This is a genomic window from Akkermansia massiliensis (genome assembly GCF_018847375.1).
Lineage (GTDB): Bacteria > Verrucomicrobiota > Verrucomicrobiia > Verrucomicrobiales > Akkermansiaceae > Akkermansia > Akkermansia massiliensis.
In genome coordinates this window covers 517893-573114 of the sequence record NZ_CP072036.1, presented here as the reverse complement: position 1 = coordinate 573114, position 55222 = coordinate 517893, and the positions used below count along the sequence as shown (strand labels likewise).

General features: G+C 59.0%; 53 protein-coding genes and 1 pseudogene (2 of these 54 only partly in view). 29 read left to right on the top strand and 25 right to left on the bottom strand.

The window, feature by feature from the left end; translation table 11 throughout:
- On the top strand, positions 1 to 429 hold the 3' portion of the coding sequence (locus J5W70_RS02425) for a hypothetical protein (protein ID WP_022396502.1). 186 nt of this gene lie to the left of the window's left edge; the window shows 429 of its 615 coding nt (coding positions 187–615); the start codon falls outside the window, past its left edge; it ends in the stop codon at positions 427 to 429.
- A gap of 99 nt (positions 430 to 528) precedes the next feature.
- Here the strand turns inward: J5W70_RS02425 and dprA are convergent, their stop codons facing one another.
- Genes dprA through J5W70_RS02410 form a run of 3 tightly spaced genes read right to left on the bottom strand, consistent with a single transcriptional unit; the run spans position 529 to position 3592 of the window.
- On the bottom strand, positions 529 to 1656 hold the full coding sequence (gene dprA, locus J5W70_RS02420) for a DNA-processing protein DprA (protein ID WP_022396503.1): 1128 nt from the start codon (positions 1654 to 1656) through the stop codon (positions 529 to 531).
- Positions 1653 to 2765, bottom strand: coding sequence for a glycosyltransferase (locus tag J5W70_RS02415; RefSeq protein ID WP_102722664.1), 1113 nt, complete (start codon positions 2763 to 2765; stop codon positions 1653 to 1655). Before J5W70_RS02415 ends, dprA begins: the two co-directional genes overlap by 4 nt.
- Positions 2762 to 3592 (bottom strand): mitochondrial fission ELM1 family protein, encoded by an 831-nt coding sequence (locus tag J5W70_RS02410; RefSeq protein ID WP_215840673.1) that lies wholly within the window; start codon positions 3590 to 3592, stop codon positions 2762 to 2764. Before J5W70_RS02410 ends, J5W70_RS02415 begins: the two co-directional genes overlap by 4 nt.
- Positions 3593 to 3739: 147 nt before the next feature.
- On the opposite strand from J5W70_RS02410, the gene queG reads away from it, so the two are divergent.
- The 6 genes and pseudogenes from queG to J5W70_RS02380 all read left to right on the top strand — a co-directional run bounded on the left by queG (position 3740) and on the right by J5W70_RS02380 (position 8523).
- Positions 3740 to 4849 (top strand): tRNA epoxyqueuosine(34) reductase QueG, encoded by a 1110-nt coding sequence (gene queG, locus J5W70_RS02405; protein WP_215832903.1) that lies wholly within the window; start codon positions 3740 to 3742, stop codon positions 4847 to 4849.
- Between the two features lie 118 nt (positions 4850 to 4967).
- Complete coding sequence (gene rpsM / locus J5W70_RS02400; RefSeq protein ID WP_022396508.1) at positions 4968 to 5345, top strand: 30S ribosomal protein S13; 378 nt, start codon at positions 4968 to 4970, stop codon at positions 5343 to 5345.
- Between the two features lie 187 nt (positions 5346 to 5532).
- Positions 5533 to 5932 (top strand): annotated as a pseudogene (gene rpsK / locus J5W70_RS02395) (30S ribosomal protein S11).
- Between the two features lie 32 nt (positions 5933 to 5964).
- Positions 5965 to 6576 carry a 30S ribosomal protein S4 gene (gene rpsD / locus J5W70_RS02390; protein WP_022396510.1) on the top strand — a complete coding sequence of 204 codons (612 nt, stop codon included), beginning with the start codon at positions 5965 to 5967 and terminating at the stop codon, positions 6574 to 6576.
- Positions 6577 to 6704: 128 nt separating this feature from the next.
- A complete protein-coding gene (locus J5W70_RS02385; RefSeq protein ID WP_022396511.1) occupies positions 6705 to 7472 on the top strand; it encodes an HAD family hydrolase in 768 nt (255 codons plus the stop codon).
- 124 nt (positions 7473 to 7596) lie between these two features.
- Positions 7597 to 8523, top strand: a complete 927-nt coding sequence (locus J5W70_RS02380; protein ID WP_022396512.1) for a hypothetical protein — start codon at positions 7597 to 7599, stop codon at positions 8521 to 8523.
- 110 nt (positions 8524 to 8633) lie between these two features.
- Here J5W70_RS02380 and J5W70_RS02375 read toward each other — a convergent pair whose 3' ends face one another.
- Positions 8634 to 8960, bottom strand: a complete 327-nt coding sequence (locus J5W70_RS02375; RefSeq protein ID WP_215442440.1) for a hypothetical protein — start codon at positions 8958 to 8960, stop codon at positions 8634 to 8636.
- 34 nt (positions 8961 to 8994) lie between these two features.
- Between J5W70_RS02375 and J5W70_RS02370 the strand changes: the two genes are divergently transcribed.
- Positions 8995 to 9705 (top strand): hypothetical protein, encoded by a 711-nt coding sequence (locus tag J5W70_RS02370; protein ID WP_146021154.1) that lies wholly within the window; start codon positions 8995 to 8997, stop codon positions 9703 to 9705.
- Here the strand turns inward: J5W70_RS02370 and J5W70_RS02365 are convergent.
- Complete coding sequence (locus J5W70_RS02365) at positions 9693 to 10211, bottom strand: GNAT family N-acetyltransferase (protein ID WP_022396514.1); 519 nt, start codon at positions 10209 to 10211, stop codon at positions 9693 to 9695. The two genes, J5W70_RS02370 and J5W70_RS02365, sit on opposite strands and share 13 nt — an antisense overlap.
- Positions 10208 to 11629 (bottom strand): pyruvate kinase, encoded by a 1422-nt coding sequence (gene pyk, locus J5W70_RS02360; RefSeq protein ID WP_022396515.1) that lies wholly within the window; start codon positions 11627 to 11629, stop codon positions 10208 to 10210. The genes J5W70_RS02365 and pyk overlap by 4 nt, the downstream gene beginning before the upstream one ends.
- A 112-nt stretch (positions 11630 to 11741) precedes the next feature.
- Here pyk and J5W70_RS02355 point away from each other — a divergent pair, with 112 nt between their 5' ends.
- Positions 11742 to 12986, top strand: coding sequence for a competence/damage-inducible protein A (locus tag J5W70_RS02355; protein ID WP_215832901.1), 1245 nt, complete (start codon positions 11742 to 11744; stop codon positions 12984 to 12986).
- On the opposite strand, the gene J5W70_RS02350 is transcribed toward J5W70_RS02355, so the two are convergent.
- The 9 genes from J5W70_RS02350 to J5W70_RS02310 form a co-directional block, all read right to left on the bottom strand.
- A complete protein-coding gene (locus J5W70_RS02350) occupies positions 12976 to 13596 on the bottom strand; it encodes a methyltransferase family protein (protein WP_022396517.1) in 621 nt (206 codons plus the stop codon). The genes J5W70_RS02355 and J5W70_RS02350 overlap by 11 nt on opposite strands.
- A 153-nt stretch (positions 13597 to 13749) precedes the next feature.
- Positions 13750 to 14577 (bottom strand): PEP-CTERM sorting domain-containing protein, encoded by an 828-nt coding sequence (locus J5W70_RS02345; RefSeq protein ID WP_022396518.1) that lies wholly within the window; start codon positions 14575 to 14577, stop codon positions 13750 to 13752.
- A 391-nt stretch (positions 14578 to 14968) separates the two neighbouring features.
- Positions 14969 to 16423: a replicative DNA helicase gene (gene dnaB / locus J5W70_RS02340; RefSeq protein WP_022396520.1), complete on the bottom strand. Its 1455-nt coding sequence runs from the start codon at positions 16421 to 16423 to the stop codon at positions 14969 to 14971.
- Positions 16424 to 16524: 101 nt separating this feature from the next.
- Positions 16525 to 17604 carry a dual-specificity RNA methyltransferase RlmN gene (rlmN, locus tag J5W70_RS02335; RefSeq protein ID WP_022396521.1) on the bottom strand — a complete coding sequence of 360 codons (1080 nt, stop codon included), beginning with the start codon at positions 17602 to 17604 and terminating at the stop codon, positions 16525 to 16527.
- A gap of 17 nt (positions 17605 to 17621) precedes the next feature.
- A complete protein-coding gene (gene ftsY / locus J5W70_RS02330) occupies positions 17622 to 18470 on the bottom strand; it encodes a signal recognition particle-docking protein FtsY (RefSeq protein WP_022396522.1) in 849 nt (282 codons plus the stop codon).
- A gap of 15 nt (positions 18471 to 18485) precedes the next feature.
- On the bottom strand, positions 18486 to 19379 hold the full coding sequence (nusB, locus tag J5W70_RS02325) for a transcription antitermination factor NusB (RefSeq protein WP_022396523.1): 894 nt from the start codon (positions 19377 to 19379) through the stop codon (positions 18486 to 18488).
- 31 nt (positions 19380 to 19410) lie between these two features.
- The gene (gene ribH, locus J5W70_RS02320; RefSeq protein WP_022396524.1) at positions 19411 to 19899 is read right to left on the bottom strand and encodes a 6,7-dimethyl-8-ribityllumazine synthase; all 489 of its coding nucleotides are present in this window, start codon (positions 19897 to 19899) and stop codon (positions 19411 to 19413) included.
- Positions 19900 to 19923: 24 nt separating this feature from the next.
- Entirely contained in the window at positions 19924 to 21126 is a 1203-nt protein-coding gene (locus J5W70_RS02315; RefSeq protein WP_022396525.1) for a bifunctional 3,4-dihydroxy-2-butanone-4-phosphate synthase/GTP cyclohydrolase II, read from the bottom strand.
- A gap of 23 nt (positions 21127 to 21149) precedes the next feature.
- Complete coding sequence (locus tag J5W70_RS02310) at positions 21150 to 22829, bottom strand: glutamine--tRNA ligase/YqeY domain fusion protein (RefSeq protein ID WP_022396526.1); 1680 nt, start codon at positions 22827 to 22829, stop codon at positions 21150 to 21152.
- A 523-nt stretch (positions 22830 to 23352) separates the two neighbouring features.
- Between J5W70_RS02310 and J5W70_RS02305 the strand changes: the two genes are divergently transcribed.
- From J5W70_RS02305 to J5W70_RS02295, 3 genes are all read left to right on the top strand, one after another.
- Positions 23353 to 24876, top strand: coding sequence for a HEAT repeat domain-containing protein (locus J5W70_RS02305; protein WP_022396527.1), 1524 nt, complete (start codon positions 23353 to 23355; stop codon positions 24874 to 24876).
- Between the two features lie 39 nt (positions 24877 to 24915).
- Entirely contained in the window at positions 24916 to 25140 is a 225-nt protein-coding gene (locus tag J5W70_RS02300; protein WP_146020104.1) for a hypothetical protein, read from the top strand.
- 80 nt (positions 25141 to 25220) lie between these two features.
- Positions 25221 to 27182 (top strand): MFS transporter, encoded by a 1962-nt coding sequence (locus J5W70_RS02295; RefSeq protein WP_022396528.1) that lies wholly within the window; start codon positions 25221 to 25223, stop codon positions 27180 to 27182.
- Between the two features lie 318 nt (positions 27183 to 27500).
- Here the strand turns inward: J5W70_RS02295 and J5W70_RS02290 are convergent, their stop codons facing one another.
- The 3 genes from J5W70_RS02290 to rpsU all read right to left on the bottom strand — a co-directional run bounded on the left by J5W70_RS02290 (position 27501) and on the right by rpsU (position 30227).
- Entirely contained in the window at positions 27501 to 28562 is a 1062-nt protein-coding gene (locus tag J5W70_RS02290; RefSeq protein WP_022396529.1) for an ankyrin repeat domain-containing protein, read from the bottom strand.
- A 50-nt stretch (positions 28563 to 28612) separates the two neighbouring features.
- The gene (gene hemL, locus J5W70_RS02285) at positions 28613 to 29893 is read right to left on the bottom strand and encodes a glutamate-1-semialdehyde 2,1-aminomutase (RefSeq protein WP_022396530.1); all 1281 of its coding nucleotides are present in this window, start codon (positions 29891 to 29893) and stop codon (positions 28613 to 28615) included.
- 82 nt (positions 29894 to 29975) lie between these two features.
- Positions 29976 to 30227 (bottom strand): 30S ribosomal protein S21, encoded by a 252-nt coding sequence (gene rpsU / locus J5W70_RS02280; RefSeq protein WP_022396531.1) that lies wholly within the window; start codon positions 30225 to 30227, stop codon positions 29976 to 29978.
- Between the two features lie 229 nt (positions 30228 to 30456).
- Between rpsU and J5W70_RS02275 the strand changes: the two genes are divergently transcribed.
- The 5 genes from J5W70_RS02275 (at position 30457) to J5W70_RS02255 (ending at position 36851) form a co-directional block, all read left to right on the top strand.
- On the top strand, positions 30457 to 31947 hold the full coding sequence (locus J5W70_RS02275; RefSeq protein WP_022396532.1) for a PfkB family carbohydrate kinase: 1491 nt from the start codon (positions 30457 to 30459) through the stop codon (positions 31945 to 31947).
- The gene (gene gmhA / locus J5W70_RS02270) at positions 31944 to 32513 is read left to right on the top strand and encodes a D-sedoheptulose 7-phosphate isomerase (RefSeq protein ID WP_022396533.1); all 570 of its coding nucleotides are present in this window, start codon (positions 31944 to 31946) and stop codon (positions 32511 to 32513) included. Before J5W70_RS02275 ends, gmhA begins: the two co-directional genes overlap by 4 nt.
- Positions 32503 to 33009, top strand: a complete 507-nt coding sequence (locus tag J5W70_RS02265; RefSeq protein WP_022396534.1) for a D-glycero-alpha-D-manno-heptose-1,7-bisphosphate 7-phosphatase — start codon at positions 32503 to 32505, stop codon at positions 33007 to 33009. The genes gmhA and J5W70_RS02265 overlap by 11 nt, the downstream gene beginning before the upstream one ends.
- Before the next feature lie 133 nt (positions 33010 to 33142).
- Positions 33143 to 33511, top strand: coding sequence for a hypothetical protein (locus tag J5W70_RS02260; protein ID WP_022396535.1), 369 nt, complete (start codon positions 33143 to 33145; stop codon positions 33509 to 33511).
- A 370-nt stretch (positions 33512 to 33881) separates the two neighbouring features.
- Positions 33882 to 36851 carry a glycoside hydrolase family 84 protein gene (locus J5W70_RS02255; protein WP_022396536.1) on the top strand — a complete coding sequence of 990 codons (2970 nt, stop codon included), beginning with the start codon at positions 33882 to 33884 and terminating at the stop codon, positions 36849 to 36851.
- Positions 36852 to 36954: 103 nt separating this feature from the next.
- Here J5W70_RS02255 and J5W70_RS02250 read toward each other — a convergent pair whose 3' ends face one another.
- Positions 36955 to 37614 carry a hypothetical protein gene (locus J5W70_RS02250; RefSeq protein WP_146021364.1) on the bottom strand — a complete coding sequence of 220 codons (660 nt, stop codon included), beginning with the start codon at positions 37612 to 37614 and terminating at the stop codon, positions 36955 to 36957.
- Positions 37615 to 37843: 229 nt separating this feature from the next.
- Between J5W70_RS02250 and J5W70_RS02245 the strand changes: the two genes are divergently transcribed.
- Genes J5W70_RS02245 through J5W70_RS02235 form a run of 3 tightly spaced genes read left to right on the top strand, consistent with a single transcriptional unit; the run spans position 37844 to position 40463 of the window.
- On the top strand, positions 37844 to 38890 hold the full coding sequence (locus J5W70_RS02245) for an ABC transporter substrate-binding protein (protein WP_022396538.1): 1047 nt from the start codon (positions 37844 to 37846) through the stop codon (positions 38888 to 38890).
- Positions 38887 to 39675, top strand: coding sequence for an ABC transporter ATP-binding protein (locus J5W70_RS02240; protein ID WP_022396539.1), 789 nt, complete (start codon positions 38887 to 38889; stop codon positions 39673 to 39675). Before J5W70_RS02245 ends, J5W70_RS02240 begins: the two co-directional genes overlap by 4 nt.
- A complete protein-coding gene (locus tag J5W70_RS02235; RefSeq protein ID WP_022396540.1) occupies positions 39672 to 40463 on the top strand; it encodes an ABC transporter permease in 792 nt (263 codons plus the stop codon). The genes J5W70_RS02240 and J5W70_RS02235 overlap by 4 nt, the downstream gene beginning before the upstream one ends.
- A 56-nt stretch (positions 40464 to 40519) precedes the next feature.
- Here the strand turns inward: J5W70_RS02235 and lpxD are convergent, their stop codons facing one another.
- Positions 40520 to 41557 (bottom strand): UDP-3-O-(3-hydroxymyristoyl)glucosamine N-acyltransferase, encoded by a 1038-nt coding sequence (gene lpxD / locus J5W70_RS02230; protein ID WP_022396541.1) that lies wholly within the window; start codon positions 41555 to 41557, stop codon positions 40520 to 40522.
- A gap of 39 nt (positions 41558 to 41596) precedes the next feature.
- Positions 41597 to 42193, bottom strand: coding sequence for an OmpH/Skp family outer membrane protein (locus tag J5W70_RS02225; RefSeq protein ID WP_022396542.1), 597 nt, complete (start codon positions 42191 to 42193; stop codon positions 41597 to 41599).
- Between the two features lie 149 nt (positions 42194 to 42342).
- Here J5W70_RS02225 and panC point away from each other — a divergent pair, with 149 nt between their 5' ends.
- Positions 42343 to 43188, top strand: coding sequence for a pantoate--beta-alanine ligase (panC, locus tag J5W70_RS02220; RefSeq protein WP_022396543.1), 846 nt, complete (start codon positions 42343 to 42345; stop codon positions 43186 to 43188).
- A 29-nt stretch (positions 43189 to 43217) separates the two neighbouring features.
- Positions 43218 to 43871 (top strand): ABC transporter ATP-binding protein, encoded by a 654-nt coding sequence (locus J5W70_RS02215; RefSeq protein WP_022396544.1) that lies wholly within the window; start codon positions 43218 to 43220, stop codon positions 43869 to 43871.
- A 35-nt stretch (positions 43872 to 43906) separates the two neighbouring features.
- Here J5W70_RS02215 and J5W70_RS02210 read toward each other — a convergent pair whose 3' ends face one another.
- Both J5W70_RS02210 and J5W70_RS02205 read right to left on the bottom strand, forming a co-directional pair.
- Entirely contained in the window at positions 43907 to 44893 is a 987-nt protein-coding gene (locus J5W70_RS02210) for a M28 family peptidase (RefSeq protein ID WP_022396545.1), read from the bottom strand.
- 196 nt (positions 44894 to 45089) lie between these two features.
- Complete coding sequence (locus tag J5W70_RS02205) at positions 45090 to 45695, bottom strand: hypothetical protein (RefSeq protein ID WP_146018206.1); 606 nt, start codon at positions 45693 to 45695, stop codon at positions 45090 to 45092.
- Positions 45696 to 46023: 328 nt separating this feature from the next.
- On the opposite strand from J5W70_RS02205, the gene cdaA reads away from it, so the two are divergent.
- The 4 genes from cdaA to J5W70_RS02185 all read left to right on the top strand — a co-directional run bounded on the left by cdaA (position 46024) and on the right by J5W70_RS02185 (position 49959).
- Positions 46024 to 46815 carry a diadenylate cyclase CdaA gene (cdaA, locus tag J5W70_RS02200; protein ID WP_022396547.1) on the top strand — a complete coding sequence of 264 codons (792 nt, stop codon included), beginning with the start codon at positions 46024 to 46026 and terminating at the stop codon, positions 46813 to 46815.
- Positions 46793 to 46945 carry a hypothetical protein gene (locus J5W70_RS02195; protein WP_012419453.1) on the top strand — a complete coding sequence of 51 codons (153 nt, stop codon included), beginning with the start codon at positions 46793 to 46795 and terminating at the stop codon, positions 46943 to 46945. The genes cdaA and J5W70_RS02195 overlap by 23 nt, the downstream gene beginning before the upstream one ends.
- A 12-nt stretch (positions 46946 to 46957) precedes the next feature.
- Complete coding sequence (gene bioD / locus J5W70_RS02190; protein ID WP_022396548.1) at positions 46958 to 47599, top strand: dethiobiotin synthase; 642 nt, start codon at positions 46958 to 46960, stop codon at positions 47597 to 47599.
- 191 nt (positions 47600 to 47790) lie between these two features.
- Positions 47791 to 49959 carry a family 20 glycosylhydrolase gene (locus J5W70_RS02185; protein ID WP_022396549.1) on the top strand — a complete coding sequence of 723 codons (2169 nt, stop codon included), beginning with the start codon at positions 47791 to 47793 and terminating at the stop codon, positions 49957 to 49959.
- A gap of 18 nt (positions 49960 to 49977) precedes the next feature.
- Here the strand turns inward: J5W70_RS02185 and J5W70_RS02180 are convergent, their stop codons facing one another.
- Positions 49978 to 51357, bottom strand: coding sequence for an alkaline phosphatase family protein (locus tag J5W70_RS02180; RefSeq protein ID WP_022396550.1), 1380 nt, complete (start codon positions 51355 to 51357; stop codon positions 49978 to 49980).
- Between the two features lie 80 nt (positions 51358 to 51437).
- Between J5W70_RS02180 and rph the strand changes: the two genes are divergently transcribed.
- The 3 genes from rph to J5W70_RS02165 all read left to right on the top strand — a co-directional run bounded on the left by rph (position 51438) and on the right by J5W70_RS02165 (position 54377).
- A complete protein-coding gene (rph, locus tag J5W70_RS02175) occupies positions 51438 to 52229 on the top strand; it encodes a ribonuclease PH (RefSeq protein WP_240454348.1) in 792 nt (263 codons plus the stop codon).
- A gap of 191 nt (positions 52230 to 52420) precedes the next feature.
- Positions 52421 to 53179, top strand: a complete 759-nt coding sequence (locus tag J5W70_RS02170) for a type II secretion system protein (protein ID WP_022396552.1) — start codon at positions 52421 to 52423, stop codon at positions 53177 to 53179.
- Between the two features lie 349 nt (positions 53180 to 53528).
- Entirely contained in the window at positions 53529 to 54377 is an 849-nt protein-coding gene (locus tag J5W70_RS02165) for a PEP-CTERM sorting domain-containing protein (RefSeq protein ID WP_022396553.1), read from the top strand.
- A 154-nt stretch (positions 54378 to 54531) separates the two neighbouring features.
- Here J5W70_RS02165 and J5W70_RS02160 read toward each other — a convergent pair whose 3' ends face one another.
- A protein-coding gene (locus tag J5W70_RS02160; protein WP_215841933.1) for a discoidin domain-containing protein crosses the window boundary here: on the bottom strand, positions 54532 to 55222 show its end. 839 nt of this gene lie beyond the right edge of the window; 691 of the gene's 1530 nt are visible here — the last part of the coding sequence; its start codon lies beyond the right edge, outside the window; it ends in the stop codon at positions 54532 to 54534.

The following is a 55222-nucleotide window of genomic DNA, read 5'->3' as shown; positions in this document are numbered from 1 at the left end:
GCAATGATTCCCTTCCGGGACAAGAACGATTACAGTAACCTGGCCGTTTTTGAAAAGGCATTTGCCAAGGAGAATATTTCAAAGAAGCTTGATATTTTGAAGAAGGTGGAACCGAGGCTGGTCAAGACCATTATCCGGGGCAAGGAGGTGAAATGCCCGGTGGTGCCGCTCGTTTCTCCGATCAAGGGAGAGGACGGCTTGATGCTGGCGCTTTTCCTGGCGTCCTATGAAAAGATAGATTTCAAGGCCCAGCAGGAAGGCCGCTTTCAGAAGAAAAGAAACCCGGACGACATCAAGTTTGTATATGGAGTGATTTTTGAAGTTTCCGATCCCGTGTCCAAGAAGAAGCTGGCCGCCCCAGTCAAGTGGGAGCAGGCGGAGACGATTTCCGCCTGGATTGATGCCGTGCGCAAGGAGGTTAAGCAGTAGGAGCTTTTTCTGTTCCTTTAACCGGGCTGACGCGGGCTGTCGCCGTCCGGGGGCGCCCTGCCTGCTGTTGAGACATTTCCGGAAAGGGAGGAGAACTGTTTAGTGTCCCTTGTGGTTGATGGAAAAGTATCCGCCTGCATCCGGCGTGATTTGCCCTGCAATTTGCATTCTGGACAGAAGCGGCGTAATGGCGCATGCCGGTTTCCCCAGTGAGGCGCAGAGGGTGTCAATGGTATTGAAGCCCATCCTGACGGCATGGAGGATTTCCTTTTCCTCCGCAGTGGGAGGCAGCGGAGGTGCAGCGGCGGAAAGGGAGGATGGGGAAAAAAGGGGCAGGCCCTGTTCCGGGGCGGTCCATTTCATGTCATGCAGGATGTCGGAGGCTCCGGCGGCCAGCGTGGCTCCGTCCCGGATGAGGGCGTGGCAGCCGTCGGAGGAATGCCGGTCAACCGGGCCGGGAATGCAGAAGACCTCCCGTCCCTGTTCCCCTGCCGTCCGCGCCGTGATCAGGGCTCCGCTGCGTCCGGAGGCTTCCACCACCAGCGTCGCGCGGCTCCAGCCGCTCACGATGCGGTTGCGCATGGGAAAGGTGGTGCGGGAGGGGGGCAGCTCCATCGGGAATTCGGAGACTACCGCTCCATGGCCGTCCGCAATGCGCTGCGCCAGGTTTCTGTTTTCCCATGGATACAGCTTGCTGAGGCCCGCTCCGATGACGGCGACGGTGCGTCCTCCCGCATCCAGGGCTCCCGTATGGGCCTCCGTATCCACGCCGCGCGCCAGTCCGGAAATGACGGTTACCCCGGCCTCCGCCAGGTCATGAGAGACGGTTCTGGCGCATAGCCTGCCGTAGTGGGTGGCCATGCGTGAACCGACGACGGCGATGGAGCGTTCGGAATCCCCCGCGGTCCAGGATCCCCAGGAATAAAGGACGATGGGCGCGTCCGTCAGCTCGCGCAGGGCAGCGGGATAGGAGGCGTCAAAGACCGTGGTGACCGTGGCCCCCGCCTTATCCGCCAGTTCCAGCTCCCGGTACGGATTGACGATGCTCCGCCAGGATGAGATGTGGCGAGCCAGCTGTGCCCCGATGCCGGGAATATCCATCAGCATGGAGGCCGGAGCTTCCAGAACCAGTTCCGGAGAGGCGAATACCTGCATGAGGCGCATGACCCTGACAGGGCCCAGCCCCGGTATCAGGTTCAGGGTTATGGCGGCTTCCCGGGGCGTCATGAATAAGGGGTCAGTTCCTGGTAAACGTCCAGATGGGCCTGAATCATATCCTCCATCTTGTAAGGGGAGGGTATGTGACGGGGCAGGGGAGGGGGCTGGGCGTACCAGCGGGAAAGCAGGGCAGCCATGGATGAGGTGTCCCCCACGGCGATGTTTCCTTCCGGCAGGAAGGCGTCCAGTTGTTCCTTGACTCCGCCGTGGGCGTACCCGGCAACGGGTCTGCCCAGGGCGAGCGCCTCAAGGGTTGATTTGCCGAAGGCCTCCGGGCTTTTGGTCAGGGAAAGAGTGACGGAACAGGTGGAAATGATGTCCCGCAGGTCCTGGCGGTGGCCGGTCCAGGTGAAGGCGTGGGAGACGCCGGCCCGCTCAATTTCCCGGAGGACTTCGTTTTTATATTCTTCCTTTCCCTTTTTGGTCTCTCCCACGATGACGGCGTGGGCCGGAATTCCCCGTTCCAGAAGCTGTCTTACAATGGGAATCAGGTCCAGCTGCCCTTTCAGGCGCGTGATGCGGCCTGGCAGGCACAGGGTGAATTTTCCCTTGAGCTCGGGATAGGACATATGCCAGCCCGTGAGCCATTCCCGGGAAGGGGAGTAGTCCGGGTGGTGCTGGTCCGGGGAAATGGCATTGGGGATGATTCTGATATGGTCCTCGGGAGTGGACGGATAATGGGTGAGGATGTAGTCCCGGATGCAGTTGGAAACGGCAATCACCCGTTCCCCCCGGCTCATGATGGCGGAGTACCGGTTGACGGAGTAAAAGCCGTGCACGCTGGTGACGAGGCCGGGCCTGTCTTCCGGCGGCAGTTTTTTCCATGCCAGGTAGCCTACCCAGGCGGGAACGCGGGAATGAAGATGCAGGATGTCCGGCCTGACGGCCTGGAGCAGGGCGCGGAGGGCGCCGATGCGGAAGAAGGTGGCGAGGCTTTTTTTGCCGATCGGCATCAGGATGTGGCGGGAGCCTTCCTTTTCCAGCCGGGGAATCAGGCGTCCGCCGCCGGAGACGACGATGTTTTCCACGCCCCGGGCGGAAAGGCCGCTGCCCAGTTCCATGACGACTTGTTCCACGCCTCCGGATTCCATGGAGGGGACGAGATGTACTATTTTCATAAGGCGTGGAGTTGGGGAAAGAATCTGGTGAGGATGTAGTCTGCGGCGCGGTCCGCCTCCAGAAGGGGGGCTCCGGGCGCTGCCAGGCGGAAGCCCTGCTTTTTCCAGTCCCGGTATCCGGTGACCAAGCCTTCCTTTTCCAGCATTTCCAGGCCGGACAGGATGCGGGATTTACGGTTGCCGTGGCGGCGGGGGACAGCCAGGACGCCTACGGGCGCGCCCGCGCCCAGCGCTTCATATACCATGGAGACGCTGTCCTGGCTGACCCAGGTGGCGGAGGCGTGCGCCAGATGCCGCGCTACCCACCCCGGCTGCGTTTCCTCCACTGGAACGACGGTGATCTCCGGAACGGCCGTCTGGATTTTCTCTGCAAAGCCCGTCGGCGTCCGGCGCGAGGTGGTCAGCACGATGTTGCCGGGGGTGTTGATGCTGATGTCCGAGAGCTGGTTGAGCATGGCTTCGTCATCCCAGTCAAAATCCTTGCTGGGACCTCCGATGAGGATCAGGGTGATGTCCTTCGGGATGGAGGGATCAGGCCTCATGGGGTGAAGCGCTCCATGGGTGGGAAAGATGCCCGTATCCGTATAGTCGCGCCCGGGGCGCAAGTCATGGCGGGGAATGAGGCAGAGGTCAAAAAAGGTGCAGGGAAGCGTGGGCTTCATGCAGAGGACAGCCCGGGTCTTGAAATGATGGCGGGCGCAGATGAGCGGGATGTGCGTGGCGTGTCCGGCGGAGATGAACAGGTCTGGCTGCGGCGTGTCGCTGCCGGAGACGACCTTCCGGATTTTCCCCAGAAGGGAAAGTCCCTGCAGGTCCACCGTTTCCACGGCCCCCCCCTGCTTTGGCAATCAGAGCCTGCGCCAGTCCCAGGGACTGGTTGAGATGGCCCTGTTTCCCATCGCTCAGAATCCGGATGTTCATATAGGTCTATTATGAAGCGGCGGCAGGGTGCAGGCAATCCAATTTCCACCGGATTGAAGAAAATTCTTGGTGGAAGGGGCGCTCTTGTCCATGATGCGGGCGTGCTGACGCCGGATCCCGCTGTTATTAAAGATTCCCTGTGCGCCGTGTCCCGGCAGCTTGGGTTTTCCGGCTGCCGGGTGGCCCGTGCGGGAAGGAGCCCGCATGCGGAAAAATTGTTCCAATGGCTGGAACGGGGCTGGCACGCCGGGATGGAATGGATGGCGCGTTCTCCGGAGCGGAGGGCGGACCCTGCGGAGGTGCTTTCCGGCTGCCGTTCCGTCATCTGCCTGTCCTATGACTATGACAGCCCCGCCATGCGTCCGGAGGGGGAGGGAAGCATCTGCCTTTACGCCCACGGAAGGGACTACCACGGAATTCTGGAAGAGAAGCTGGCGGATTTGCAGGAACTGCTTTCCATTTACGGCGGCGAGCAAAAGGGATATGTGGACGCCGGACCCGTCATGGAACGGGACCACGCGGAAGCGTGCGGCCTGGGATGGCGCGGAAGAAGCGGCCTGATCGTTCGCAGGAAGGGAGGCTCGCGCTTTTTCATCGCCACCCTGCTGACCACACTGGAGCTGGAGCCGGACGCTCCGGTCTCCCACGGGTGCGGAAGCTGCCGGCGCTGTGCGGACCTGTGCCCGACGGGCGCAATCATGGAAAACGGCCAGGTGGATGCCGGACGCTGCCTTTCCTACTGGACGATTGAACACCGGGGATCCATTCCGGAGGAAATACGCCCCCTGGTAGGGACACGGCTGTACGGGTGCGACACCTGCGTGACGGTCTGCCCCTGGAACGGGAAGCCCCTGCCGGAGGCGGATGAGCGGTTCCGCATGTCCCGCCTGCTGGCCTCCATTCCGCTGCGCGATCTGCTTGCCCTGGATGCCGGCGTCTTTGCGGACCTGTTTCGGAATTCCCCCCTGAAAAGAATCAAGAGGGAGGGGCTGCTGCGCAACGGCTGCATTGTGCTGGGGAATGCGGGAACTCCGGATGACATTGATTTTCTGAAGGCGCTTTCCGGGGAGTCCCCCCTCGTGGCGGAGCATGCTTCCTGGGCGGTGGAACGCATCCTGCGCCGCCACGGGCGGCATGCATGTTCAAGCGGCGCAAGAGATTAAAAATAGAAAAAATGACGTTTTGCTCTTGTCAAAACCTCAATTTATGGTATCCATCTTGCCCCAAGCAATAGCTCTGCGCGAGGCAGAGAAAAATAACAGCTAGCAAATCCAATCCATTATGGCACGCCTTTTCGGTACAGAAATACCCAACGAGAAGCGCATCGAGGCTTCCCTTCCGTATATTTACGGAATCGGGCACTCGACTTCTAAGAGAATCCTGGAACAAGCAGGCATCAATCCCGACATCCGTACGGGACAGCTTACCGACGAACAACTCACGAAGATTGTTCAAGTGATCACCACTGACGGAATCCTGATTGAAGGTGACCTTCGTCGTGAAAAGCAATCCATTCTCAAGCGTCTGACCTCCATCAACTGCTATCGCGGTCAGCGCCACCGCCGCGGCCTTCCGGTCCGTGGCCAGCGTACCCGCACGAATGCCCGCACCCGTAAAGGCAAGAAGAAGACCGTTGGCGCGCAGGCCAAGAAGAAGTAATCCGGCAACCTGAATTTTACTATATAGCTTTACTATGGCTAGCGAAGAAATCACCAACGAAACCGCCGAAAAGCCCGTGGAAGCGGCAGCTCCCGCTCCCGCTGCTGAAACTCCGGCCGCCGCTGTTTCCGCTCCTGAAGAAGTCAAAAAGCCCGAACCCCGCAAGGACATTTTTGCGGAACTCGGTCTGGGCGGCGATGATGACAAGCCCAAAATCCTGAAGGCCAAGGGCAGCAAGAACGTTTCCTCCGGCGTGGTTCATGTTTCCTCCACGTTCAACAACACCGTCGTGACCGTCACCGACCAGCGCGGCAACGTGATCGGCTGGTCCTCCGCCGGCAAGATGGGCTTCAAGGGCTCCCGCAAGAGCACGGCTTACGCCGGCCAGGTGGTTTGCCAGGACGCCTGCCGCCAAGCCATGGGCCACGGTCTGCGTGAAGTGGAAGTGCGTGTGAAGGGACCGGGTTCCGGTCGTGAATCCGCCGTGCGTGCCGTGCAGACGATCGGTATTGAAATCACCTCCATCAAGGACGTGACCCCCCATTCCCCACAACGGCTGCCGTCCCCCGAAGGCCCGCCGCGTCTAATTGAATCCTTTTACCTATAGATCAAATATATCATGGCTCGTTATACCGGTCCCCGCGATAAAGTGTCCCGCCGTTTTGGCGTTGCTCTTTTCGGTTCCACCAAGGCTCTTGAAAAGCGCCCCTTCCCCCCCGGCCAGCATGGCATGCGCGCCGGCCGCAAGAAGAAGTCCGACTACGGCGTGATGCTTGCTGAAAAGCAGAAGCTGCGTTTCCAATACGGTGTGCTTGAAGGCCAGTTCCGCAAGTATTATGCAGAAGCCGCCCGCCGCCGCGGCATTACCGGCGACATCCTGCTTCAGCTCCTTGAACTCCGTCTGGACAATGTTGTGTACCGTCTCGGTTTCAGCAACACCCGCGCCGGCGCCCGTCAGCTCGTTTCCCACGGCCATATCACCGTGAACGGCAAAAAGACGAACGTTGCGTCCTACTCCTGCCGCCCTGGCGATGTGATCGCCGTCGGTGGAAAGGCCTCCTCCCAGCAGCTGGCTACCCGTTTCCTTGACCTGACCCAGGCCACTGTGGTTCCGGATTGGCTGGAATGCGACCGTGACAAGCTCACGGGCAAGATTGCTCGCGTACCTTCCAAGGAAGAGATTGCTCCCATCGTCAATGAGCAGCTCATCGTGGAATTCTACTCCCGTTAATCTTATTTCCTTCTGGATTTGCTTCAAAACCCCGGTTGCCTTTTGGCGGCCGGGGTTTTGGGCGTTTAAGGGAAGAGGATGGAGAGTTGAGAGTTGAGAGTTGAGAGTTGAGAGTATAGGATGGGGGTATGACGGATGATTTGAGCGAAAGGGGAGTGGCCCTTTTTGATATGGACGGAACATTGCTGCCCTGGGATACGCAATACGTTTTTTCCTGTTTCGTGCTGAGGCTCCATCCATGGCGGCGCCTGCTGGTGCTTCTTTTCCTGGCCTGCATTCCTCTTTATGTTCTGAGGATATGGGATGAAAACCGGATGAAGAGGGCCTATCTCATTTATTTGTGGGGACTCCCCGCAGAAACGGTGCGGGAGTATGGAAGGAAATTCGGCTCTCTGGCACAGGAATGGATTTATCCGGAACTGAAGGAACGGCTGGAGGAACACCGGAAGAAGGGGGATCTGTGCCTCATGGTTTCCGCCTCCCCAACCTTTTACGCGGAACCTCTGGGTGAGCTGCTGGGATTTAACGGCGTTCTGGGAACGGACGTGCTTCTGGACGGCCGCATGCCGGCGATGCCGGAATTGCCGAACGGCAACAACAAGGGACAGATAAAGGTGGAGCGCCTGCGCGAGCGGAAGGTGCTGCCGGAGCACGGCGTTCTGGATAACGCCGCCGCCTACAGCGACAGTGGCGCGGATATGCCCATGCTGCTTTCCTGCGGACAAAGGGTCCTGGTGAATCCTTCTCCTTCCCTGAAGGAAGACGAACGCCTGGCCGGGGCGGAATGCCTGTATCCTGCCCGGCCATGGAGAGGAAAGCTTGGCAAGATCTGGAAGATTGCTCTTTTTGTCATGGGGATGGTAAATATAAATGTTAGAAAATCAATGATTAGCTAACTGTGGGGGAGAAAAGGCTTTACATTTGTGACGGAAATGTTTCACTTTCCTTAACAAGGGGGAAAAGATACTTTTCTTTCCTTGTTAGCAAATCAACAATTAATACCCTAACCAAGTAATAGTCATGCAAACCAAGAACATCATCAGTGTTGCGGCAGCTGTGGCATCCTTTGCCGGCGCTGCTCTTGCGGGCACTCCCGTCAAGATTGTTGCTCCGACTCCGGTTCCCACTCCCGTGGCGACTGTCAGCCCGCTGTCCGGCGATATCTACGCCGGTTATGCCTCCAATTACACCAGCCGCGGCATCGTGGCTTCCCACGCCTTGGTGGGAGGGGATAGCGTTATCCCTGCCGGTGTAAATCTGAATTACAAGCTGAGCGACGCCAACTCCATTGTGGGTGCCGCTTCCTACACCTCCCTGACCTCCGGTCACGAGCTGCTTGGCATGAAAGATATTGCTTTCCACAATGAAACCAATTTCAACCTTGGCTGGAAGAACCAGGACGGTTTGCTGAAGAACCTGTCCACCACCCTCGGCTGGAATCTGATTCATGGCGGTCTGCTCGGCAACTTTGCCAAGTATGATTACAGCAACCTCCTTGCAAACGGCGTCGTTGGCCAGCGTCATGCCCACTCCGTGGCTCAGGAATTCTATCTGAACCTGAACTATGACCTGTGCAGCAACTGGTTCGCCGGTGTGACCACTAGCTATGGCTTCCAGGGAATGACCGGATGGTGGTTCCAGCCGTATGTGGGCTGGAAGGCTTCCATCTGCCCCGCCACGGACATCGTGATCACGGGCGGCATGTCTGCCACTGCCGGCTACTTCGACAGCAAGTCCGCTTTCATGTCCAACGGCGCGCAAGCTTGGTGGGTGAAGGCTGAACTGCCTGTCAAGCTGGGCGTGAAGAATCTGGCCGTGGTTCCCTTCGTCAGCTTCAACTGGGCCGGCAACGGCGCCTTGAAGGCTAACAAGGGCGTGGACGCAGGTTCCAAGCCTTACAAGAACTTCGGCGTGGTGGCTGGCGCCAACCTCGTCTATTCCTTCTAAGCCGTCCGGCTTACGATTGAATCATGTTTCAAGAGCGGCGGAGCAATCCGCCGCTCTTTTTCTTTCATGTTCCGGATGGAGGAAGGAGAAATTGCCGATTAAGGCGGGGACTAAGATCCGGCCATTGTTCCTGTTCCGGCCGGTGATGGCTTAGGAAAAGCCGTCACGGATATGGCTGCTGTTGCACTGGCTGGAAAATTTGGGGCAGCGGCAGGGCGGATTTTTTTATTCCTTGCAGGATGAGCGGCTTGCGGAGGAATTGACTTTCCGGGGTAAAGGAGAATTGCTCCGCTCCTTTTTTGCTTGTTGCCAGAGGCAGTATTTTTATTCAGAATGCCGCGGAACAGGAGTTCCAAGTTTATGAGTTTTTCCTTTTTTTCTGCTCTTGGGGCGGTTCTGGCCGTTTCCATTTCAATTTCCCTGGCGGAGTCACGCATTCCGGATGTTCCTTCCGATCCGCCTCTGAGACCCGTGAGCGGCAGCTTGAAGGCGGGCTATTCCACGAATTACGAATTCCGCGGCCTGATTCCCGGCGGCTGTAATCCCACGGCCCCCTTGCGTCTGGACTGGAGAAGCGACCTGAATGACCGGTATTCCCTGATTCTGGCGTTGAAGGAGGAAATTTTCCTGGGGCATCCGGCGGTTGACTTGGAGAATGAGACAATGGCTGATCTTGGGCTTCAAAGGAAGTTCGGGAAGGCCACTTACGCCGCATTATCCTTCCGTGCGAATGACGGCGGTTTGGCGGGGTTTGCCTCCGAACATTTGTTCGGCAACGGTGGGACAACGTATGAAACGGCGCTGATTCTGCGCCATGATCTGGGCTTCCTGCCCGGTTTTTATGCGCAGGGAAGCGCCGCTTATTCCTTTTACGGCATTACGGGCTGGTGGTTTGACATGTGCACCGGGTCGGATTTCCGGATGACGGAAAACCTTTACATGGGTTTCAAGTTCGGCGCGGTGCTGAGTTCCTCCTACTGGCCTTCCGGCAGCAACGGTTGGCAGTCCCTGTACGTCAGGGTGACGGCGAATTACCGTTTGTTCGGGAATATTTTTGTGGAGCCGTTTGTGGGGCTGCACTGGCTCGGCAAGGGAGCCCACGGAGTGAACCGGGTGTATGGGAGAACGCTGGTGAAGGGCAATAGCTGGGTGACGGGCGTCAGCCTGGTTTATAGCTTCTGACCAGTTGGAGGTGTTTCCCCCTCCTGCGGGAAGAGGTCCGCACGCATGCGGATCATGTCAATGCACTGCACGCCGTTGTCCCAGACGGGTTCCGGGTAGTTGTCCGTAAAGTGGTTTTTGACGACGCCTGAAATCCGGAAGCCACAGCTTTCATACAGGGCCATTGGGCCCGGGGAGGCATCGCACGTTCCCAGTTCCGCATATCTTGCTCCCTTGTTCCTGATGATGTGCAGGGCGTGCAGCACCAGAGCGGTTCCGCAACCGTGCCTTCTGTATTCAGGGGCTACGGAACAGTTCATGATTTCCCATGTGTCTTCCCCCGTTTGCCGGATGACGATAGCTCCGGCGGCAGCTCCGCGGCTCCGTGCGACGTAAAGTTCGCCGTGGGCCAGATGGTCCGCTACCTGCCGTTCGTCCGGATCGGCATCCAGCAGAAGTTCCCTGAGGGGAGGGGGCGGAGGCCACACGGCTGTTTCCTGCGCCACATGGAAGGCAGGGGCCATCATTCCGCGCGCATGAAGATGATGGAGTCCGCCAGCAGTTCCCCTTGCAGGCTGTCCCCCTGGATGACGACGGGCTGGCCGGAGGTGATAAGCCCTTTTTCCTTCAGCAGGTTCAGAGCGGTGGAGATCATGCGGGCCGGGTCTTTCAGGAAGGGGGATTCAAAGGCGGTCACGTCGCGTGCCAGCGCGAGCTGCCGGACGACAACGGGGTCATTGCTGAAGGCGAAGATGGGGGCCCGTTCCGGCCTGAGGACGGCTGCCTGCGTGGCGGCCAAGCCGCGGCGGGTGAAGATGACCATGCAGGCGTTTTCCACGGAGTCCGCCAGGGAGATGGCTGCCTTGGTGGCCTTCTGCCTGTCTCCGTTCAGGATGGCGGAGGCGGCAAAGTTAAGGTTGCCGGAGCGTTCCATGCGGTGCGCGATGGAGTCCAGGACCTCCACGCAGCGCACGGGATAATGGCCTACGGAGGTTTCTCCGGAGAGCATGACGGCGTCCGCCTGTTCAAAGATGGCGTTGGAAACGTCCGTGACTTCCGCACGGGTGGGGGTGGGCTGCGTGATCATGGATTCCAGCATGTGCGTGGCGACGATGCAGCGGCGCCCCAGCCTGTGGCAGTGGCGAATAATGCGGCGCTGGATGATGGGAAGTTCCTCAATGCTGACTTCAATGCCCAGATCGCCGCGCGCGACCATGATGACGTCTGCGGCCAGGATGATGTCGTCAATGTGGCGGATGGCCTGCTGGTCCTCGATTTTGGCGACAATCTGGGCCCTTCCTCCAAGGTTGTCGATATGCTCCCGGAGCTGGGCGATGTGGGCGGCGTCCCGGACGAAGGACATGGCTACGTAGTCCGTCTCGCATTCCACGGCTACGGCCAGGTCCGCCAGGTCTTTTTCCGTCAGGGCGGGGAGCCGCAGCGCCACGCCGGGGAGGTTGATGTGGCGGCGGGAGCCGAATACTCCTTCCGTGAGCACCTTGCAGATGAGCCTGTCCGGGCGCACTTCCTCAATGCGCATGAGAATGCCTCCGTTGTCCACCACCATCGTATGGCCTACCTGGACGTCCTGCAGGAGCCCGTCATAGTTCACCGTGGTGGAGAAGGGGAGTTCCGGCTTGGCCGTGCTCAGGCGGATTTCCAGCGTGTCCCCTTTTTTCAGATGGTAGGGTTCGGGCAGGTCCCCGGTGCGGATGGACGGCCCCTGGAGGTCAAAGAGAATGGCTATGTTCGCCTGCAGCTCCGCGGCTTTCCGGCGGATGCGGAAGACGACTTCCCGGACCCAGTCGTGTTTGGAGTGGCTCATGTTGAGCCGGAAAACGTTGGCTCCGGCTTCAATAAGCTGGCCCAGCATGTCGGAAGTGTCTGTTGCTGGTCCAATGGTGCAGATGATTTTGGTGGCGCGGGGCCGGGAAGGTGTGCTCATGGTCTTTGTCAGTGCCCATACTGTATCCTACGGGACGTTCAAATGAAGTTTTTTGTGGTACATGGCAGGATTGTTGCATGTCACGGAGCGGATGCGGGAGCATACTGGCGGCATGAAGCAGATCAGGGTTGAATTGATCAACACCGGGACGGAAATTTTACTGGGGAGCATTGTGAATACGAATGCCGCGTGGCTGGGCAACAGGCTGTTTGAGGCCGGATTCCGTGTGGAGAGGGAGACCGTGGTTCCCGACGGCTATGCCATTAACGAGGCCATGAGGGAGAGCGCCCGGCGGGCGGATATCGTGATTGTGAGCGGAGGCCTGGGACCGACGAGCGACGATGTGACCAGAGAAGCCCTGTGCGACGTGTGCGGCGTGGACATGCACCGTGACGAGCAGGTGGCGGAGAGGTTGAAGAGCTATTTTGAACGCAGGGGGATTTCCATTGCGGAATGCAATTTCAAACAGGCCATGGTTCCGGACGGCGCCGCGGTGCTGGAGAATTCCAACGGCACGGCGCCCGGCCTGGTGATGCCTGCCAGCGGTTCCCTTCCCATGTTTATCCTGCTGCCCGGACCTCCGTCGGAGTTGAAACCGATGGTGGAGCAGTCAGTGATGCCGCTTCTGGAAGATCTGGCGGATGAGGATATTCCGCATCTGCGCGTTTTCCGGCTGGTAGGAATCGGGGAGAGCGACCTTCAGGAGCTGGTGGATGATTCCCTGCACCAGGTGGAGGGACTGGAGGTGGCGTATTGCGCGCGCATCGGAGAGGTGGATGTGCGCCTGGTGGGCAGTGAAGTGGCGCTGAAACAGGGGGAGGCGCGCCTGCGCATCCTGGCAGGAGCGTATGTGCTGACTCCCGCGGGAGTATCCCTGGAGAAGGCGGTGGTGCTCCATCTGGCGGAACAGGGGTTGAAGGTGGCGACGGCGGAAAGCTGCACCGGCGGCCTGATTGCCAAGAGGATTACGGATGTGCCGGGTTCCTCCGGCGTTTTTGAGTTCGGCTGGGTGACTTACGCTGACCGGGCAAAGACGAAGATGCTGGGGGTGCCGGAGGATATCCTGAAGCTTCACGGAGCGGTAAGCGAACCCGTGGTGAAAGCGATGGCGGAGGGGGCCCTGGACCGTTCCGGTGCCGATGTGGCGGTTGCCGTCAGCGGCATTGCGGGGCCGGGAGGCGGCTCGCCGGAAAAACCTGTGGGTACCGTATGGCTCGCCTGGGCTTTCCGGGGGGGAGAGACGCGGACGGAGATGATGCTTTATCCGCGGGACCGAGGGTCTTTCCGGCAGATGGTTTCCCAGAAGGCCCTGGCGGGGCTTCTGGACGCCAGAAGAAGGGAGCAGGTTACGGAATGAGGAACCACACGGGGAGCACTCCGGCTTCATGTAGCCCGCTGATGAATTCAAAGATGCCGATGAACCAGATGAACCACAGAGCGTCCACGATGTTGTGCGTGAAGGTGGCAGGATTAACGGAGTAGGTTGCGGGCGGCGGCTTCAGCCGCGATAGGGAGGGAATGAAGGAGGGGACGCTCCGGCAGTAGTTCCGGTAGGCGTCTCCGAAGAGTGAGATGAGCCGTTCCTGTTCCTTCCTGATGACGGACGGGTAGTAAATGCCGAAGGCCAATGCCGTCAGCAGGGGGACCGTGAAGGTTTCCGTGGCGCACGCTACGCCTATGCCGCCGATGAAGCTGAAAAAGTAAAGCGGGTTGCGGCACATGGAGTACGGCCCTGCAATGACAAGGACGTTGTTTTTATAACCAGCAATGTAGAGGGAGCACCAGATGCGCCCGAAGGCGCCTATGCCGGCCATGAAACAGGCCAGGAGCATGAGGCTTTCTTCTATGAGCGGGGACATTTCCCACCGGGATTCCCCAAAGAGCAGGGCGCAGCCGATAGCCAGGCCGAAGAGGAGTGAGATGAGTGTGCGGAAGCGCTCGTTGAGTGATTTTGCGTGGGCTTGCATAATGCTGAATAAAGGATAATGAAAAGATGTTACGGCCTCCGGCAATGGCGTGAAGATGTTTTCCGTGACGTTTCCGTCACCCGCCCGGTGAATGCAAAAGAGGCTGTACGCATTAGCGTACAGCCTCTTGAAGAAAAAATGGGATTCCGGAAATCAGGCGCGCCTGCGGCGCAGCATCAGAGTTGCCAGCCCCAGCAGGCTGAGGGTAGCCGTGGCGGGTTCCGGCACGGCGCCCGCTACTACGTATTGCACCTTGACGTCTCCGTTTTCCGTGTAGAGGTAGTATTGGTCCTGATAGTCCGCTGCATTTCCTTCCATGAGGCCGGAGGCCTTGGTCAGCGCGCTGCCGTCTTCAGCGGTAAAGTCCCCCAGGGAGATGGAACCGCCATCAAAACCGGCGGAGGTGACCAGCGTGCGGGTAACGAACTGGAATTCTCCCACAGTCAGGTCCGTGGATGTGGTGGCCAGCAGTCCGGAGACGGAGAAGCTGGACGCGCCCCAGATTTTCTGGTTGACGTTCATGATGCCTCCAATACCGAAGACAAGCCGTGCGCCATTGCCGCCGGGATCAATGCCGCAGACGGTGAGGTTGAGGGTTCCGTCAAGGGTGATGTCACTGCTTTTGAAGTCCACTTGCCCGAGGTTGAGGGTGGAACCGGAGCCGACCGTTACATTCCCCGTATAGCGGGTGCCGCCGACGGTAACGTTGCTGTTGCCCGTAACGGTGATGCCGCCGCCGTCGGAGGTGTCCACCATGGCGCCGTTGACGTTGACGGTTCCGGCATTGTTGAAGATGACATCCGGGCCCTGGCCGTTGCCGCGGCTGGGGATGCCGTTGCTCCAGTTGCCCGCGTTGCCCAGTTCATAGGTGTTGCCTTCCGTAGGGCCGGCCCCACCGGTCCATTCCGTGACCATGCTGGCGGCATTGGCGCAAACGCACAATCCGCAGAGCATGGCGGCGATAGATAAGGTTTTTTTCATATTAAAACAGAAATGACTTGATAAGTAAGCCCAGAAGAGACGCTGGCGCTGCAATGAGGCTACCGGATTTACAATCCGGAGTCAAGCTGTGATTCTAAGGGAAAAGAACTTGCGATGACGCCCCTCCGCCTATGAGGAGCTGTTTATATGAGATGGGGACCCGTCGGGAGCTGTCGGACTGGGGCGAGGAATGCCGCAGGCTTCTGCGGCATTTGAATTTGAAAGGGAGCGTTAGCGAACTCTCTTTCCTGGAAGCCGGTACGTCCTGACGGGCACACGTATTTCAATTGCCGCAAGGTATGCGGTACTCCCTGTAAGGAGATGGACATTTCTCCGGTTTCAGACCGTGACGGATTGTAAATCCGCAGAAATTTGAAGCTCGGAAGGGATTTTATTCGTTTTCCTGGTCGTGTTCATCCGCTTCACGGGTGGAGAAGCGCATGAGTTCCGCTTCAAAGTGGAGCGGCACGTCCCCGGTGGGGCCGTTGCGGTTTTTAGCCAGGTGCAGGTTGGCCCGTCCGGCCATCTGCTGGCGTTTTTCCTCATCTTCCGCATAGTAGGCGGAGCGGTAGAGCAGCCCGATCATGTCGGCATCCTGTTCGATGGAGCCGGATTCACGCAGGTCGGAGATGCGGGGCACGCCCAGGCTGGCGCCCGTACGGCTTTCCGGTCCGCGGTTGAGCTGGGCCAGGACGATGACGGGCACTTTGAGTTCCTTCGCCAGGGCCTTGAGGCCGGCGGAGATTTCCGCCACTTCTCGTTCGCGGCTGTTGGCGGCCTGCTTGGAGTGGGAGCGCATGAGCTGGAGGTAGTCCACGCCGATGGCGGCCAGGCCGCCCTGGTCCCGCATGACGCGGCGCGCCTTGGCCCGGAGTTCGTTGATGGAGATGGCAGCCGTGTCGTCAATGACAAGCTGGGAGGCCCCCACTTCCTTGACCGCCTGCTTGAAGTGCTTCATTTCAAGCTGGGTGAGGTTGCCCCTCTTGATGATTTCCCGGCTGCGGACCCCGGAGCGGGCGAAGAGAAGGCGTTCCACGATCTGGACCGCGGGCATTTCACAGGAGAAGAGCAGAGTGGGCTTTTTTTCATTCAGCGCAATGTGCTCGACGATGTTGAGCAGGAAGGAGGTTTTACCCATGGAGGGACGGGCGGCGATGATGAACATGTCCCCAGGCTTGAGGCCGTTGCTTTTTTTGTCCAGTTCTTCAAAACCCGTGGTCAGCCCCTGGATCTGTCCCTTGCTGGCAATGAATTTTTCAAAGTTGGTGACAGCCTGCTTGAGGATGCTTGCCAGGCTTTGTTCGTCCTTGGCGCTGTTGTAGCGTTCCCGTATCTGGAAGATGTGGGTTTCCACGGAGTCCAGCAGTTCCGCCACGTCGTCCGGATTGTCAAAGGCCTGGGTGGTGGACCGGGTGGCGATGTCAATGATGGAGCGGAGAATGAATTTGTCCTTCAGGACGTTGAGGTAGTGCTCAAAGTAGGCTCCGGTGGTGGTGAAGGTGTAGATTTCCGCCAGGCCCGCGCTTCCGCCCACCGCTTCCAATTGGTGCATGTCTTCCAGGGCCTGGGTGATGGAAACGATGTCGATGGGCTCGTTTTTATTGTAACGGGTCTGGAAGAGGCGCCAGAGCAGTTTATGCGCGGGCAGGTAGAAGTAGTCCTCCGTCATGCCGATGGTCACGCACTGGCCCACGTAAGTGGCGGGGTCCATGGCCATGAGGGCCAGCACGCCTTTTTCCGGGCCAGGAGCCTGCGGAATGTCCCTGAGGTCCAGGGCCGGGGCTTTGCGGGGGGCCTTGGTCAGTTCCAGCGGGGAGGCGGCGGTGATGGTTTCCGTAGTTTCCATGATGCGGCGGCGGGATGGGTGGCATCCGGCTGGAAAGGAATAGCACAACGAAGGGCGGCGGGCAATAGGCAACGTCGTAAATTCAGAAAAGCCTCCTTCCGTCAGAGGGACGTTCCACCGTTGTTTTCCCGTTCCTTCCTCAGTCTCAACTGGCCGCAGGCGGCGTTGATGTCATGGCCTTTTTCATACCGCATGGTAACGGGGATGCGCGCCTTGTGGACGGCATCCCGGAAGGCGCGGCAGCGGCTCTCCGCAGGGCGTTCCCATGGGAGCCCCTCCACAGTGTTGTATGGAATGAGGTTGACCTTGGCGTGCAGGCGCTTGGCGATCCGGACGAGATGGGATGCGTCGTTCAGGGAGTCGTTCACGTCCCGGATGAGGATGTATTCCAGCGTGGGCATCTGGTTCCTGTCCTTCCCCCATTCCTCCAACGCGGGAATGAGCTGGGAGAGGGGCCATTTTTTGTTGACCGGCATGATCTGGTCGCGCACCTCGTCCGTGGCTCCGTGCAGGGAGACGGCCAGACGGATTTGCCTGGGATAGGCGGCCAGTTTTTTCAGGCCGGGAACGAAGCCTGACGTGGAGATGGTGATGTGGCGCGCGCCTATTTCCAGCCCGCGGTGGGAGGTGATGATTTCCAGGGCGTCCTCCAGGTTGTCGAAGTTGGAGAGCGGTTCCCCCATGCCCATGAAGACGAGGTTGTTGACCCGTTTTCCGGCGATGGTTTCCGCAGAGAGGATTTGCCCGATGATTTCCCCGGTCGTGAGGTTGCGTTTGAGGCCCAGCAGGCCGGAGGCGCAGAATTTGCAGCCGAAGGCGCAGCCCACCTGGGAGGAAACGCAGAGGGTGATGCGGTCCGCCTGTTCCCCGTTTTCCGCAGTGGCGGCGGGGATGATGACGGATTCTACCAGACTGCCGTCTTCCATTCTGGTCAGGAATTTCCGTGTGGTGTCCGCAGAGCCGTGGACTTCCACGATTTCCGGTGTGTGGAAACGGAAGTTTTCCGACAGCAGGTTTCTGAGCGCCGGGGGAAGGTTGGTCATCGCGTCAAAGGAGGTGACGCGTTTGCGCCATACCCAGTCCAGGACCTGCTGGGCACGGAATTTGGTGTGGCCGCGTTCCGTCAGGAAGGCGAGCAGCTTTTCCTCCGTCTGGGCGGTAATGAGGGGAAGAGAGGGCATAGGGTTGAACGGACCCGTTACAGCAGGGAATCCACGTAGCGGTCCCGGTTGAAGGGTTCAAAGTCTTCAGCTCCTTCCCCGGTTCCCAGAAAGGCAGGGGAGATGTGCATTTCATCCATGATGGCTACGGCCACGCCGCCTTTTCCGGAGCCGTCCATCTTGGTGATGATGACGGAATCCAGGGGAGTGGCCTTGTGGAATTCCCTGGCCTGGGCCAGGGCGTTCGCGCCCGTGGTGGCGTCCACCACCAGCAGGGTGCGGTGGGGGGCCGCTGCATCCTGCTTGGCGAGGGTGCGGCGGATTTTGGAGAGTTCCTCCATAAGGTTATGGCGCGTGTGCAGGCGCCCCGCGGTATCGCAGATAAGGTATTGGAAGCCTTCCCGGATGGCCTGAGTGTGAGCCTCATAGCAAACGGAGGCCGGGTCCTGGTTGGGCGCTCCCTTGTAGATGGGAATTCCCAGCTTGTCCGCCCAGCTCTGGAGCTGTTCCACGGCGGCGGCACGGAAGGTGTCCGCCGCGGCCAGGAGAACGCGGGATCCCTGTTTTTGCAGCAGGTGGCCCAGTTTGGCGGCGGAGGTGGTTTTTCCCGTGCCGTTGACGCCTACGACCAGAATGACCAGCGGCTTTCCCTCCGGAGGAGCGGGCAGGGACGGAGCGGTAGCAGGAAAGGCCTGGCGGAGGACTTCACGGGTGGCTTCCACCAGGTTTTCCGCATCCAGTCCCTTGCTTTCCCTCAGTTGGTCCGCAATGTTCATGGCGCGCCGGATGCCGATGTCCGCAGTAACCAGGTCCGCTTCCAGTTCATCCCAGTCTATCCGGGAACCGCGGGAGAATTTGGTGAAGAGTTTTTTAAAGAATCCAGCCATGGTACAGGGTAGTGGTTACGCCGGGCGTTCCGTTTTTGAGATGCCGGCCAGCACGCCGTTGACGAAGCGGGGGGATTCCGCGGAGGAGAAGCGTTCCGCCAGGCGGATGGCTTCCGAGATGACGATGGGGGCGGCCAGGTCTTTGCGGTGAAGGAGTTCGTAGGCGCCCAGGCGCAGGATGGCGCGGTCAATGGCGCTGACGCGTTCCGGAGAGTAGTTTTCCAGGGTGCCGTTGATGGCGGCGTCCAGTTCGTCCCGGCGGCGCAGAATGTCTTCCCCCAGGGCTTTGGCTTCACGGTAGAGTTCATCCGCATCCTTTCCGGCTTCCACCACTTTTTTCATTTCCGCCAGGGAGGGGCGGCCGTCCGGGTGGATGAGGCAGTTGATGCGGTCGTTGATTTCCTGGAGCTTGTTGCAGGAGGAAACAAGGGGAGCCCAGATGCCGTTGTAGGCAGGGAAGTCCTTGAGGGCATCCAGCAGGCGGCGGCGCATCTGCATCAGGGTGGTGTTGAGTTCCTGCGCGGCGTCACAGGCGGCGGAAAGCGCGCCTTTGTCATTGGAGGGGTCTTCGTACAGGGTTTTTTTCAGTTGGAGCAGGGAGGCGTTGAATTCCCCTTCCTTGACCAGCAGGTCCTGGAGCAGGTCGCGGACGGGCAGGGTGAGGGGGTCGTGCTGAAGCTTGTCCGCCGTTTCCTGCGCACGGGTGACGAAGAGGCGCAGCTTGTCCGGATAGTCCCGGGTCAGGTGGCCGGAGACGGCCTTGGCCCTGAGCTTGCAGTAGTCCCCGCGGAAGGGTTCCATCAGGATGTCCCAGATGCCTTCGTCCTGTTCCTGCTCCTCTTCCGGAGTCTGGGAGGTGGCGTAGAGGTATTGGAGGGCTGCTTGTCTGATTTGGTTGCGTGAGAGCATGGCGGTAGAGAAGAGAGAGGGAGGATGTGCCTTATTGCCGGGAGAGGGAGTTGAGGAAGAGTTCCGCCATGCGGGCTGCGGTGCGGGCCGCTTCCCGGCCGCGGTTGAGCTGGGAGGCGATGCAGCGGGCAAAGGCCTGCTTTTCATCGTTCAGGAGCAGGACTTCATGAATGACGGGCGTGGTGAATTCCAGCGCGAGCCGCATCAGGGCCTGCGTGATGGTGGACCCGATGAGGTCCGCGTGGTCCGTGCTGCCGCGCAGGATGACTCCCAGGGCCACCACGGCGTCCGGGCGTTTTTCCGGAGAGCGGGAGAGGACGGATTTGATGGTGACCGGGATTTCAAAGGCTCCCGGTACGCGGATGATTTCCAGCCGGACTGCGGGGAGCACGGCTTCCAGTTCTTCCGAGCAGTTGTCTACCAGGGCCTGGGTGTATTGCTCATTGTATTCCGAGGCGACGATGCAGATTTTGGCGCGCGTGCCCGTGGCGCGCTGGCGGCGTGGAAGTTCCGTGGACATGGAGGGATGGGATGGAGTGGGAGTTTACAGGATGTGGCCCAGCTTGCATTTTTTGGTAGCCAGGTATTTGCTGTTTTGTTCGTTGGGGGGGATGACGAGGGGAACCTGTTCCGTGATTTTAATGCCGAAGCCTTCCAGCCCCACGATTTTCCGGGGGTTGTTGGTGAGCAGGCGCAATTGGTCCGCTCCCAGGTCATGCAGAATCTGGGCGCCGATGCCGTAGTCGCGAAGGTCGTCCGGGTAGCCGAGCTTGAGGTTGGCTTCCACAGTGTCCAGCCCCTGTTCCTGGAGCTTGTAGGCCTTGAGTTTTGCCGCCAGGCCGATGCCGCGGCCTTCCTGGCGCAGGTAGAGGAGCACGCCGCCTTCCTGCGCAATGCGGCGCATGGCGGTGTGGAGCTGGCTGCCGCAGTCGCACCGGCGGGAGCCGAAGACGTCCCCCGTAAGGCATTCGCTGTGCACGCGCACCAGCGTGGGCTTGTCCGGGGAGATTTCCCCGTGCACCAGGGCCAGGTGAAGGGCTCCGTCCAGATGGGATTCATAGAGGTGGCAAATGAAGTCGCCGTAGTCCGTGGGCATCTTGACGGTTTCCACCAGGCGTATCTGCTTTTCCTTGGCCCGGCGGTATTCGATAAGCTGGGCCACGGTGCAGGCTTTCAGGCCATGTTTTTTCTGGAAGCCGCCCAGGTCGCCGGTGCGGGCCATGGTGCCGTCTTCCTTCATGATTTCACAGCAGACGCCGGCAGGCTGGAGGGCCGCCATGCGCACGAGGTCGATGGTGGCTTCCGTATGGCCGGCGCGGCGCAGCACCCCGCCGGGAACGGCTCGGAGAGGGAAGGTATGGCCTGGCTGCACAAAGTCATTGACGGTGGCCTTGGGGTCCGCCAGCGTGCGGATGGTCAGGGCGCGTTCCGCGGCGCTGATGCCCGTGGTGATGTCATGGGCCGCATCCACAGAGACGGTGAAGGCGGTGGACATGTTTTCCCGGTTGACGGAGGTCATGAGCGGGAGCTGGAGGGCGTCCGCCCGTTCCGGGGAAAGCGGGGCGCAGACGAGGCCCCTGGCGTGGGTGACCATGAAGTTGATGGCTTCCGTCGTAGCGAATTCGGCGGCAATGATAAGGTCAGCCTCGTTTTCACGACCGGGGTCGTCCGTAACGATGATCATCCGTCCCTGCCGTATTTCTTCCACGGCTTCGTCAACGGTGCAGAATTGAAGTTGGTTGTCCATAAAGGGGGTGAAAGGAGAGGAGGTTATTTTTGCTTTTTGGCCCAGGAGTCCTTAAGGGCCACGGTGCGGTTGAAGACGGCGCGCTTGCCCGGTACATGGTCCCTGCGGTCCGCCACAAAGTAGCCGAGGCGTTCAAACTGGCAGCGGAATTCAGGTTCCGCTTCAGCCAGGGATGGTTCCAGCTTGGCGTTCGTGATGACGGTCAGGGAGCCGGGATTCATGACGGAGAGGAAACCTTCTTCCGCGGCATCCGGGTTTTCTTCCGTGAAGAGGCGGTCGTAGATGCGGATTTCACCGTCCACGGCGTCCCTGGTGCTTACCCAGTGGATGGCCGCCCGGCACTGGATTCCTTCCGGAGGGTTGGAGCCGATGGTGCCGGGGATATGCTCGCAGAAGATTTCCGTGATGTTTCCGTCCGCATCCTGCCGGTAGTCCGTACAGGTGATGCAGTAGCCGCCGCGGAGGCGCACTGTGCGGCCGGGAGCCAGTCGGAAGTATTTCTTGGGCGGGTCCAGCATGAAGTCGTCCCGTTCAATCCAGACTTCCCGGGTGATGGGAAGACGGCGGGTTCCTTCCTCCGGTTTTTCCGGATTGTTCAGCACTTCCGCCATTTCCTCCGAGCCTTCCGGCAGAGTAGTGATGGTTACCTTGAGGGGATTGAGCACGGCCATGCGGCGCGGAGCGTTGGCGTTCAGGTCTTCCCTTACGCTGTATTCCAGCAGGGCCACGTCCGTGAAGCCGTTGAATTTGGTGATGCCTATGGTCTGGCAGAAGTTGCGGATGGCGGCGGGCGTGTAGCCGCGGCGGCGCATGCCGGAGACGGTGGGCATCCGGGGATCGTCCCAGCCGCTGACGTGCCCTTCCTGCACCAGCTGGAGCAGCTTGCGCTTGCTCATGACGGTGTAGGTGAGGTTGAGGCGGGCGAATTCCGTCTGGCGCGGGCGTGCCGGCACGGGGCAGTTTTCAATCACCCAGTCGTACAGGGGACGGTGGTTTTCAAATTCCAGCGTGCAGAGGGAGTGGGTGATGTGCTCGTAGGCATCCTCCAGCGGGTGGGCGAAGTCGTACATGGGATAGATGCACCATGTGCCGCCCGTGTTGTGGTGTTCCGCGAACATGATGCGGTACAGCACGGGGTCCCGCATGTTCATGTTGCTGGAGGCCATGTCTATTTTGGCGCGCAGAATGGCTTTTCCTTCCGGGATTTCCCCGTTTTTCATGGCCTGAAAGCGTGCCAGGTTTTCTTCCATGGAACGGTTCCGGTAGGGGGATTCCTGGCCGGGCACGTTCACGTTGCCGCGCTGGGCGCGTATTTCCTCCACCGTCTGTTCGTCCACGTAGGCCAGTCCCTTGTTGATGAGGGCGACGGCGCATTCGTAAAAGAAATCGAACATGTTGCTGGCAAAAAAGAGATTGTCCCCCCAGTCGAAGCCCAGCCAGCGGATGTCTTCCTGGATGCTGTCCACATATTCCTGGTCTTCCTTGCTGGGGTTGGTGTCGTCAAAGCGCAGGTGGCAGCGCGCGCCCGGAAATTCCTGGGCGATACCGAAATTGAGGCAGATGGATTTGGCATGTCCGATATGGAGGTAACCATTGGGTTCCGGAGGAAAGCGGGTTACCGGTGCCTGATGCTTGCCGGAGGCAAGGTCATCAGAAATCATATCGCGGATGAAATCTCGGCGTTCGGCAGGCTGCAATGACATGGCGAAAATTCTACTACCAAATTTCCTTCTCTGCAAGCGTGTTCACTCGGAATGACATGGGGAGGAATACGGCGGATAAAGAGAGTTTTTTATCTTTTCCCGGAAGGCCCCGGTTATAAAATTTAAATAATTTATATATAGGAATGTTTGGGAATGTGGATTTCTGATGAAGGTTGGCTAAAAAATCCCCAGTCTTTTACTAGGAAAAAATGTTGTCGGCCGCTTCGTCTTGTTTTCAAGGTTTTGAGGAATGGTTGTCTGTTATAGAATATTTTAAATGTAAGATACCTAGGCTAAATTTAAAGTTCAGGAAAAAAGAGGTGGAACGGGATGGTTCGGGAAAGCGGCTGAGCTGGAGTTCAATGGGACATCCTTGAAAATTTATGCAGAATAACCGGCAAAAGGAAAGTTTGAAAGACAGGTATTGCAAAAGAATCAAAAACGTGCATATTGAACTCCGGTGAATCTGAATTGTCCACAGTGCAAACGACATATCAATGTTCCTTCCGCTGCGGAGGGTTCCATGGTGAATTGCAGCAAATGCGGCCATGAGTTTCTTTGCGACAGGGAAAAGCTGATCCCCAAGAAGCCTTTTGCCAGGGCGAAGAAGGCCGTTACCGTGCATACCCCCAAAGACCGCCGGGAGGCCATTCAGAGCGCCTTGATGGAAACGGGGCTGATTCAACTGATGTGCCTTTGCGCCTCCCTGGTCATCGCCGCCGGCTGCGTCTGGCTTTTTTACAATGCCTCTTCCGAGATGGACGGGACCTTTTTCCTTTCCATGCTGCAGCAGCCCCAGCAAAAGGCGTTCGCCCTGTTTTTCGCCTGTCTTGCGGGGGGCTTGATGGCCTGCGCCGGACGCAGGCACAAGATTGTTTTCATTTTGCTGGGCTTTCTGGTGGCGGGGGGCATTGCCTCCCTGCCTTTCGTGTATCCGGTCAAACTGAATCCCTCCCTGCTCGGCGGGAAGGAAGCGGTCGCCCAGGCTGAGGAGGAGGAAGGCGTCTCCGGCTTTACCAGCATGAGCCTGGAACAACTGGCCGAACAGAACGCTTCCGTTCAGAATTACGGGGAAGGGGATTTGAAGCCCCTGTTTGCCGCCATTGACCGGAAAGAGGCCCAGGGTGTTCTGGGCGTGTGGGTGGTCGGGGTGAATGCGGCCAACCGGGACATGGTGAAGGCGTATTTGAAGAGGATGGCCCAGTCTGAGGACGAGCCGATTTTTTATGACCGCAAAGGCACGGGCGGCGGCTTGTTCGTTATTACTCCTACTCCCATCACATTTAAGGAGTTTGTGGACGTGGCGGCCAAGATGGGGAACGTGACTTTGCAGGACAAGGAGCGTTTCTTTGTGGAAGTGGTTCTGAACCGGGACAAGTTTGAAGCGCGCCCGGCTTCCGCCGCGTTGCAGGATGAACGCCACCAGTATTTCGTACTGGCCAATTTGAAGGAATTGTCCTGTCTGGACATCCGGCGCGTGATTGCCGCAGCAAAGCGCCTGGCTTCCGTGAAGCCGGACAAGATGCGCCATGAAGTTTCCGCCAAGCTGGTGGAGCTTCTCCGGGAGCCGTGGGGGCGTGATGCGGAGTATGTGACCGCTTTGGCTTCCGCCCTCGTCGTGTGGGCGGAGCCGGATAACGCGGAGGCGCAGCGCGTGGTTTACTATGTGGCTACGGAGTTGAAGAAGGCGGACTGCGAGATTCCTGCCTCTCTGGTCAGGTTTTTGCTGCACGGTCCGGAGAAGAAGAGCTTTGCGCTGCTTCTGGATGAATGGAAAAAGGATCCCCAGAAGTGGGAGGACGAGTGCAAGGCCGTCGGTCCCACCGGGGAAGCCGACATTATCCGGCTGATGAACGAGTCGGACGATTTTGTGCTGAAACGTTCCGCCGCCCGTATTCTTGGGGAAATCGGTTCGGAGGCTTCCCTGTCCGCGCTCAAGGCTTTCACCCATGACGCCGACAACGAATTGCGCCTGTGCGCGGAGCTGTCCGTAAACCTGATTGAAAAGCGGCTGGGGATAGATTCTTCCGCGAAGAACCCCCAGTAGGGACGGCATCCGTTTCCGGAAGAGGGCGGGAGGTTTTTTATGCCCGGTCTGATTGGGACGCGTCGCACCGCTCTTTTTTCAGCTGAATGGTTCACGGGGCCGGAGGGAAGGCGCCCGCGTTTTTTTCTTTTGCGGCTGTTTTTTCATGAAGATGCGGGGAAAATGGCAGGAGGTGTTTTTGGAGTTATTTTAAACGATCTTCCTTTCCTGTACGGCTTCCTAATTGTTTCTTTTGTGATATTTTTACCATTTGGGCGCATTTGAGGGGAGGAAAGTTGTTTTTGTCCCGGAAGCATCTCTTTTTTGGTTGCGGAGAAAAGCCAATTTACTAGAATGCAACGACCATGACAGACCAAGAAAACATGAAGGCCGCCGTTCCGGATGCGGCCAGGCGATACATGCGCTACCTCCTCATCATGGCCGGTTTGGGCGGCCTGCTCTACGGTGTGGACGTCGGCGTGATTGCTGCGGCGCTCCCCTACATTGAGCAGACGGCTGGTTTCAATCCCTCCCAGCTTTCCCAGGTGGTGGCGGCCGTGCTGTTCGGCAGCGTGCTTTCTTCCCTGTTTGCCGGGTATCTGGCGGACAAGTTGGGACGCAAGGCGCTGATTACCGTAGCCGCCGCCCTGTTCACGGTGAGTATTCCCGTGATCTGCCTGTCCCAGGAAGTGTTCGGCATCATGCTGCTGGGCCGTATTCTCCAGGGCGCCAGCGCCGGTATTGTAGGCGTGGTGGTTCCCCTGTACCTGGCTGAGTGTTTGAGCGCGGAATCCCGTGGCAAAGGGACCGGGATGTTCCAGTTCCTGCTGACGGTGGGCCTCGTGTTCGCCGCCGTAGTCGGTCTGCTTGCCGCCAGTTATGTGGGCGGCGTGGAAAATTCCGGCGCGAGCGAGGAAACGCTGACTTCCGCCAAGATTTTTGCGTGGCAGGCCATTTTCTGGGTTTGCGCCGTTCCCGGCCTTTTCCTGTTTTTCGGTTCCTTCCGTTTGAGTGAATCCCCCCGCTACCTGTTCCGCCGCGGCCGCAAGGATGAAGCCATGGCCGTGCTGGTGCGCAGTTATGGAGATGTGCGCGCCAAGGAGGTGTTTGATGAAATGGTCCACATTGAAGAGGAAGAGAAGCAGAAGGCTGAAGAGCTTAAGAAGCAGAGTTCTTCCGGTGAATCCCTTCTTCAGCGCAAGTATGTGTATCCCTTTGTTCTGGCGGTCCTCGTCCTGGCGTTTACGCAGGCCACGGGTATCAACTCCGTGCTGAATTACTCCGTGAAGGTGTTCCAGCAGGCGGGCCTGGAAGGCACCACCGCCAACTGGGCGGACTTCACCATCAAGGTGGTGAACTGCTTGATGACCATCGTCGCCATGATCCTGGTGGACCGCAAGGGCCGCAAGTTCCTGCTCAAGATCGGCACTGCCGGCATTGTGGTGGGTCTGCTCGGCACCGGGTTCCTGTTCAATAATGTGGAAAAAGCCCGCAAGGACGTGACCACGGACGTGGCCGCCCTGCTGGCCGCCCAGAGCCCTTCCGTCCAGAAGGAGTTTGACCAGGGCAAGGACGTAGGCTCCATCCGCACGCTGCAGCTGGAACGCACGCCCGATTCCCCCTTCGTCAAGAACCTGCTTGCCAAGAACGGCATGGGCGACAAGGACATCAACAGGATGCAGCTCATCATCACCTATGACCAGCCGGAAGCCAATCCCGCCTGGTACCAGTTCCTGATGGGTTCTTCCACCCAGCTTTCCGTGGTGGAATTTTCCGAGCTGACCAAGGATGCCAAGGATATCAAGAAGGAAGAGGACAAGGCTTCCCTGGCCGTGATCAAGGCCGTTCCGGATTCCACCAACAAGATGGTGGTGAACGGCAAGGACGGCTATGCCATGAAGCCCGTTTCCATCCTGAAGGCGGAACTGGGCGAGAAGCCGGATACCTCCATGGGCTGGGGCGTGACCGCCTTCTTCATCATCTTCATCGCGTTTTATGCCACCGGCCCCGGCGTGTGCGTCTGGCTGGCCCTGTCCGAACTGATGCCCGCCCGCATCCGTTCCAACGGCATGGCGATTGCGCTGCTGATCAACCAGCTTGTTTCCACGATCATTGCCGGTTCCTTCCTTCCGTGGGTGGGAAGCTGCGGCTATTCCGGCGTGTTCTTTACGCTGGGCGGCATTACGGTGCTGTACTTCATTACGGTGACCTTCTTCCTGCCTGAAACCAAGGGCCGTTCCCTGGAGGAAATCGAAGGCTATTTCACAACAGGCAAGATGCCGGAAGATCTCAAGATGATCGGTGAAGGCATTGAAGCGGAAGAATAATCTTCCCTCCTGTGGTTTTCAAAGCCGCCTCCCTGTCCGGGGGGGCGGCTTTTTCATGTTCCGCCAGAGGAAAATGTTTGCTCCATGGCTCCGGGAACCTGGCTGTTCCGGGCTTCCGGCATTTCCGGAAGGAGCATGCCGGGCGTGTTTAAAGACCGGAAGAGACGGCTTGCGTAAGGTCTCTTTTGTACGGGAGAGGTCCGGGGATGAATCCTGGAACGGGCAGGCCAAGGCTCTGCTGCGGCTCGCTTGAAAGACCCGTGGCGGACGGGAACGGCCAGACCCCTTTTTCCGCTTTCACTGGAAAGGAAGATGGCGCTACTCGGTACGCGGTGCTTTTTTCTGTTTGGCCTGCCAGTCTTTAATGGCTTCCGCAATGGGGGGATACCCGTTTTTTATGTGGAAGTCATAGGCGGTCTGGCCGTCATCGTTGCGAAGGGCGGGATTGGCGCCGTTGTCCATGAGGCAAACGGCTATCTCAGGAGAGTTGCAGGCCATCAGCGGCGTCAGGCCGTCCACGTCCGGCTGGTTGGGGTCCGCTCCCGCCTTGATGAGAAGTTCAATGAGGGGGATGAGGCGTTCCGCCGGTTTTTCCTTGGTGCAGACCAGATGCAGGGGAGACTGCTTGCTTTCAAAGAAGCGTTCGTTGACGTCGCAGCCTGCCTTGATGAGCCGTTCGTAAATGGCAGGGGAAAGGCTGAGGAAGCCGACTCCGCGCGCCTGGGCGTTTAACCTGCGCTTAAGGTCCGGAGAACCGGCGTCCAGCAGGGCCAGGGCTATTTTTTCCTGTCCCGGATCAGAGTCATTGAGGGCGGCGGAGTACATGAACGGGGTGACGCCCCACGGTCCCGGCTGGTCCGGGTCGGCCCCGTGCTTGAGCAGGGACTGCACCAGCGGCAGCCTGTCTTCCGCCGTGGAGTTCATGTAAAGGCCCGAGAGGCAGGCCCAGGTGAGGGGGGTGTCTCCCGGTTCCTTAGTGCCGTCATGCATGAAGATGGATTGGGCGTTGACGGGAGCGCCCGCTTCTATCATCCGGATGGCCAGTTGATTCAATCCCAGGGCAATGCAGAGGTGCAGGGGCGTGTTGCGGTCCGGAGCCTGAAGCATGAGGTTGCCAGTCTCCCGGAATTGCTCCAGCATCCGGTAGCACTGGAGGATGGAGTGGAATTCCTGTTGAGCTTCTCCGGCGAACATGATTTCCAGGGGCCAGGAGTCGTGCAGGAAGCGGAGGGTAAGTCCCAGGAGCTTTTCATTTGCCGCCTGGATTTCCTGTTTTTCCGCTTCCGTGAGCTGGATCGTCCTTTCCTCCGCATCCGCCAGGGGGGCGGCTGCGACGGCTGCTGCGGACAGAAGCAGCATGGACCCTGTCATTTGTCTCATGGCATCCTTATAGGGGAAGGAAAGTGGCCTGTCACTTCAAATAAGGGGCATTATCCCAGTTTGGAGAGGCTGACATGGACTGCTTCCACCGTACGGTCAATGTCTTCTTCCGTATGGGCCGTAGAGATGAAGCCCGTTTCATACGGGGAGGGGGCAAAGTAGACGCCCTGTTCCAGCATGTTCCAGAAGAAGGGTTTGAAGAGTTCCTTGGAGGCTTTTTGCGCGGAGTCCAGGTCATAGACTTCCTGCTCCGTGAAGAAGAGGCAGAACATGGAACCTGCGCGGTGGAAGGTGTAGTTCCTGCCGTGCTTCCGGATGGCCTCGCGGATGCCTTCTTCCAGACGCGCGCCGAGCTGTTCCAGGCGGTCGTAGGCGTTTCCGTCCAGGAGCTCCCGGAGCTGGGCAAGGCCCGCCGCCATGGCGACGGGGTTGCCGGAGAGGGTGCCCGCCTGGTACACGGGGCCCAGCGGGGAGAGGCAGTCCATGATTTCCGCACGGCCTCCAAAGGCCCCCACGGGGAGGCCGCCGCCGATGACCTTCCCCATGCAGGTGAGGTCCGGAGTGATGCCGTGAAGCTGCTGCACGCCGCCGGGCGCGACGCGGAAGCCCGTCATGACTTCGTCAAAGATGAGCAGGGAATCGTGCCGGAGCGTGATTTCCCGCAGAAAATGGAGAAAATCGTTCTGCGGGAAGTAAAGCCCTGCGTTAGCCGGGAAGGGCTCCAGGATGACGGCGGCGATGTCGCTCCCATGGAGTTCAAAGGCTTTTTTCACCGCTTCCCGGTCGTTGTAGGGCACCGTAATGGTGAGCTGGGTCATTTCCCTGGGTACGCCTGCGCTGTCCGGTTCTCCGAAGGTGAGCGCCCCGGAGCCCGCCGCCACCAGCAGGGAGTCCACATGGCCGTGGTAGCAGCCGATGAATTTGATGATTTTGCGGCGTCCGGTGTAGCCGCGCGCCAGCCTGATGGCGGACATGGTTGCTTCCGTTCCGGAGTTGACCATGCGCACTTTTTCCACGGAGGGCACCATGCCCGTAATCATTTCCGCCATGTCCACCTCCGCCGGCGCGGGGATGCCGTAGCCCAGCCCCCTGTCCACGGCGGCATGGACGGCATTTAGAACGGTCTGCGGAGCATGGCCCAGAATGGCCGGGCCCCAGGTGCCGATGTAGTCAATGAGCTGGCGTCCGTCCGCGTCAGTGATGTAGGCTCCCTTGGCGGATTGGACAAAGAAAGGGTCGCCGTCCACGTTGCGGAAGGCTCTGACGGGGGAGTTGACGCCGCCGGGGATGACGGCGCGCGCGCGGGAGAAGAGCTGGGCGGACTGATTCATGTGCTGAGGGAAGCAAAAAGGGCAAACCTTGAGAAAGGGTTGCCCTCATTGAAATGGGTTCTATTCCCGAACCAATACTGATTTAAGCTTCAGGAGCGGAAGCGGGAGCTTCAGCGGTTTCGGGAGCGGCTTCTTCGCTCTTGTTGCTGTAACGCCATTTTACCTTGTTGCGCTTGCTGGCGGAACGGGCCTTGCGGCGGCGTTCGTCCATCGGGGTTTCAAAGGCGCGGCGGCGGCGCATTTCATCCAGAATGCCTTCAACATCCAGTTTTGTTTTGAGGCGCTTAAGAGCGCGGTCGATAGGTTCACCTTTTCTTACGGTAACTTCACGCATGATTTGTTTTCCTTTTTCTATTCGTCCGGGAACGGGAGACAATACGTAGTGCTTTCCTGCTTACAGGTCAAGATTTTTATCATGGCTGACCTATTTTTTGCCCTTGAAAGAAGGGTTCCGACGTTCGCAGCGGGTGCGAACGCCTGCATGATGCGGTTTTCCCGCTCCGGAACGGGCTTCAACTGTCCTTGCCTTACAGTGGGGGGCGTGATAGAAAGGAACGTCTCCCATGAACCGGCTGCATACATTGATTGACGGATTTCCCCGCGTGCGGATTCTCTGCATCGGGGACGTAATGCTGGACAAGTTCCTGTACGGGAGCGTCAGCCGGATTTCCCCGGAGGCTCCGGTTCCCATCATGAAGATGGACCGGGAGACGCGCATGCTGGGCGGCGCGGGCAACGTGGTGACTAACCTGTGCGCGCTGGGATGCCGCACCACCTTCGTCAGCGTGGTGGGGAATGACGGCCATGGACGGCAGGTAAGGCGTTTTCTGGAAGAGACGTGCTGCGTTCCGGAGCTGGTGGAGTGCGAAGGGTATGAGACGACCGTGAAGGTCCGTTTTGTGGCGGGGAAGCACCATTTGCTGAGGGCGGACCAGGAACAGTCGCTGCGGATGGTTCCGGAGCTGGCCTCCCGTTTTCTGGAACGGGTGGACGCCTGCCTGCCGGAGGCCGACCTTGTTCTTTTGTCCGATTACGGGAAAGGGCTGTTTGACGGGCAGACAACCCCTGACGTGATCGCCCGGTGCCGTGCGGCGGGCAAGTCCGTGATTGTGGATCCGAAGGGTTCGGATTACTCCCGTTACAAGGGGGCCACGCTGGTGAAGCCCAATATGAAGGAGTTCCAGGAGGCGACCGGGGTGACGCTGAATCCTTCCGCGACAGGGTGGGAAAGGGATGCCATCGCAGGGGCGCAACGGCTGTTTTCCGAGTTCGGCATTGAGAATTTGCTCGTCACCCTGAGCGAGCACGGCATGATTTTCATTCCTTCCTCCAATCCTTCCGATTTTGTCTGCATTCCCACGGAGGCCCGTGAGGTTTTTGACGTGTCCGGAGCGGGGGATACCTCCCTCGCCAGCCTGGGCGCGGCGCTGGCGGCCGGAGCTACGGTGCCGGAGGCCCTGGTGGTGTCCAACGTGGCCGCCGGAATCGTGGTGGGCAAGTTCGGGACGGCCAGCGTGACCGGAGCGGAGCTGAAGAAGGCGCTGGAGGAGAAGGCCCTCAAGGCGTCCTCCTGGCATCACCGGAACAATATTCTGACGCCGGAAGCCGCGGCGGAGCTGGCGGAGCGTTTCCGACGGGAGAAGAAGGTGGTGGGGTTTACGAACGGTTGTTTTGACCTGCTGCACCTGGGGCACCTGCATTCCTTCATGAAGGCGCGGAAAGCGTGCGACGTGCTTTTCGTGGGGCTGAATACGGACGCCTCCATCAAGCGGTTGAAGGGAGAGGACAGGCCGATCAATAATGAGGAGATGCGTTCCCTGCTGCTGGCCTCCCTGGATTTTATCGATTACGTGGTGCCGTTTGACGAGGATACGGCCCTGCCGTTGATTGAGAAGTTGCGCCCGGACGTGATCGCCAAGGAGGGCTATCCTCTGGAACGCTGGCCGGAAGGGCAGTACGTCATATCTTACGGGGGACAGGCTCTTGAGCTTCCCCGCCTGGAGGGCTTTTCCTCCACCAATATCATCAACCGCATGAAGAACAGTCCGGAATGAGCGAGTACATCAGGAATCAGATTTTAGGAATAGCGGATAATTTCAAGGCTCTGGCCGCCATGGCCGGAGAGATTGAACAAGTCGCCCGCGTCTGCGCGGATACCCTCAAGGCCGGGAACAAGATCATGTTCTGCGGCAACGGAGGCTCCGCCGCGGATTCCCAGCACCTGGCCGCCGAGCTGGTGGGCCGCTACAAGCTGAACCGTCCCGCCATGAATGCGCTGGCCCTGACGGTGGATACCTCCATCCTGACCGCCGTAGGGAATGATTACGGGTATGAAACGGTCTTTTCCAGGCAATTGCAGGGATTAGGCCGTTCCGGTGACCTGCTGGTGGGGCTTTCCACGAGCGGCAATAGCCAGAACATCGTCCTGGCGATGGAGCTGGCGCGCCGCATGGGCGTCAGGACCGTGGCCCTGACGGGCCAGGGCGGCGGGGAGATGAGGGACTGTGCGGATTTCTGCATTGCCGTCCCCTCCCATGCCACGAACAATATCCAGGAGATGCACATTGCCGTGGGCCATCTGGTCTGCGAGCTGGTTGAGCAGGAAATGTATGGCAGCTAAGGCTCTGTTTCTGGACCGGGACGGCGTGGTCAATGTGGACGGCGGCTACGTGCACCGCATTGAGGATTTTCAGCTGGTTCCCGGTATTCTGGACCTTTGCCGCCGGGCGAAGGAGAAGGGGTATCTGGTGCTGGTGGTGACCAACCAGTCCGGCATAGGCCGCGGCATGTTTACGGAAGGGGATTTCACCCGGCTGACGGAGCATATGAAAGGCGCGTTCAGCGCCGCCGGAGCGGAGATAGCGGACGTGTTCCACTGTCCCAGCGTGGATGACGGCCATCCTGACCGGAAGCCGAATCCCGGCCTGTTTTTGAAAGCCGCCGCCGCCCATGGACTGGATATGGCGGCTTGCGTGTCCGTGGGCGACCGGGAGCGCGACATTCGCGCTGCGCTTGCTGCCGGAGTGGGGCGGAATTTCCTTTTTTCCGCGGAAGATGTCCCGACTCTCGCCACAGCCCGTGTGGAGGCGTTGGAAGAAGTAGCGGCGTGGCTGTAAGCTTGGGAGTGATTGCTCAGGACTGCCCTGTCAGCCCTCCCCGTGTTCCGGCCGCCGGGATGTAATGATGGATGTTCCTGCTTCAAAAAGAAAGCTTTACAAGGGAATGAATATTTCTTATCTATCCAATAGGATGAAACCCTTGCTACCCCTGTTATTGATTGCGTTGTTTCCTGGCCTGTGCGCCGCTGCCAAAACCGCAGAGCCGGCCATGCCCGAGCGGCTGGAAAAAAGAGAAGCGGCCACCCGCATTACCTATCAGGGCGGAGACGGCTCCAGCTTTGAGAAGGCCGTCGTGATTGCCGGAGCGAAAAGTTCGATGGATGGCGTTCCTGCCGAACGGAAATGGCTCAAGAAGAAGTACGGAAATTACGAAAAGCTCAAGCAGGCGCTCGTCAAGGAAGGAGGCAAGTATTATGACCTGGTCACGATCAGGACGAAAAAAGGCAAGGAGCTGGTCGTCTATTTCGATATTTCCGGATTCTTCAATCGTGAAGAATAGGGGAGGCCGTTCTTTTGCAACTCTTGATGGCGTGCCGTCCCCGGCTGTCTGCCCGGTCGTTCCCGTGTTTTAGCACATTCCCGCTTTTCCCGTCCCGGGAGCTGCTCCTCCAGCGGCGGCCGTCGCGATGTGGAACCGGGCATGAAGGAGGGAAACGGAGAGCCGGGTTGGGAATCCGGCGGTGTTTGCGGGAACAACCGGATTCCTGAATGACTTATCCCCGGAAGAGGCAACTTCCCGAATGGGGCGAAGTAATTTGACATACGGGGAGCGCCCTGTTAGAAGTGGGGCGATTGGTCCGTAATTTCGTGGACTTGTCCTGTACAGGCTTTTTACTTTTGCTCATATGAACTTGATTTCCTTCCGATCCATGATGGCGGTTACGGCGCTGGGAGCCGGCCTTGCCCTTCCGGTGTTCGCCCAGTCCTCTTCTCCGGCCTCTTCCTCCGCGCCTGCGGCCTCCCGCGCCAAAAAAACGGCCAAGATGCCGGTGTATCCCATCCCGCAGAAGATGACCAGGAGCGGCGGTTCCGTGACGGTTCCGGCCCTGAAGCTGTCGGGAGCGCGGGACGAACCTACCGTGAATACGCTGAAGAGCATATTTTCCATCGCTCCGAACGGGCTGCCCGTGCAGATGTCCATCATCAAGGGGAGCAAAAAGGCCGCCGGGAATGTTCCGCAGAAGGCCGGGGCTTATTCCCTGAGCGTCACGCCGCAGGGCATCCGGATGACGGGCTATGACGACGAAGGCCTGTTTTACGCGGCCCAGACGCTGCTTCAACTGGCGGAGAAGACTCCTTCCGGCGTAACGGTGCCTGTGGTGGAGGTTCTGGACTGGCCGGACGTTCCCTTCCGCGGCACCATTGAAGGCTTTTACGGCCTGCCCTGGGGGCAGGAAGGACGCATCAGCCAGTTCAAGTTTTACGGGAAGTACAAGATGAATACTTACATCTACGGCCCGAAGGACGACGTGTTCCACGGTTTTTCCAAGCGTTGGCGCGAGCCGTATCCCGCGGACATGGCGAAGGACCTGAAAGAGCTGGTGAAGGTCGCGAAACAGAACAAGGTGAATTTTGTCTGGGCGGTGCACCCCGGAGCGGACATTCACTGGGGGGAGGCGGACCGGAAAGCCGCCGTGAAGAAGTTTGAGATGATGTATGACCTGGGGTTCCGCTCCTTTGCCGTGTTTTTTGACGACATCGGCGGGGAGGGCGCCAAACCGGAAGGCCAGGTGGAGTTCCTGAATTACCTGAACAAGGAGTTTATCCACAAGAAGCCAGACGTGACTCCGCTGATCGTGTGCCCCACGGCGTATTCCGGCGGAGGTGGCCGCTACCACGAGGTGATGGGGGAACATCTGGACAAGGACATCGGCATCATGTGGACCGGGTCCAGCATCGTGAGCGATATCCGGACCCCGGCCTTGAAGGGGATCAACAAGTATTTGCAGCGGCCGGCGTTCATCTGGTGGAATTTCCCGGTGACGGATTACGTGCGCCACGCCCTGTTCCTGGGGCGCACCTATGGCGTGGATGCGGACGCGATGCCGTTCATGCAGGGGTTTGCCTCCAATCCGATGGACAAGCCGGAGGCCTCCAAGATTTCCCTGTTCAGCGTGGCTAACATGACCTGGAATGCCAAGGCCTATGATTCCGACAAGACATGGAAGGACAGCATCCGGATTTTGTTCCCCGGCTGTGCCTCCGCCATGCAGACGTTTGCCGACCATAACAGCGACGGGGGGCCCAGCGGGCACAATTACCGCAAGGAGGAGTCCGTAGAGATTGCCCCCGTGGTGGAGCAGGTGCTGGAATTGTGCCGCCGCGGCGCCAAGGTGTCTGAAAGCAAGGCGTTTGACCGCCTGAAGGCCGAGTTTGCGAAGATGGCCCAGGCTCCGGACATGATCCGGGCGAAATCGAACAATCCCGCTTTCGTCGCAGAGGTAGAGCCGTGGCTCATCCAGTTCGAGTCCCTGGGCAAAGCTGGAATGAACAGCATGCAGATGATTGAGGCCACGGAGGCGGGAAATGCCTCCGGAGCGCTGAATTACGCCATGGAGGCCGCCTGCCTGCTTGCCGAGATGCAGCGTTACAGCAAGGAGATCAGCAAGGCCATCAACAAGCACGTGACGGAGGTGACCAAGAAAAATTCCCCGTGGCAGACCGCCGTCAAGCCGTCCGAACTGGTGATGGCCCCTGCCGTGCGGGAGCTGCTGGACATGGGGTCCACCCCCGTGCTTTCCCGTGTGAGCGGACAGGCCGTTGGCCGTGTGAAGCCTTATGTTTCCACCAAGTCCAAGGGAGGGATCGAGAAGATGCTGGATGACGATCCCGAGTCCTTCTATTATTGCAAGGAGGTCCAGAAGAAGGGCGACTTTTTCGGCGTGGACCTGGGCGCTCCGCGGGAGATACGCACCGTTTCCATCGTGATGGGCCGCAATGATTCCGATACGGATGCCGTGAACAAGGGCCAGCTTGAGGTATCCATGGACGGGCAGTCCTGGTCGCCCCTGATGCCGGAGTCCAGCGGGCTTCGCGTGGAGTACCAGGGAAATGGCAAGAAGGGCCGTTTTGTACGCTACCGTGCTACGGCGCAGGGTGTTCCGGGCGGGAAGTCCGACGTGTGGACGGCCATCCGGGATTTCAAGGTGAATGCCCCCGCCGCGCCTTCCGTGCTGACGGATGCCCCCGCGTTCAAGAGTGCCGTGGTTGAAGTCGGAGACAAGGATATTTCCCTGAAGCGCATCATGGAGGTGCATCCTCTGGCGCCGAAGAAGTCCCTGGGGCTTCAAATTCCGGCGGGAGCATCCGTGGAGTCCGCCTCCGTCAATTTGAAGACGCCGGACATGAAGTGGGCCAAATTGTACATTTCCATGGACGGAAAGTCCTGGACGGAGGTTCCGTTGAAGGCGGACGGTTCCGCGGAGATTGGCGGCGTGATCAAGGGCATCAGGCTGTTGAACGCCGGATCCTCCCCGCAGGAGGTGACTCTGGAAGAGTTCAAGCTGAATCTTGCCAACAAGGGAGGAAAGTCTGCCGACAACGGAGCCGCCGGGGATTTCAACCTGGCTACGTTCCTCCCGGTGGAGCTGTCTCCGGAGAAGGTGGAGATTCCCTGTGATTCCCCCCGTGCGAATTCCGCCATTGTCCTGTCCGACGGTAAGGAAGCTTCCGTGCTGGCCTGCGGGGCCGACGGACGGTGGGCTCCCGTGGGCAATCTGGCCAAGGGCAGGAAGGTGAATACGTTCAGCCTGAAGTCCGTCAAGAAGCCGGTGAAGGCCCTCGGCCTGACCGGGAAGAAGGGAAGCTCCGTGAATGTTTTTGAAGTGATCTGGAAGTAACGGGTTCCGCCGGGGGCTGGCGCATGCGGCAGTCTTCCGCGGGGCGATGCCCGTTGATCCTGGGGCGGCTGTTTCCTCCGTGGAATGGCCGCCCCGGCTTTTTTCAGTTCCTGGTTTGCCGGGAGGCGCGTTTTTCCGCCAGGTGCATGCAGCCGAGGACGAGGGCTATGATGACCAGCGGACCCAGGATGTCCGCATACCCCACCATGCCCGTGTTCACGGGGGCCACGCAGAGCAGGAACCACCAGGCCAGGGTCAGCAGGCGGAGCAGGGGCGGAGCTCCGTTGCCGGAGAGGAAGACGTAGATGACGAGAGCCCATAGCTGCGGGAAACGGGGCAGCGTGACCAGCCATTCCCGGTGGTCCCCGCCGGGCCAGACAAGCGTGCCGTAGGAGCCGGCTGCGGGGAGGTCGCCCCACATGGCTCCCGCGGGAAGCGCCAGGTTCATCAGCAGGTTCAGGAGCAGTCCCGCATAAACGGCGATCATCAGGGCCCTCCATTGGGCGCCCGTACGCACCGCCAGGAACAGGAAAGCGGGCACCAGCAGGAAAGGCGTCAGTTCCAGCGCTCCCATCCAGGCGGGGAGGACGGTGCCTATTTCAGCGTAGCGGTCCGCGCCCTGTGGAACGGCGGAAAGAAGAGCCCAGTACAGGAGCATCAGGAGAATGCAGCGGTACCTGGCACCCTGGCCCACCGGGCGTTCCTCATCCGGAGGAAGGCCCAGCCATGCTCCGGAATGGGGCTGGTTGGAGGGGTACTGCATGGCGGGTTGGGAATGGAGCCTTTTGTAACGGGAATAGGCGGCTTTGTCAATAAAGCCCGGTTCAGGTCCGGAACCGGGATTGTTTTTCAACAAAATGGGCATTCCTGCTGTCCACATTGTGACAAAGTTGTTGCCATCGGATTCTTGCCGCGGGCGGCTTCTTCTGCTAGTCGGTGCCTGAAAGGGCGCGGAAAAATGGCTGTGCCCCAGTAACTCATTCCTTTTGATTATGTCCCATTCCAGATTACTGACGATTTTACCGGCCCTGTTTTTCTGCCTGCTGGCTGTTTCCTGCGGAAGGAAGGAGAAGGACGATCCGAACGTCATTGAATTGAACTTCGGCCATTTTCCCAACGTGACGCATGTGCAGGGCCTGGTGGCACACCATTTTTCCCGGCAGGGGAAGGGGTGGTTTGAGGAACGGCTGAAGGAGGCCACCGGAAAGGATGTCAGGATCAACTGGTACGTATACAATGCCGGCCCCAGCGCCATGGAGGCCGTGTTTGCCCGCTCCATTGAATTGGCTTACGTGGGGCCCAGCCCGGCCATCAATGCGTTTGTGCGTTCCCGCGGGGATGATATCAGGATGATTGCCGGGGCTGTGGAAGGAGGCGCCGCCCTGGTGGTTCCGGAGGATTCCACCCTGAAGGAGCCTGCTGATTTCCGCGGCAAGGTGATTGCCACTCCCCAGCTGGGGAATACGCAGGATGTTTCCGCCCGCGCCTGGTTTTCCCGCGGCGGCCTGCACGTGACGCAGCGCGGCGGGGACGTGACGATTCTGCCCACCCCCAATCCGGAGCAGCTCAGCCTGTTCCGGCAGGGCAAGCTGGACGGCGTGTGGACGGTGGAGCCGTGGGTGAGCCGCCTGGTGATGACGGCGGGGGGAAAGGTGCTGGTGAACGAGAAGGAGTCCATCGCTACCGTGCTGGTATGCGGAGCGGATTTCCTCAAGGAGAAGCCGGAGGTGGCGAAGGCCCTGGTGCAGGCGCATGAAGAGCTGAATGAATGGATCAGGCAGCATCCGGAGGAGGCCCGGGCGATCGTGGTCAAGGAACTGGAGGAACTGACCCATTCCAGGATAGACCCGGCGTTGATTGCGGAGGCCTGGAAGAGCATCGTCATGAAGGACAGGATTTCCATTCCCAAGCTCCAGCAGTTTGTGCGGGACGCCCATGAGGCCGGTTTCATGAAAGAGGTTCCGGACGTGGGCGGCCTGGTAGTGCCTGAGGCGGCGGAGGAACAGTTGACCATGGTGAAGGAGGCTGCCGGAAGATGATTGTGGGTGAAGAACATTGCGGCCCCGGAGGGTGCAAGCTCCGCATTGCCGGCGTGAGCAAGGTGTTTGACGGGCGGCGCGGAAAGGTGGTGGCGCTGGAGGGCATCAATTTGAATATCAGGAGCGGCGAGTTCGTCTGCCTGGTGGGGGCCAGCGGCTGCGGAAAGACTTCCCTGCTGAATATCATCGCCGGGCTGGAGTTTCCCACTTCCGGGGTGGTTGAACTGGACGGGGTTCCCGTGACGGGGCCCGGACGGGACCGCACCGTGATGTTCCAGGAGTCCGCCCTGTTTCCGTGGCTGGACGTGATGGGGAACGTAATGTTCGGCCTGAAGCTGACGCCCGGCCTGACGCGGGGGGACCGGCTCGCCATTGCGGAGAAGAATCTGGAGCTGGTAGGGCTGAAGGAATGCGCGCATTCCCATATTCATGAACTTTCCGGCGGGATGAAGCAGCGCGTGGCGCTTGCCCGCGCCCTGGCTACCAGCCCCCGCATCCTGCTGATGGACGAACCTTTTGCCGCCCTGGACGCCATGACCCGCGAACAGCTTTACCAGGATATTCAGGATATCCATTTCCGTTGCGGCATGACGATCATTTTCGTCACGCACAATATGCGCGAGGCCGTATGCCTGGGGGACCGCGTGGTGCTGTTTACTCCGCATCCGGGCCGGGTCTGTGAGGAGTATTTCGTGGACCTTCCCCATCCCAGGGATATCAACAGCCGCGATCTGGCACAGTTGTCATCCCGCATCACCCGTGATTTGAAAGGAGCCATGGCATGAACAGGAACAAATGGTCCAAGTGGGGCGCCCATGCCTGCTCGCTCGTGTTTTTCATTCTCGTGATCTGGTTGTGGCAGTATTTGAGCGACCAGAAGGTCTGGAAGCCCTATTTGTTTCCCTCTCCGCTGGAGGTGTGGGAGTATTTATGCTCCTCCTTCCTGGACGGATCTCTGGAGGAAGCTTCATGGATTACTGTGAAGAGGCTGGTGATGGGGTATGGAATAGGCCTGGTGATGGGGATTCCCCTGGGCATGCTGTGTTCCCGCTTCCAGCTCATGCAGAATACCCTGGGCCTCGTTTCCCTGGGGTTCCAGGCCCTCCCGAGCGTATGCTGGGTTCCGCTGGCTACCCTGTGGTTCGGCCAGACGGAGGGTGCCATGCTGTTCGTGGTGATCATGGGGACGCTGTGGTCCGTGATTCTGGCGACGGCCAACGGCATGAGGAACGTTCCGCCCATTTATGCCCGCGCAGCGCGCACCATGGGCGCTGGCCCCATTTATTGCCTGATTCACGTGACGCTACCTGCCTCCGCCCCGTTTGTGGTGAGCGGGATGAAGCAGGGCTGGGCCTTTGCGTGGCGTTCCCTGATGGCGGCGGAAATTTTCGTTCCCATCCTGACCGGCTTCGGCCTGGGGCAGCTTCTGCACTTTGGCCGGGAGTTGAACGCGATGAACCAGGTGGTGGGCATCATGTTCGTGATCGTGGTGATCGGCCTGCTGTCTGACAAGATTCTGTTTTCCCCGCTGGAACGGTTCCTGCACCGCCGCTGGGGGACGGGGCAGGCCTGAGGGCTGCGCCTTGCAGACACAGATGAGCTGGTTGCGTTCGGCGAGGGGAAAGCCCGTTACTTGCCGGGGGATTCCAGGTTCCTTTTAAGAGCGTGGACTTCCTTGATGAGGGCCGGGAGCTTTTTGAGCGCGGCATACTGGCGGCTGGCGTCCTTGAACGGAGATGCCGGGAAACCCCAGTAGGCGACGTTTTCCGGGATGTCCGAGATGACTCCCGTTTTGGCTCCCAGAACGGATTTCGAACCGATTTTAAGGTGTCCGGAGATGCCGACCTGGGCGGCGATAGTTGCGTAGTCGCCCACCTTGGTGCTGCCGGCGATTCCGGATTGGGCGACAATCACGCAATGCTTGCCGACGACGACGTTGTGGCCGAGCTGGATAAGGTTGTCTATCTTGGTGCCTTCCCCCACGATGGTGCGGCCGAACCTGGCACGGTCAATGGTGGTGTTGGCTCCTACGTCCACGTCGTCCCCCAGCTCCACGATGCCCACCTGGTCAATGCCCACGTAACGGCCGTTGTCCCCCATCAGGAAGCCGAAGCCGTCGGAACCGATGACGGCCCCCGGCTGGATGGTCACCCGGCTGCCGAGCTTGCAGCGTTCCCGGATGATGACATGGGCGTGCAGGCGGCAGTTTTCCCCCATCGTGACGCCGTCCCCGATGTCGCAGCCGTTGCCGATGTCCGTGCCGTCGCCAATTACGCAATGGGCGCCGATGCAGGTATAGGCGCCCACATGGATTTTGTCCGGATTGAAGGTGGCCGTGGGGTCGATAATGGCTGTGGGATGGATGCCGGGCGTGAACCGGTAGGCGGAAGCCATGAAGTATTTCACCAGGGCGTTGAATGCCATGGAAGGATTGTCCACTTCCACAAAGGCGACGTTTTCCGGGTACGCGGGCAGGGCCGGAGGCACCAGGACGATTCCGGCAGAGGTGTGAAGAAAGTCTTCGAAGTATTTCTCGTTGCCGAGGAAGGAGGCTTCCTCATGAGATGCGTCGAGAAGGGAAGCGACCCCGAACACAGTCAGTTCGGGGTCGCCAGAAAGGATTTTCCCCCCGGTGAGGGCGGCCACGGCTTCAAGTGTAAGCTTCATGGGAGTATGATTCCGCCTTCCCGGGGGTAATGTCAAGGGTTAGTTGGCCGGAGCCGCGGGAGCGGCAGGAACGGCCGGGGTCTTTTTCTTGGTGGGGTCAAAGCCCTTGGGAGCGTCCTTGTTGAGTTCCTTCATCACGGAGGGGGTGATGTCCATGCTGGGCTTCGTGTACACGAAGACCTGGTTGGAACGGAGAGCCTGGGCGCTCTTGTCCAGAATGAGGTCATAGTTGCCCTTGGTGGCGATGCCTTCCGTGATCTTGGTGATTTCACCCATGATCTTGGTGGAGCGCACCTTCATCTGTTCCTGAAGGGACTTGAGCTGGCGTTCCACGAAGCCGCGGCGTTCCTGTTCCAGCGCGATGACTTCCTGACGCTTGATCTGGGCTTTCTGTTCCAGCTCCTTCTTGTCCTTTTCATTCAGCATGGGATCCTGAAGCTGTTTGACCATGTCGTTGAAGTCGGCTTCCATCTTCTTGATGGTTTCCGCGCGGGTGTTGTTGGTTTCCTGCACGGTCTGGGCAGCCTTGTCTACTTCTGCCTGGGCTTCATGGGTCTTATAGTAGTCGGCGAAGAGTTTCTGCACGTCCACCGTTGCTACTTTAAGTTCGGCGTTGGCAGTGGCGCTTAATGCCATTGCAGCTGATACACATAATGCTGTTTTGAAGAATCTCATAATTTTTAGCGTCTTCTGACTTTGCCAGTTTACATGTGGAACGGCATGCGTCAACCTTCTAGCTATATTTCAGGATTGAACTTTTGTCATCATGGGGCCACTTTAGGCGCATGCAAACATTTTCCACCAAGGCCCAGTTGAAGGCGGCCCTTCTCAAGCATCACCGCAAGCATGACCACGTGGTTCTCGTTCCCACGATGGGAGCGCTTCACGGCGGGCACCGCGCCCTGCTGGAACAGGCCCGCAAGCTGGCCGGGGAGGACGGCGTGGTGGTGGCCAGCATTTTCGTCAATCCCATCCAGTTCAACAATTCCTCCGACCTCCAGACCTATCCCCGCACCCCTGAAAAGGATTTGGAGGTGTGCGAGGGAGCGGGCGTGGATTACGTGTTTTCCCCCTCCCCGGAGGAGATGTATTCCGGGGAGCGCAGCATTACCGTGGAGGAGAGCTTTTTATCCGCTACGCTGTGCGGGGCGTCCCGCCCCGGACATTTTTCCGGCGTCTGCACGGTGCTTGCCAAGTTGTTCAACCTGGTGCAGCCCACGGACGCCATTTTCGGCAAGAAGGATTACCAGCAGCTGGCGATTATCCGCCGCATGGTGCGTGACCTGGATTTCCCGGTGCACATCCACGGGGCGGAGATTGTGAGGCATGGGAACGGCCTGGCCTATTCCTCCCGGAACGCCCGGCTGACGGCGGAACAGAAAGAGCAGGCCGTGGTGATACGGAAGGCCATGCTTCAGGCCAGGGACGAGTTCCGGGCCGGAACGGATGTCCGGACGGTGAAGGAACATGCCGCCGCCATGATTGGGGCCGTGCCCGGCACGCGCATCGATTATCTGGAGATTGTGGATGCGGAGACGATGCAGCCGCTGGAGGAGAACCGGAATCCGGCCCTGATGGCCGCCGCCGTCTATTTTGGCGACGTGCGTCTTATTGACAATATAGAACTTTAATCCGGCACGGATTCCCTTATACTGCGCCCGTGATTACCGCCGCCAACCTCCACCGCAGCTATTCCATCGGCAAGAAATCCATTGAGATCCTGCACGGGGTGGACCTGCACATTGCCGCCGGGGAGAAGGTGTTCCTGTGCGGTCCCAGCGGAGCCGGCAAGACCACGCTGATGTACACGCTGGCCGGGCTGGAGACGCCCCAGGAGGGAAAGGTGACGATTGACGGCACGGATATTTACGCCTTGTCCGCTACGGCGCGGTCCGTGTTCCGGAACCGGAACATGGGATTCATTTTCCAGAATTACCTGCTGATGCCGGAACTGACGGCGCTGGAAAACGCGTGCCTGGCTTCCTCCATAGGAAGGAGGCCGCGCGTGGAGTACGTGACGGAGCTGATGGCGCGCGTGGGCCTGTCCCACCGCCTGAACCATCTGCCCAGCGAGCTGAGCGGCGGGGAGCAGCAGCGCGTGGCGATCGCCCGCGCCCTGGCGAATGACGCCCCGATTATTTTTGCAGATGAACCTACCGGGAACCTGGACCGGAAGAACGGCGCGGAGGTGCTGGACCTTTTGTTCGGCCTGGCGGACGAATCCCGCAAGACGCTGGTAATCGTGACGCATGACGAACACCTGGCCCGCCGGGGGGACCGCATCATCACGATCATGGACGGGCAGGCGGTCTGAGGCCGTCCGGTCCTGCGAGTTTTTTATCTCTCCTTTTATTTGCCGTCCGCCGCCAAATGCAGGACGGCCTGGTGCACGCCCCGGACCACCTGGGCCATGCGGCGGTAGTCCAGCGTTTCCGGCAGGTCTCCGGGCTGATGGTAGTTCGGGTTCCGGAAGAAGGAGGTGTCCGTAATCATGACGGCGGGCAGGTCTTTGGCCCAGAAGTTGCGGTGGTCGGAGAAGTCCATGCACATGCCCTTGATTTCCGGCAGGTTCAGGCGGACGGTAGGCAGGAAGGACTGCATGTTTTTCTGGACTGTCCGCGCCAGCCTGACGCTGTCCCAGTTGCCGACGATGGCGATGAAGTCCCCCTTGTCCGGGTACAGGGCGCCCATGCCCGCGGCGGGGTAGGACTGGCTGTTTTCCCTGTCCGAGAAGTAGCCGATCATTTCCAGGCAGATCATGGCTTTCACGCCTATCTGTTCCGTATAAAGTTTTTGGGCGTGCTGCGCGCTGCCCATCTGTTCCGTGCCGAAGTAGGGCGGTTCCTCGTTGGCATACGCGATGAGTTCAATGGTGTCATGGGGGGAGATGCCCTTGAGCATGCGTCCCAGGGCCAGCAGTCCGGCTACGCCGCTGGCGTTGTCGTCCGCTCCGGGGGTGCTTCCGCAGGTGTCGTAATGAGCGCCGACGATGACCCTTTTGGCGGATTTGCCGGGGAAAACGGCGCTGACGTTGACGAAGGTGCGCTTGTCCGCCGTGAAAGGCTGGTATGTGACCGTAGCTCCCGATTCCGACAGGGACCGGGCGATGTATTGGACCGCCCTGGCCTGGTTCTTTTCATAACCCGCCGGGCGCGGGTGGCAGGTTTTGGCCAGGTAGAGGACGTCCTTTTTCAGTTCCTGCTCCAGCCCCGGGCGGACGGCCGCGGCGGGAGCGCCGCCGGCCGCGGGGGTGGTGCAGTGGGAAATGATGCAGCCCGTGGAGACGGTGAGGATGGCCAGGGCGGAAAACAGAGAGAGATAAACCCGGAGCTTCATGCTCCCTTTATATCAATCTATGTCTGGCGTGACAATTTCAATGTGAGAGGTCTAATATGGAGTATTCCTGCATGTTTTTCTCAGCAAATCATAAATCGCCGTTTTTTACCGGTGAGGCGGCAAGAGGGATAACACCGGACCCCTGAATACAGCCTGTATTTTATATGGGAAAGGGAGCAATCTACTCTTTTTAGGATTAGGAAAGAGTTGCTGAATGTCCGGCGAAACTGAAGTTTACTGGAGCGGTGAGATTAACGGGCCTCACTAGGATGGTCATTTGAACGTTCCGGTTGAATTGACAATGTTGTTGTTCACTGAAGGAATAACCTTGGGAAAATCGATCGTCATCACTTCCATAAGCATCAATCTTATTTTCCGGATCAAAGATAAGATGTTTGCCTTGTTTATTCTTTGTCAGGAGAACGGCATGCCGTTCATCGCCACTTGCGTTGGAGGCGGTAACGATCACACTTGGGTAACCTAACTGAGCCCAAAGAATATGCAGTAAAATGCACCGTTCCCTGCAAAAGGCGATTCTGCGTTCAAACAAAGTCATCAAAGGGACAATAGGGTTTATTCGATAATATTCCGTTCGTTCCTGTTGCTTGGATTCTACCTCTTCTCCCTGGAGAGGTCGTCCGAAGGTGGTGACGAAATTCCAGATGTCCGCAAAGTCTTCGGAGAGTGCCTGAATACGTGGATAGTTTTCCAGTTTCGTATTTTGAAGAATTCCGTTAATGAGCGCTGTTTCACTTCCATTAGTGTATTCATTATTAAGGAACTGTACGTTTTGTAAATTCATTGTTTTGATTATGTAATGTTTACTGTTTTTATGATTTGGATTTTCTGCTGCATAGGTATCTTCCCAGAGCAGTTTTCCGGTGTTCCGGGTTCGCGCAGAATGGCACACCTGAATTTCCACTATAGGTTTTCGCGCTGATATTGCCTTCTTGCTTTTCCCGAGAGTGCATTACTTTTGCCGAAAGCATCAGACTTCAATCGGAACTTCTCATCTAGAGGGAATCGTCCGATTTTCAGGTTTTCCGTTCGTGGTTGCTTCATCCGGCACAAAAATTGAAGGGAAAGGATCGGTATTGCAATCATGCGGGTTGTTGTGTAGCTTGTTGCGCATGTGGGACTGGATTATGATCAAGGATGCGCTCCGGGCGATCGTTGAAATTTTCATCCTGTGGGTATTCCTGTACCAGATTTACCGCGCTTTCCATGCAACGCGCGGCGCGCGCATCATGGTGGGGCTGTTCGCCTGTTTCCTGGCCTTGGTGGTGCTGGCCTTTTTCTTCCAGTTGAACGTGATTTCATGGATCCTGACGCGCATTTTCGCCCCCGGCCTGGCGCTGGCGCTGGTGGTGATTTTCCAGCCGGAGCTGCGTGTGGGGCTGGCGAAGCTGGGCAGCCATCCGTTCTTCTCCTCCTTCGCCAAGCTTCAGCGGGTTGACTTTCTGGACAATTTCTGCAAGGCGGTGAGCAAGCTTTCCAACCAGCGGTTCGGCGCCCTGTTCGCTTTTGAGCGTAGTATCAGCATGAAGCCCATTGAGGATTCCGGCGTGAAGCTGGACGCCATTTTTTCTCCGGAACTGGCTCTGACGATTTTCCATACCAAGACCGCCCTGCACGACGGAGGCGTGGTGATTTCCGGCGACCGCATTTCCGCGGCGGCCTGCGTGTTCCCGGTTTCCCAGAAGGAGATGAGCGACCGTACCCTGGGGCTGCGCCACCGGGCGGGCGTGGGCATGTCCGAGGAGAGCGACTGCGTGGTGGTGGTGGTGTCCGAGGAAACGGGGGCGATTGCCCTGGCCGTGGGGGGCAAGCTGGAACGCAACCTGACGCCGGAACAGTTGAAGGGCCGCCTTGAAGAGCTATTGAATATTTCTCCTTCCAATGAAAAAACTGCTATTGCTTAACTGGCCGGCCAAGCTGTTCTGCCTGGTGCTGGCTGTGATCATCTGGTCTTTTATCAATCACTGGGTGACCACGAACGACGGCGTGCCCTCCCGTGGGCAGCTTGAGGAGATCAGAAGATCCCATCCCTGAAGATTTACCGTTATGAGGAATTTCATTGTTACCGGAACCGATACGGAAGTCGGTAAGACTTATGTAAGCTGCCTGATCGTCAAGGCCCTGAGAGAAGCGGGCATCAATGCCGCCGGGTTCAAGCCCGTGGCCTGCGGAGACAGGCAGGATGCCCGTCTTCTGCGCGAGGCAGGACCGGAGGGGCTGACGCTGGACGAGCTGAATCCCGTTTTCCTGAAGAACGCCACCTGCCCTTATGTGGCGGCCCGGCTGGAGAATACGCAGGTGGATGAAGGAGCCATCCGCCGCGCCTATGACGCCCTGGCCGCCGCGCATGAATGCGTGCTGGTGGAAGGTGTGGGGGGATGGGAAGTCCCGATAGGCCCCGGCCGGAATTTCAGCGACGTGGCCGCGGATTTCAAGCTGCCCGTGCTGCTGGTGATCGGCAACAAGCTGGGGGCCATCAATCATGCCCTGCTGACGCTGAATGCGGTCAAGGCGCGCGGCCTGGAATGCCTGGGCATTGTGTTTAATAACGTGAAGGATGAATGGGATACGGCCTGCGTGACGAACAGGAGCATGGTGGAGGAGTTTTCCGACGCGCCCATTCTCGGCGAGCTGATCCATGGGCAGGATTCCATGGACATTGACGCCTTGATGGAACGCCTGCGCTGAGCACGGTAGCAGTTTGACGGATGGAAGAAGATGGGGGGAAGAAGCTCTTTCCTCCCCGTTCGTTTCAGGGTGTGAACTGGCGGCGTAGAGGAACCGGCATGTAGTGTTAAAAGACCAGGGGAGAGGGACAGGTTTTCAGCTCCGGAAGTCCTGTTTTGACAGGAATTGAGACGGGAGGGCGTAAATAAGGAATGTTTTTGTCCAGAGTTTTCAGCATTCCTGTACGGTTTTTTATTGCCCTGCTGGTTTGTTTCCCGTGGGAGCTGCTGGCAGGGGAGGTGGTAACTGCGCCTGTGCCGGAGTTTTCCTCCCCTGCGCTGATTCCCTATCCTTCCAAAGTAGTCTGGGGTAAGGGCGGGGCGCGTTTTAAAAGCGTTCATGTACATTTGGGCCGGGATGTTCCCCGCAGAGATGACCTGGTGAGGGAAATGAAGGATGTATTCAGGATGTCCGGCATTCCGGCTGCCGTGAGCAAGGATGTTTTTGAGGAAGGTTCCCTGACATGGGAGTTAAGCCTGGACGCCGGAATTGAGGGAGAAGCGTATGTCCTGTCCGTCACGCCGGAAAAGACAACTGTCAGGGCAGGGGGCTTTGGCGGTTTTTTCAATGCCCTGCAAACGCTGCGGCAGCTGGTTTCCAAAGAGAAGGAAGGTTTTTTCATGCCGTCCGTGCAGATCAGTGACGAACCCGCCTTCGCCCTGCGGGGTATGATGCTGGACGTGGGGCGCTATTACATGTCTCCCGCGTTTATCAAGGAGCTGATGCGCCGGGTTTCCCGCTACAAGATCAATACGCTGCATTTGCATTTGACGGATGATCCTGCGTGGAGGCTGGAGGTGAAGAAGTATCCGGCTTTGACAGACCGCGCCTTTCACTGGAAGTCACGGTTGCCGGGCAAATTTTATACGCAGGAACAGTTGAAGGACCTGACGGATTATTGCGCCCGGCTGAATATCCAGGTGATTCCGGAGATCGACATGCCGGGGCACAGCCAGCCGTTCGCCAAGGCCATGAAGACCGGCATGCAGACGGAGAAGGGCGTTTCCATATTGAAGGATGTCGTGGACGAGACCGTTGCCCTGTTTCCAGGAAGGTTTTTTCACATGGGGTCCGACGAGGTGCACATTACGATGAAGGATTTTATTCCGCGCATGGCGGAGTATATCCGCGGGAAGGGCAAGGAGGTGATCGTGTGGTCGCCGGGCGGCCCGCACGATAAGGATTCCGTGCTGATGTGCTGGGGCGAGAGCGAGGCCGGAGCCCGGATGGACAAGGGAATGAAGCGCATTGACAGCAATGGCTTTTACATTGACTGGGCTGATTCCCAGTCCGGCGTATACCAGGTGTTTTTCCAGCAGCCCTGCGAGGTGCCGCAGGGGGATGAGAAGGCGTTGGGAGCCATCATGCCCGTGTGGTGCGACGGGAACCTGAGCAGTGAGAAGAGGGTGCTGGAACAGTATCCCCTTTACCCCTGCGTACTGACGTTTGCGGAGCGCGTCTGGCGCGGGAGCGCCACCAAGCGGAAGGATTACATGGCGCAGCTCCCTCCCAGGGGAACAGCCGGATGGGCGGAGTTCCGGGAGTTTGAACAACGGCTGGCTTCCCACCGTGACCGGTTTTTCCGGGACGTTCCCTTTGCGTACGTGAAGCAGGCGGATATGGCCTGGAGCCTGATAGGGCCATTCGACCACCGGGGGAAGAATGACACGTCCTTTGAACCGGAGCGGAAGATTGCGCCTTCCTACCGGGACGGGGACAGGACGCTGGAGTGGAAGAAGACGCCCGTTTACGGTGGAGCCGTGCATATCAGGCACCTTTTTGCGATGTTCAATATGCACCGGAACCAGTACCGGCTGGACCACTGGCCCACGCTGATGTCGGGGGACGTGGGAAAGGGCAGCGGAACCTGCTATGCGCTGACTTCCATCCGCAGCCCGAAGGATCAGGAAGTGTGGCTGATGGTTGGCCTGAACGGCATGTGGGGGCATTCAGGCGGGTACCGCAGTGCCCGTGCTCCGGAGCAGGGGAGCTGGGATTTTTCCGGCGGGGACGTGTGGCTGAACGGAAAGCGCGTGAATCCGCCCAGGTGGCCGTTCAAGAGCCTGCCCTGGACGGATTGGGGGAAAGGCCGCATTGAAGAAGCCCCCCTGACCTGGGAGGGGTATTTCTTCCGTCCCCCCGTGAAGGTGAAGCTCCGCAAGGGATTGAACCGCGTACTGATACGCAGCGTGTTCGGCCACTGGAAGGGGGACAACGGGCAGAGAAGCTGGTTTTTCTGCTGTATTCCCGTCCTGTGGGATGGTGTCCATTACCGGGAGGTTCCGGGCCTGGAATATGATCCCCGCCCGGACGCCCGCTGACAGGCAGGCTTCCTGCCGTCACTCTTTTTCAAAGGCGGAGAGGATGGCCTCATGCACGTCCTGCGCGGAACGGATTTCCGGCAGGGATGCCGGGCCGATGAATACGGGCTGCTGGTTTGCGGGTACCCGGTCCCTGCCATGGGAGCCTTTCACCTGGTCTCCGTTGAGGGGAATGATTTTCATCAGTGCGCGGAAGCCCAGCTTTTTTTTCAGCAGGAAGGCGGCGGCGTGGAACATGGGGAAGGAGAGGGTCGGGTCAAAGAACATTTCCGCCGGATCGTAGCCGGGCTTGCGATGGATGTCTACGCAGCGGGCGAAGTCCGGGGCCCTGGCGTCGTCCAGCCAGTAGTAGTAGGTGAACCACGCATCCGGGGCCGCGACGGCAGTGAAGTCCGGCAGGCGTTCCTGCGCCGCAGGATTCAGGCCGGAGAAGTCCGTTTCCCTGGTTTCCTCCACTCCGGGGGTGGCGGCGAGCAGCGTTTTCACCTCTTCCTTCACGGAAGGGTCGTTGATGTAAATATGGGCTGTCTGATGGTCCGCCACAGCAAAGGCCCGGGAGGCGCCGCAGTCCAGCATTTCCGTACCCATTTCCGGTTTGACGGCGATCCAGCCCCGTTCACGGAAGAGGCGGTTGAGGGCAATGCTGCGGGAGACGTCGGAAATGCCGTATTCACTGAGGATAACGGGGGTGACGCCTTCCTGTTCCAGAAAGTCGACCAGGTCGCAGAGCAAACCGTCCATGGCTTCCGCCGCCCGGGCCGCCTGCATTGAGGAAGGGCCGAATTTCTGAAGGTCATAGTCCAGGTAGGGCAGGTAGATGAGGTTGAGGGCAGGGCGGTGTTTCCGTTCCACCCACCGGGCGGAGTCCGCTATCCATCGGGAGGACTGGATGCCGGCCATGGGGCCCCAGAAGGTGGGGAAGGGGAATTCCCCCAGGTCTTTTTTAATGGTCTCCCGGAGTTCCATGGGCTGGGTGTAGATGTCGAAGACCTTGCGGCCGTCCGCCGGGTACATGGGGCGCGGCGTGATGGTCCAGTCCGCCGTGGAGTACATGTTGTACCACCAGAAGAGCTTGGCGCAGGTGAAGCCGGGTCCGTACCGTTCCCGCAGCTTTTCCCAGAGGCGCGGTCCCTGCACCAGTTTGTTGGATTGCTTCCAGAACTGGATTTCACTCATGTTCCGGTTGTACCATCCGTTGCCGGGGATGGCGTGCTCCCGCGGGGAAAGCCCCGTCACATAAGTACTCTGCGCGGAGCAGGTGAGGGCCGGAAAGGCAGGGGGGAAGGAGGAAACGCGCCTCCCCTCCGCCCAGGCGGAGAGTCGCGGCATGTGTTCCATCATCTGGCGGGAAAGGGCCACCACGTCAATGACGGCCACACGGGTGTGAGGGAGTTTCATGGAAGGGATATTAGCGGTTTGATGCGGGAATTCCATCTTTCCATTTGAAAAAAATGGCGGCATCCGTCATGATTCCCCGCATGGAACGTCAGGATAAACGACTTGTGGACCAGTTGCGCCCGATCAGCTTTGAAACGGGGATTGCCCCGAATGCCACGGCCTCCGTGCTGGTGGCCTTCGGCCGCACCAAGGTGATTTGCGCCGTTACGATTGAGGAGGATGTCCCCCGCTGGATGAAGGTTCAGCGTGTGGAGGGCGGCTGGCTGACGGCGGAGTATTCCATGCTCCCCTATTCCACGCTTGACCGCAAGCGGCGCGATATTACGGCAGGGAAGCTGGACGGACGTTCCAGCGAAATCCAGCGCCTGATAGGCCGCTCCCTGAGGGCTGCCGTGGACCTGGGCAAGATCGGGCAGCGCACGATCTGGGTGGACTGCGATGTTTTGCAGGCGGACGGGGGCACCCGGACCGCTTCCATCACCGGGGCTTCCGTGGCCCTGGCCATTGCCGTGAACAAGCTGGTGGCGCAAGGCAAGCTGGCGGAGTCTCCCATGAAGAGGCTGGTTTCCGCCGTTTCCGTGGGGATGCTGGGCGGGGAAGCCCTGCTGGACCTTTGCTATGTGGAGGACAAGGATGCGGAGGTGGATATGAACCTGGTGATGACGGACCGCGGTGAGTTTGTGGAAGTGCAGGGCTCCGGGGAGGAGGCCGTGTTTACGGCGGACCAGATGAGCCGGATGCTGGAACTGGGCCGCAAGGGCCTGGAAGAGATTGCCGGGCTTCAGCGCCAGGTGATCGCCGATGCGGACAAGCCGGACGCCGACGCGCTGGAAGGGCTGAGCGCCTTTTTCGGCAGCGGCAGGCAGGCATGAATTTCCCATGGCGCGGGATTGTTCCGGCTCCCCGCAAACGGGGGGGCCGGAGGAATCCCGGCGCCCTTCCAGGCCCAACATTTTTATGAGAATATGCTTGTCCTGACTGGGAAATCACGTTAATAGTAGAGACGAACATAGATAACCACGTACGGTTTTCTTAAACTGTAAACATTCCATCATATCCAACAATGAAAGTATCTTTTGCAACACGCCAGTTACGCAGGGGGTTCACCCTGATCGAACTTTTGGTTGTTATTGCCATTATCGCCCTGCTGGCTTCCGTGGCGTACGGTCCGATTCTGAACCAGATCAACAAGGGCGACCAGATGCAGGCCCTGACCAACATGAAGAACGTGGGTGTGGCGATGAACGAGTTCAAGTCCAACAGCAAGCTGGGCAACTTCCCCGATGACATCACCGCGGACCGCGTGGTGGCGCAGCACAATTACATGAGCGGCCTGGGCGCGCTCCAGGGGGATACCTCCAATGACTACTTCCGCCAGCTTCTGGGCAATGAGTCCGTTTCCGAAAGCAACTTCTACGCCAAAGTGCAGACTCCTTCCGGCGGTTCCACCGTTACTCCCGACGGTGAAATCTATGACGGCAAGGCCCTGACCCCCGGTGAAGTGGGCTTCTCCTACGTCATGCGCAAGGGTGACAATAACAAGAAGGTAGGCATTGGCAGCTCCGTGGGTGAATATCCCCTGATGGTTACTTCCGTGCTCCCCGGTGAAGACGGCAGCACCGTCGTGGCTGGCAACGCCGTCCGCTTTGACCCGGAAAGCTTCCGCGGCAAGGTTCTGATTTTCACGACCGCCCAGAGCGCCAAGACTCTGGAACTGGATGACAACGACAACCTTCAGGACACCTTCATTCCCAAGAGAAGGGGCAAGGATGTCAGTGACCAGTTCCTGATTCTCACGCCTGATTTCAGCGGCCAGGAATAAGTTTTTTCCGTTAGCATGATTTGCACAGGGCGCATCCTTAGGGATGCGTCCTTTTTCATGCCCCTTCACTGGAATCTGGAGCATTCCGAACCGCCGGTCCGCACCGTATGACAGAAATGGCCGGCCCGGTAAAAAGAGGCAGCGGCCACGGTTGGCCCGGGAACAAGGAGTAAAAAACGTTGTTGGATTTCCCCATGGTTGTTTGGATTGCATTTGATTAGCTATTTTTTATATCTGCCGCCGGATAGCCGCATGATGGGGCAGCGGAAAGGCGCGGCCCGTGAGCTATTGTCATTTATGGGTCATCCGTTGTGCGCTACGGAGTGGTCATGGTTTCAATACACTTATCATGACCAAGATTGTGATTGCCCTGTTATCCTTAGCGGCGCCACTGGCATGCGCCGCCCTGCCTTCCGGTTCACCCTCCGGAGCTGCCACCCCTGGTGAGGAGAAGGTGGTTCAAATGAAGGGCGTCATGTCCTTGTCTCCCGCTATGGTCAAGGAGATCAATGAAGGCGGAGCCCTGACTATTTCCTCCCCCTCTTTTCCTTCCGGTTATTATACCGTGTACCGTTTTGTTTCCTCCCGCGGGAATGTAGTGCAGGCTTTTTCCGTGTTGGAGAGGAACCAGCTCCAGGCCCTTGGGATGGCTCTTCCCGTGCAGGTAAAGGCCCGGGAAGAGCTGGATGAAGACGTATCCTGGAAGCTGGAACGGGAAGTGGTAGCCATGTTTTCCTATGGAAGATCCTATATGCCCCATTGTGAGGAAGTCCTGGTGCGGGAGGCCGTGTACGGCCCCTTGTCCGGCGCGATGGTTTCCCATGGCGGCGGCGGAGGATTTTACGGAGGGCCTCCCGGCAGGGGAAACGGGTTTGCCGCCAACCAGCTTAAACCAAGTCTTCCGGATAATGAGGCCAGCTCCAAGCCGTCAGACGACAAGGATACGCCTGTTTCTCCGGACAGGAAGCCCGACGGAGGGACAGAGGCGGCCGGAGATGAGGCTGTGGCTGATTCCGGGAAGGAAGAGCTTTCTCTGGATTCCCTGCTTACTGAAAATACGGTGCCGACGTCTTCTCCCGATCCCAAGACGCTGCGTTTGCCGGCGTCTCTGGAGGCGGAGGCCGTTCCGGAACCGTCTTCCGCCATGCTGGGCATGTTCGGCATCGCCTGCCTGCTGATGCGGCGCAAGCGGAGTTGAACTCCGGTCCCGTTCTCCATTCCGGTTTTCCAGCCGGGAAGGAATGGTTTTTCTTTTCTACGCCGGAACATGGTTTGCAAACAGGCAGTGTCATGAGAAAGGCGTTCCGGCCTGAAAAAGCCGGAACGCCTTCATGCAGCTAAGTGAATGGATTTTATTTGCCTGCGGGCGTGCCGAAGACGTTGATTTCCGCAGCAGAAGCGCTGTTGCCGTCCAGCGAGTTCGTGCCGGTGAAGCGGAAGTAGCGTACGGGTTCCTTGACGTTCTTGAGGTTGACGGATTGCTCGATGGGATTGGCGCGGAGGTTGGAGAATTCCCCTTCCGCCGCCTTCGTCCAGGTTTTTCCGTCCGGGCTCACTTCAAACTGGTATTTGTCCGTCATTCCGGAGGTTTTTCCATCCTGCCTGGGCAGGTAGGAGAAGCTGGAGACCTGGTAGGGTTTGCCCATATCCACCACAAAGGATTGGGGCGCCTCAGCCTTGGCGAACCAGGAGGTTTCCGGATTGTCGTCAATGGCCGCCGCAGCGTTTCCGGAAGTGGCGTTTTTCACCTTCCACCCGGTTTTGCTGATGCCGAATTTGGCCTGGCTGACGGGACCCAGCTTGCCGTTGGAGAATTGGCAGCGAGCCTTGACAGTGCCGCTTTCCGCAAATTTGGCGCCCTGGCTATAGACGGGGGAGCCTTCCTTGGGTTCGCTGCCGTCCGTCGTGTACAGGATTTTGTTCTTGCCGTCCGCAAGGATGATGAGGTTGTCTCCGCGGCGGAAGATGGAGGGCCGCACGGCGCCTGCCGGCTGGCGGAAGAGGGAGAATTCAGAGATGCAGGGCGTGGCCTGGCTGCCCGTG

Excerpts from the sequence above, each read along its gene's own strand:
- panC (WP_022396543.1), top strand. The coding sequence starts at position 42,343 with ATGCAAACATTTTCCACCAAGGCCCAGTTGAAGGCGGCCCTTCTCAAG.
- J5W70_RS02310 (WP_022396526.1), bottom strand. The coding sequence starts at position 22,829 with ATGTCATTGCAGCCTGCCGAACGCCGAGATTTCATCCGCGATATGATT.
- ribH (WP_022396524.1), bottom strand. The coding sequence starts at position 19,899 with ATGTCCACGGAACTTCCACGCCGCCAGCGCGCCACGGGCACGCGCGCC.
- lpxD (WP_022396541.1), bottom strand. The coding sequence starts at position 41,557 with ATGAAGCTTACACTTGAAGCCGTGGCCGCCCTCACCGGGGGGAAAATC.
- J5W70_RS02255 (WP_022396536.1), top strand. The coding sequence starts at position 33,882 with ATGATGGCGGTTACGGCGCTGGGAGCCGGCCTTGCCCTTCCGGTGTTC.
- J5W70_RS02345 (WP_022396518.1), bottom strand. The coding sequence starts at position 14,577 with ATGAAAAAAACCTTATCTATCGCCGCCATGCTCTGCGGATTGTGCGTT.
- J5W70_RS02225 (WP_022396542.1), bottom strand. The coding sequence starts at position 42,193 with ATGGCATTAAGCGCCACTGCCAACGCCGAACTTAAAGTAGCAACGGTG.
- J5W70_RS02245 (WP_022396538.1), top strand. The coding sequence starts at position 37,844 with ATGTCCCATTCCAGATTACTGACGATTTTACCGGCCCTGTTTTTCTGC.
- J5W70_RS02275 (WP_022396532.1), top strand. The coding sequence starts at position 30,457 with ATGAACCGGCTGCATACATTGATTGACGGATTTCCCCGCGTGCGGATT.
- hemL (WP_022396530.1), bottom strand. The coding sequence starts at position 29,893 with ATGAATCAGTCCGCCCAGCTCTTCTCCCGCGCGCGCGCCGTCATCCCC.
- J5W70_RS02385 (WP_022396511.1), top strand. The coding sequence starts at position 6,705 with ATGACGGATGATTTGAGCGAAAGGGGAGTGGCCCTTTTTGATATGGAC.
- rlmN (WP_022396521.1), bottom strand. The coding sequence starts at position 17,604 with ATGCCCTCTCTTCCCCTCATTACCGCCCAGACGGAGGAAAAGCTGCTC.
- J5W70_RS02185 (WP_022396549.1), top strand. The coding sequence starts at position 47,791 with ATGTTTTTGTCCAGAGTTTTCAGCATTCCTGTACGGTTTTTTATTGCC.
- J5W70_RS02210 (WP_022396545.1), bottom strand. The coding sequence starts at position 44,893 with ATGAAGCTCCGGGTTTATCTCTCTCTGTTTTCCGCCCTGGCCATCCTC.
- ftsY (WP_022396522.1), bottom strand. The coding sequence starts at position 18,470 with ATGGCTGGATTCTTTAAAAAACTCTTCACCAAATTCTCCCGCGGTTCC.
- J5W70_RS02240 (WP_022396539.1), top strand. The coding sequence starts at position 38,887 with ATGATTGTGGGTGAAGAACATTGCGGCCCCGGAGGGTGCAAGCTCCGC.
- J5W70_RS02355 (WP_215832901.1), top strand. The coding sequence starts at position 11,742 with ATGAAGCAGATCAGGGTTGAATTGATCAACACCGGGACGGAAATTTTA.
- pyk (WP_022396515.1), bottom strand. The coding sequence starts at position 11,629 with ATGAGCACACCTTCCCGGCCCCGCGCCACCAAAATCATCTGCACCATT.
- J5W70_RS02165 (WP_022396553.1), top strand. The coding sequence starts at position 53,529 with ATGACCAAGATTGTGATTGCCCTGTTATCCTTAGCGGCGCCACTGGCA.
- J5W70_RS02250 (WP_146021364.1), bottom strand. The coding sequence starts at position 37,614 with ATGCAGTACCCCTCCAACCAGCCCCATTCCGGAGCATGGCTGGGCCTT.
- J5W70_RS02195 (WP_012419453.1), top strand. The coding sequence starts at position 46,793 with ATGAAAAAACTGCTATTGCTTAACTGGCCGGCCAAGCTGTTCTGCCTG.
- nusB (WP_022396523.1), bottom strand. The coding sequence starts at position 19,379 with ATGCTCTCACGCAACCAAATCAGACAAGCAGCCCTCCAATACCTCTAC.
- dnaB (WP_022396520.1), bottom strand. The coding sequence starts at position 16,423 with ATGGAAACTACGGAAACCATCACCGCCGCCTCCCCGCTGGAACTGACC.
- cdaA (WP_022396547.1), top strand. The coding sequence starts at position 46,024 with ATGTGGGACTGGATTATGATCAAGGATGCGCTCCGGGCGATCGTTGAA.
- gmhA (WP_022396533.1), top strand. The coding sequence starts at position 31,944 with ATGAGCGAGTACATCAGGAATCAGATTTTAGGAATAGCGGATAATTTC.
- rpsM (WP_022396508.1), top strand. The coding sequence starts at position 4,968 with ATGGCACGCCTTTTCGGTACAGAAATACCCAACGAGAAGCGCATCGAG.
- J5W70_RS02295 (WP_022396528.1), top strand. The coding sequence starts at position 25,221 with ATGACAGACCAAGAAAACATGAAGGCCGCCGTTCCGGATGCGGCCAGG.
- bioD (WP_022396548.1), top strand. The coding sequence starts at position 46,958 with ATGAGGAATTTCATTGTTACCGGAACCGATACGGAAGTCGGTAAGACT.
- J5W70_RS02180 (WP_022396550.1), bottom strand. The coding sequence starts at position 51,357 with ATGAAACTCCCTCACACCCGTGTGGCCGTCATTGACGTGGTGGCCCTT.
- dprA (WP_022396503.1), bottom strand. The coding sequence starts at position 1,656 with ATGACGCCCCGGGAAGCCGCCATAACCCTGAACCTGATACCGGGGCTG.
- J5W70_RS02380 (WP_022396512.1), top strand. The coding sequence starts at position 7,597 with ATGCAAACCAAGAACATCATCAGTGTTGCGGCAGCTGTGGCATCCTTT.
- J5W70_RS02415 (WP_102722664.1), bottom strand. The coding sequence starts at position 2,765 with ATGAAAATAGTACATCTCGTCCCCTCCATGGAATCCGGAGGCGTGGAA.
- J5W70_RS02205 (WP_146018206.1), bottom strand. The coding sequence starts at position 45,695 with ATGAATTTACAAAACGTACAGTTCCTTAATAATGAATACACTAATGGA.
- J5W70_RS02350 (WP_022396517.1), bottom strand. The coding sequence starts at position 13,596 with ATGCAAGCCCACGCAAAATCACTCAACGAGCGCTTCCGCACACTCATC.
- J5W70_RS02170 (WP_022396552.1), top strand. The coding sequence starts at position 52,421 with ATGAAAGTATCTTTTGCAACACGCCAGTTACGCAGGGGGTTCACCCTG.
- J5W70_RS02260 (WP_022396535.1), top strand. The coding sequence starts at position 33,143 with ATGAAACCCTTGCTACCCCTGTTATTGATTGCGTTGTTTCCTGGCCTG.
- J5W70_RS02290 (WP_022396529.1), bottom strand. The coding sequence starts at position 28,562 with ATGAGACAAATGACAGGGTCCATGCTGCTTCTGTCCGCAGCAGCCGTC.
- J5W70_RS02265 (WP_022396534.1), top strand. The coding sequence starts at position 32,503 with ATGGCAGCTAAGGCTCTGTTTCTGGACCGGGACGGCGTGGTCAATGTG.
- J5W70_RS02300 (WP_146020104.1), top strand. The coding sequence starts at position 24,916 with ATGCCCGGTCTGATTGGGACGCGTCGCACCGCTCTTTTTTCAGCTGAA.
- J5W70_RS02365 (WP_022396514.1), bottom strand. The coding sequence starts at position 10,211 with ATGATGGCCCCTGCCTTCCATGTGGCGCAGGAAACAGCCGTGTGGCCT.
- J5W70_RS02315 (WP_022396525.1), bottom strand. The coding sequence starts at position 21,126 with ATGGACAACCAACTTCAATTCTGCACCGTTGACGAAGCCGTGGAAGAA.
- rpsD (WP_022396510.1), top strand. The coding sequence starts at position 5,965 with ATGGCTCGTTATACCGGTCCCCGCGATAAAGTGTCCCGCCGTTTTGGC.
- rpsU (WP_022396531.1), bottom strand. The coding sequence starts at position 30,227 with ATGCGTGAAGTTACCGTAAGAAAAGGTGAACCTATCGACCGCGCTCTT.
- J5W70_RS02375 (WP_215442440.1), bottom strand. The coding sequence starts at position 8,960 with ATGCGTGACTCCGCCAGGGAAATTGAAATGGAAACGGCCAGAACCGCC.
- rph (WP_240454348.1), top strand. The coding sequence starts at position 51,438 with ATGGAACGTCAGGATAAACGACTTGTGGACCAGTTGCGCCCGATCAGC.
- J5W70_RS02235 (WP_022396540.1), top strand. The coding sequence starts at position 39,672 with ATGAACAGGAACAAATGGTCCAAGTGGGGCGCCCATGCCTGCTCGCTC.
- J5W70_RS02305 (WP_022396527.1), top strand. The coding sequence starts at position 23,353 with ATGGTGAATTGCAGCAAATGCGGCCATGAGTTTCTTTGCGACAGGGAA.